Below are 54,532 nucleotides of genomic sequence, written 5' to 3' on the forward strand. Positions count from 1 at the left end.
TCAAGGCGGAGCTCGTCGTGGCGCTCTACCCGCTGGCCGTCAAGCAGTCCGGCAACAAGTCCACCCCGCGGCTCACCGGCGCCGCGCAGGACGCGATGTATCCGTTCGCCGCCGGGGTCAACAAGGCGGTCACGGACGCGGTGGCGAACTTCCGCGCCAGGTTCCCCGGCGTCAAGGTCCACGTGTTCGACCCGAACACCGCGGGACCGAACAACAGCAGCGTGGTGGCCGGACATGAGCTCGGCGAGGCCGCGCCGTACTTCAACGAGCTGAAGACCCGGACCGAGCTGCTGGGTGTCAACAAGGTCTTCAAGCTCAACCAGGAGAGCTTCCACCCCAACGAGCCGGGCGCCGTGGCGATCGGCAAGGCGCTGGCGAGCTTCATGGCCCGCGAGATCCCCGACCTCTTCCCCGACGGGCCCGACTTCGCCAACGTGCACACCAACCCGGTGGCCTCGGTGCAGGATCCGGACGCCGACCGGCAGTTCGAGGAATGGGCGCTCGCTCATCCCGAGCTGATGTGCGAGGACGCCGAGATCGACAGCCTCTGCCACTACGTCGGCCCCGGCGGGGTGACCGGCTTCCCGGTGACCATCGTGACCGATCCGATCCCGTTCCCGGCGTATCCGGGGGCGCAAGTGGTCAGCGGGGGCATCGGCGGGGGCGGTGGTTACGGCAGCGGGTCGACATATAGCTGGATTCCCGCCACTTACACCTATCCGACCGGTGAGTCCGGCTCGACCGGCGGCGGTGGAACCGGCGGGACGGGCGGCGGCACAGGTGGTGGCACCGGCGGCGGCACAGGCGGCACCGGCGGCACAGGTGGCGGCAGCGGTGGGACTGGCGGCTCCGGTGACGGTGGCGGCTCGGGCGATGGCGGGGGCTCGGGTGACGGTGGCGGCACCGGCGGGACGGGCGGCACCGGCGGCGGGGCCACGAACGCCCCCAACGGTGACCCCTGCGCCCCGACACAGGTCGATCCGGGCGGCGGTGGCATGCAGGTGACGACGTCCGTGGTCAGCGGTGGCGGCCTGCGCGCGCCCATCACGCTCATCTGGGTCCACTTCAAGAAGATCGTCCCCAAGCCTGATCCCTGCATGCCCAACATCAACGTCAACGACGACATCACCGAGATCACCAACGAGGAGTGGGCCTAGGAAGGATCACGGCCGCCGGACGAGCCCGGCGGCCGTGGCCTCAGCCGAACGGCGGTGCGGGACGACGTGCCAGCAGGGCGGGCGAGGTCTTTCAGAGGTGGCCAACGGCTCACCGGCCCCGGGGAGCACCGTTGAAGAGGTCGATGAGTCCGTAAGGTGCGCGTTCGCCGAGGCAGAGGTCCAGCATCTCGTGGGCGTCGGCGTAGAAGGGCTCGCTGCGGGCGAACAGCTCCTGTTCGTAGGCGGTGAGTGCCGCTTCGACGTCGCCGGGGTGCGCGGCGATCGCCTTGGCGAGCTCAGCGCCGTCGAACATCGCCAGGTTCGCGCCGTCGCCGGACGGCGGCATCAGGTGCGCGGCGTCGCCGAGGAGGGTCACCCCGGGCACGCGCTCCCATCGGTGTCCGTCCGGGAGCGTGTGGATCATGCGCGCGACCGGCGCGGACTCGCCGTCGGTGATCAGCGCGGTGAGCTCCGGCGCCCACCCGTCGAACTCGGCCGCGACCCGGGCGGTCGCGGCGGCGGCGTCGGTGAAGTCGATATCGGCGATCCACTCGGCGGGCCGGCTCAGCTCGACGTACGTGTGCAGGATGTTCCCCGCCTCGCGGTGCGCGATGATCCCCTTTCCCGGGGTCAGCGCGCACATCGCGCCGACACCGACCGCCTCGGCCGTCGCGGTGTGCCGCTCGTCGGCGTCGTACAGGTAGGTGTCGATGAACGTCGTGCCGATGTACGCGGGCTCGGCGTCGGACACCAGCGGACGGACCTTCGACCAGGCGCCGTCGGCACCGACGAGCAGGCCGCTGGTCACGGTCGTGCCGTCGGTGAAGGTCAGCTCGTGCCGGCCGTCGCCGAGGGGCCGGACACCGGTGACCTTGCGCCCCCACTGGACCGTCCGGCCGGGCAGGGAGTCGAGCAGGATCCGGCGCAGGTCGCCGCGGAGCACTTCGGGACGCCGCGCCATGCCGTCGTCGGGCTCGTCGTGCAGCAGCTTGCCGTGCTGGTCGAGCACGCGCAGCGCCTCGGCGCCCTCGTGGATGATCGCGCGGAACTCGTCGGTGAGACCGGCGTCGGCGAGCGCGCGCTGCCCGTCGTCCTCGTGGATGTCGAGCTGGCCGCCCTGCGTGCGGGACTCGGCCGAGGGGTCGGCCTCGTAGACCGTCGCCGGGATGCCGTGGACGTGCAGGACCCGGGCGAGGGTCAGGCCGCCGAGGCCGGCGCCGACGATGACGATCGGGTGGTGGCTGGTGTTCATGGGCTTCCTCGTTCCCGTGCCGGGGACCCTTATGGACCCGCGTTCCAAAAAGAGTATGGAACGCGGATCCAAAATGTGTCAAAATGAGGGCATGCCACGCACGCGAGGAAGAGCGCCCGATGGGAAGGGCCGGGCCGACGCCCTTTCGCAAGAGGTGATCGTCGGCGCGGCCGTCGCGCTGCTGGACGAGCGCGGCGAGCGGGGACTCACCTTCCGGCTGCTGGCCAAACAGCTGAACACCGGACCCGGCGCGCTCTACTGGCACGTGACGAACAAGGACGAGCTCGTCGCCCTGGCCGCCGATCACGTGCTCGGCGACGCCTTCGCCACGGCCCCGCGCGCCGGGGAAGGCGCGGGCGCCGAGCTGCGCGCGCTCGCCATCGCCGTGTTCGACGCCCTTGACCGGCACCCGTGGGCGGCGTCCCACGTCACCGCGCCGGCCACGCTGGCGAACGCACTGCGCCTGCTCGACCGCATCGGCACCCTAGTCGCCCGAACCGGGCTGCCCGCCGAACGGCATTTCGCGCTCTCCACCGCGATCTCCTACTACATCACCGGCGTCAGCGCCCAGATCATCGCCCCACGCGCCCCCGTCGGCGCGACCGCCGGCCGCGACGCCTTCCTCGCCCAGACCGCCGAACGCTGGGAAGAGCTCGACCCCGCCGACTACCCCTTCCTGACGCGCACCACCGCGGACCTGCGCGACCACGACGACCGCGACCAATTCACCACCGGCCTCGACCTGCTGCTGAACGGCCTCAACACGACCACAGCCGGGCTTGACCAGCGTATTTCGCCTGGCCGGACCGTCACGGGGAGAACCGCTCCGGGCGGAAGTCCGCAAGCATCTCATCCCTCTTCCCGGTGAGGATCTCCGAGGCGAGCAGCCGGCCGATCACCGGCCCGAGCGTGATGCCGCTGTGGGAGACGGCCTCGTAGTAGCCCGGCACAGACGGCAGCGCTCCCACCGAGGGGAATGTGTCGGCCGGGATGGGCCGGTTGGCCACCCGTGTCTGCACGATGCGGGAGTCGCCGAGCTCGGGAACGACGTGCCGCGCCGATGCGTGGAGCAGCCGTCCGAGCTCCGCCGGATCTTCGATGGTGTCGATGAGCGCGTCGATCTCGCGGCTGTGGAGGAGCACCGAACCGTCTCCGTCAGGACGGATCTCGATGTGAGGCGCGTGCATGACCCGGTGGAACGGGACCTGAGCACAGCTGATCCGGGTGACGACGCCTGGTTCCCTGCGCATCGGCAAGGGCCGGGCGACGAGTCCGGCGACGTGGGAGGCGCTGGGGCCTGCCGCGTTCACGACGACGTCGACGTCGAGACTGCTCCCGTCGGACAGAGCGACTGTCCGGATGCTCCCGTCGGCACCGGTGCCGATGTCACGGACCGCGCTGCCGAACCGGTGCTCGGCGCCGGCGGCGACGGCCTGGCCGACCAGGCGGCCGACGAGATTCCGGCCGTGCACCCAGGCTTCGTCGGGGTAGAACAGGACCGGAGTCTCGCCGGGCATCGTGAGCGCGGGTTCGAGGCGGCGGCGCACCTCGGCCCCCGTGCACACCTCGACCCGGTAGCCCCAGTCGGCCAGCAGTTCGGCTGTTCTCAGGAACTTCGCCTCGACCGCGGGATCGTCTGCCCAGCGCAGGTGGCCGCTGGGATACCACCATGAGTCCGGCCCGATGGTCGTGGCAAGCTCACGGTAGGCGGCGATGCCCGCGACGTTCAGGTCGAAGTAGGACTTGCGCACGGTCTTGTTGCTGGCGTTGACCCACGAGAAAGTCCAGTTGGTGACGCCTTCGCCCGGCTGGCCCGCGTCGATGAAGACCACCTCGGCGCCCTGCCGGACCAGGTTCCAGCCCACGCCGGCTCCGAGGATGCCCACTCCGATGACCGCAACACGGTCAGACCGTTTCCTCACGAACGCCCCTTCCGCAGCACCATGAAGCCGGAACCGCGCGCGTCCCTTTTGCCCCGGATTCCGGACACCATCAGCCATATGGTATGACGGGGCGGCTCCCCGGCTCCGGCATCCGGCGAGCGAGTGTTGATCGCTTGGTGATCCGCGCGGGTCAGCATGCGGGTATGTCCGGGGGAATCTTGAGGATCGTGTTCACCGGTGAGGACCTGGCCCGGGTGCGCATCGCCGCGCGCATCGACGAGCTGTGGGAGATGGCGATGAGCGTGCACGTGCTGCAGAAACCCGGCGGCGGGCCGGACCTGAACCTCTGGCGGCGCCAGGCCCGCGCCGACCTGGCCGCCACCGGCCTGCTGAAGCAGGTCCGGCACACGCTGGTGCCGCTGATGCCGATCAAGGCGTACTTTCCCGACTTCCTGACCCCGTACGAAGCCCAGACGGGACGGCACGACGGCATCGACGCGCTGGCCGGGACCCCCCGCGGGCGCGTCCGCCGTGAGCTGGACCAGCTGCGCCGGCACGCCGCCCTGCCCGCCGCCCTCGACGACCTCGCCCGCGGCGAGCAGCGCGCCATCACCGGGCTGGCCCGCCTGGCCGACCGCTACGGCCGGACCGTCCTGGCCCCCCACCGCACCACGATGGAACACGCCCTGGGACGTGAACGCGCCCGGCTCGCCCGCCTGCTCACCGACCAGGGCGTGGAAGCCATGCTCGCCGCCCTGGCGCCGCGCATCCGCTGGCGGCCCCCGGCCCTGGAAGCCGACTACGCCGACGGCCGCTACGAGATCCACCTGCGCGGCCGCGGCCTGACCCTCATCCCGTCCTACTTCTGCCGCTACACCCCGGTCGCGCTGGCCGACCCCAGCCTGCCGCCCGTCCTGATCTTCCCCGCCCCGCGCCGCACCCCGGCTCCCGCTCCCGGCGACGCCCTGCCCGACCTGCTCGGCGCCACCCGCGCCCGCATCCTCCGTCACATCGCCGGCACCACCGGCTGCACCACCAGCGAGCTCGCCCGCCGGACCGGCACCTCGCTGTCCTCGGCCAGCGCCCACGCCCAAGTCCTCCACCGCACCGGCCTGATCACCAGCACCCGCCACACCAACATGGTCATCCACCAGATCACTCACCTGGGCGCCGACCTGATCCGTCACCGAGAGAGTCGCGCGAAACATCAGACGTCTGAGGACTGATAGCTTGTCGGGGTGAATGCGGAGAGAATGTCCAGGTTGCGGCACGGTTCCGTGGTGCCGCAACTGGAGAGTTTGTTGCGGGAACGGATCCGTGCAGGACGCTGGGCCAGCGGCGAACGGCTGCCCAGCGAGGTACGCCTGGCCGAGGAGCTGGGCGTGGGCCGCTCGACCGTCCGGGAGGCGGTGCGGCTGCTCCAACGCGACGGCTGGCTCGTCGTGCGCCACGGCTCCGGCACGTTCGTCGCCGACGAGCCGTCCGGGGCGGCGGACGTACACGATCTGCTGCGCCGGGCGCGGCTGCTGGAGGCGTTCGAGGTGCGGCGGGCGCTCGAAGTGGAGGCCGCCAGGCTGGCCGCGCGGCGCATCCGGCCCGAGGACGTCCAGGACCTGCGGGAACGGCTGCGCGTACGCCAGGAGCGCATCGGCGGCGACCCGCAGGCGTTCGTCGAGGCGGACCTGGAGTTCCACCAGGCCGTGGTGGAGCTGTCCGGCAACGCCGTGCTCGCCGGGCTCTACGCGGCGGCGCGGCCGGTCCTGCGGCCGGCGCTGGTGGACCTGGTCGTGCACGAGAGCGATCTGCCTGACATGTCGTACGCGCACGCGGACCTCCTGTCGGCCCTGGAGCGCGGCGACGCGGAGGCGGCGATCGACGCCACGGTCGAGCACCTGGACGCGGTCCTCACGCTGATCAGGACGGAGGCGGCCGGATGACGACGCTTTCCCGTCCCGCCGACACCGGGCCAGTCCTGCGGGTGGACGGCGTGGACCTGGTGCGTTCGGGCCGTGCCCTCCTGCAGGGGATCTCGCTGACCGTGCGCCCGGGCGAGCACTGGGCGCTGCTCGGCTCCAACGGTGCGGGCAAGAGCACCCTGCTCAGCCTGCTGGGCGCCGTCACCCATCCCACCCGCGGCGTGGTCGAGGTGCTCGGCCGTACGCTGGGCCGCGTCGACGTCCGCGAGCTGCGCTCGTACCTGGGCCACATCAACCCGCGCCACGCGCCGGAGGGTGGGCTGAGCGTCCGCGACGTCGTTCTGACCGGCCTGACCAACACGGCGGCACTTGTTCCGCGATGGGCGCCGAGCCCGCACGAGGAGGAGCAGGCCGACCGGCTCATCGCCATGCTCGGGATGGGCGCCAGAGCGCAGGCGCACTGGCCCACCCTCTCTCAGGGTGAACGCGGCCGCGCGCTCATCGCCCGCGCCCTCATGCCGCAGCCCCGGCTGCTGCTCCTCGACGAACCGGCGACCGGGCTCGACCTGGCGGCCCGCGAGCAGTTGCTCGCCAGCATCGACGAGCTGCGCGCCCGGCACCGGTCGCTGGCCACCGTCCTGGTCACCCACCATCTGGAGGAACTGCCCGCGACCACGACGCACGCCATGCTGCTGCGCGAGGGACGCTGCCTGGCCGGCGGCCCGGTGGACGACGTGCTGACCAGCGATCTGGTCAGCACGTGCTTCGACCACCCGGTCCGCATCGTCCGCAGCGGCGACGGCCGCTGGACGGCCCGCGCAGAACGGATCCCGGCCGCGATCGCCTGACGCCTCCAGAGGTACGACCGCCGTCGGCGGTGTAGTTCGCGCTCCGAATGATGTGCAGTTTCGGGGTAGGCTGGCGAGATGGTCGAAGAGACGGGCGAACAACTGGGGATTGTCGCCGCATTGGTGCGTTCGGCGTTCCTGGTGAATGCCGTTTATGCGGAGTCGGCCCGCGAATACGGGCTCACCCCGCAGCAGGGGCAGCTGCTCTGCGTGCTGATGGCGCAGCCGTACGGGATGAGCGCGCTCGGAGCGGTGCTGCGGCTGGCGAAGTCGAGCCTCACGGAGCTGGTCGACCGCACCACCCAGCGCGGCCTGGTGCGGCGGGAGCCGGACCCGCGAGACGGGCGCGTCGTCCGCGTCGCGCTGACCGCGCAGGGCGGCAAGCTGGCCGAGGCGTTCTACACCGAGGCCTGCCGGCGGATCGAGAAGCTTTCCGCGGGCCTGCCCGGCGACGACCGTGACGCGCTCGCGGCGCTGCTCGGCCAGGTGGTGCAGGCCAACAAGGCGCCGATGGTGTTCATCGAGCGCGATCAGGCGGCCGCCGTCGCGGGGTCCGCGGTCCCGAACAGCTCGGCGAACCTGCCGGTGAACAGGTCCGTGCCCTTGTAGTCCGCCACCGCCTGCGCGGGCAGCACGAGCGGGCCGTCCGCGGAGGGCAGCTGCCCCACTCCCCCGGCCGGCCCGAGCGGAAGCAGCACGAACGGCAGGGCGGAGGGCCGGTAACGCGCGGTGGGCTGCTCGCCGCGCACCTGGGCGAGGATGTTCGCGGCCACGGTCTCGGCGTGCTGCATCGCGTTCCCGGCCATTTTGGCCTCAGCCAGGTCGGTGAGGTCGCCGACGGCGTAAATGTGGCCGAACCCCTCGACGTTGAGCGTCTCGGTCACCCGTACGTGGCCGGCCGGGGTACGCGCGGCGGCCAGCTCCGCGCCGAGGAAGTCGCTCTTGACGCGCACGCCGTGGGCCCGGAACCAGATGTCGGCGGAGATCCGCCCATGGCTCGACTCCACGGTGAAGCTCCCTGCCTGACCGGGCTCGATCGGCGGCTGCGCCGTGAGCGCGGTGCCCAGCCGCAGGTCCACGCCGAGCGCGTCGAGCTGCCGATGCAGGTCCTCGACCATCCCGGCCTCGAAGCCGGGCAGCAGCCGCTGCGCCGGGTCGACGATGACGACCTGCTTGTCCGGCCAGACGGCCTTGATCTCGCCGGCCAGCTCCAGTCCGACGGGCCCGGCCCCGGTGATCAGCACCCGCTCCGCCTTCGCCAGCGCCTCGTGCGTGCCGAGGAGCCGCTCCCGGGCGCGGCCCGTCAGGTCGGCCCCGGTCTTGAACGGGAAGGGATAGTCGGAGCCGGTCGCCAGGACGAGGTAGTCGGCGTCGACGCGGGCGCCGGAGGCCAGGGTGACACCGCCGGCGTCGACGTGGGCCGCCCGCTCGTGCACGACCCTGCCCCGCCGCAGCAGCTTGTCATAGGGAAAGAACAGGCGCTCCGCCCACTCCGGCCGGACCAGCGCGCGAAGCGACACGGCGTTCTGGACGAATGCGTCCCTGGGCTCGATCAGGATCACGTCGGTGTCCGCGTCGAGCGCCTTGGCGGCCGCGGCGCCGCCGTATCCACCGCCGATGACCGCAACGGTACGACTCATTACTGCCTCACTCCTCATGTTGTTCGGTATACGAACCATAATAGTTCGTGTGCCGAACTGCAACCGGAGCATGGCGATGGCGTGCGGGAGCTCCCTCGCCGGATAAAGGTCAGCACACGGGATCGGGCGCCATGGACACGTCGTAGGCCCGCCACTCCCGTTCCGTCAGATCCCGCCCAGCCGCCCGCACAACGCCGCGTCCGTGTCGAAGGCCCAGCGGATGATCCGGCCGTCGTCCGCGCCCGCGATCAGCGAGTCGCCGGCGAGGAACGCCAGCGACCTGATCGCGGACTGGTGACCTGAGAGGATCTCCGTGCGCCTCCGGCTCGGGACGTCCCACCTGGACCGTCTGGTCCTGGCTCGCGGCGGCCAGGCCGCGCCCATCCGGGCTGAAGCCGACCGCGGATACCGGCCTGCTGTGCCCGCTCAGCGTCGCGACGGGCGCGCCCTCGGGCAGGCTCAAATGCCCCTGCCACCCTGGACTTATACACGTAGCTTTGTCAGACGGTCGGTGGCCTCGTGTGGGGTCAGGTCGGCGCCCCGTTCATAGGCGCGGTCGTAGTCGGTACGGCCGAGCGACTCCGCGAGCATCTCCGAGAGGCAGCGCAGTTCGGTGTCGCCGTGGTCGAAGGCGCCGCGGATGGCCTGACTCAGGCCGAGCGCGGTGGCCGCGCCGGCCGGATCGCCCTCCAGCAACAGTAGCCTGGCCAGGAGGTGAGCAGCCGAGGGGGCATCCATGATCGCCTGCGCCGCCTCGACAGCGCGGGGCATCAGCTCGCGGACGCGTACGGCGTCGCCAGCGGTGAGGAGGTTGGCTACCCGAGCGAGGAGCAGCCGAGGGTCGATGGCCTCCGCCGACTGGGGCAGCTTGCGCAGGAGCGCCTCCATCCGGTCGAGCGCTTGATCGGCGCGTTCGACCTCTCCGGAGCGGCGGTGCAGTTCTGCCTGGACGCCGAGCACCTCGATCTCCAGCGCCGGCTGGCCACGCCGCCAGGCCGCTCGTTCGGCGGTGTCGATGTCGCGCCTCGCGCCGGCCAGGTGGCCGGCGCGCATGCGTTCCGTGGCGAGCCCGAGCCGGGTGGAGACCTCGTCCTGCGAGCCGAGGTCGGTGGCGATCGCGAGACTATGCTCGTAGGCGGTGATCGCCTGGTCGTGGTCTCCGGCGATGGCGTGGATCTGGGCCAGGCCGTACAGCGCCTTCGCCGTCCACCACCGATCGCCCGTCTCCTCGAACAGGCGCAGTGCCGTGGTCATCGCGGTCGCGGAGCTCTCCCGGTCGCCCTGTTCGCGATGGCGCATGGCTTCGATCATGAAGGTGCAGGCGATCGCCCAGCGGTCCGAGCCGCTGCGCACCCGGGCGATCTCTTGATCGAGCAGCTCGTCCAGCCCGAGTATCGCCGCCATCACCAGCACGATCGTCAGCAGCATCGGATAGCGGCGCAGCGCGCCCGTGCGCGCGCAGTCGTCGATGAGCGCGCGGAGCCGCTCGTGGTCAGTGATCGGCCCGCCCTCGACGCCCACCAGGTGGATCGCGGTGAACGCGGCGCGGGCGTCCGCGGGCAGCGCGTCGCCGAACTCGGTGACCTTGGCGATGTAGGTCTCGGCCCGGGCGTCGTAGCGGAGCATGACCCAGTACCAGTACAGCGGTCCGAGCAGCCGGGCCGCGGTCTCGGCGTCGTCTCCGTCGATGGCCGTTTGCAGGGCGTACATCAGGTTGTCGTACTCGGCCTGGAACAGCCGCAGCGACTCCGCCTGCTTGTCCGAGCGCAGCAGCGGCTCGTGTTCGTCGGCCAGGTCCGCGAAGTACCGGGTGAGCCCACGCAGGACGGCGTCGGTCTCTCCTGCGAGTCGGAGCTTCCCCGCCGCGTGTGCCCGGATGGTTTCCAGCATCCGGTAGCCGTCGCCGGCCCGCTCCACGATGGATTTGTCGACCAGGGAGTCCAGGAGGTAGACGACCTCGTCCGCGGGAAGCGTCTCATCCGCGCAGACCGCTTCGATCGCCGCGATACCCGTCCGCGCCGGAAATATCGATATCCGGGCGGCCAGTGTGCGCTCTTGTGCGGTGAGGAGGTCCCAGCTCCACTCAATGACGGCATGCAGCGTCTGCTGGCGGGGCTGGGCGGTCCGGTTACCGGTGCTGAGCAGCCGGAAGCGGTCATCCAGCCGCCGGGCGATCTGCTCGGCGCTCATGGTCCGCAGGCGTGCCGCGGCCAGCTCCAGAGCCAGCGGCAGCCCGTCCAGCCGGCACACGATGTCCACGACCGGCCGCGCGGTCGACGCGTCCAGTGCGAAGCCGGGTCGTACGGCTCCCGCCCGGTCGAGGAACAGCCGCACCGCGTCCGACGCGGAGACACGATCGCGATCCGCGTGCGCCGGGGGGAGGCCGAGGGGTCCCAGGCGGCACAGCGCCTCACCCATGACGTCCAGCGGTTCCCGGCTCGTGGCCAGGATGGTCAGGTCCGGCTGGCGCTCCAGCAACTGCCCGGCGAACTCCGCGACGGCTCCGGAGATCTGTTCGCAGTTGTCCAGAACCAGCACGCCTTCACCACCGGCGAGCAGGTTGACCACCCGCTCCAGCAGCGTGCCGGCCGGCTGGGCTCCGGCGAGGGTGATCGTGCTCAGCACCGCCTCCACCAGCCCGTCGGCCGTGTTCACCGCGGCCAGGGAGACCAGCCAGGCCCGGCCTCGCTGATGGACCCGATGCCGGCTCACGGCCTCCACGGCCAGCCGGGTCTTGCCCACTCCTCCGGGGCCCACGACGGTGACCAGCCGGGAGGACTCCAGCAACCCGGCCAGTAACCTCAGCTCCTCCTGCCTGCCGACGAAGCTGGTCAGCTGGGCGGGCAGACGTCCTGGCACTGCGTGCGGCCGAGCCTGGGGGTACTCCCGCTCACCCCGCAGTACGGCGAGGTGCGTCTCGCGGAGGTCCTCGGCGGGGTCGACGCCCAGTTCCTCGGCGAGGGTGCCGCGGACCTGGTCGAACACGGCCAGCGCGTCGGACTGGCGGCCTGCCGCGTGCAACGCTCGCATGCGCAATCCGGCCAGCCGTTCGCGCAGCGGGTGACCGGCGGCCAGCGCCGCCATATCGGCCAGGATCTCGTCGTGGTGGCCCAGTCGCAGCTCCGCCTCGAAACGGTCTTCCATGGCCGCGATCCGTAGCTCGTCCAGCCGCGCGCCGGCCGTGGCGGCGAAGGGGGTGTCACGCACGTCGGCCAGCGCGTCTCCCCTCCACAGCGCCAGCGCCTCGCCCAGCAGCGAGGCCGCTCGCCGCACGTCACCCGCGGCCAGTTCGCGACCGCCCCGCTTCGCCTTCTCCTCGAACCGGCAGGCGTCGACGTCCTCGGCGCGTACGTGCAGGCGGTACCCGCCGGCCGCCCTCTCCACGACCTCGGCCTCGCCCAGCGCTTTGCGCAGCCGATGCACCAGCCCATGCAGTGCGTTGACGGTGCCCCCGCGCGGATGCTCCCCCCACAGGCCGTCAACGAGTGCGTCGACCGGCACCATCTCGCCCTCGGCCAGAGCCAGCCGGGCCAGCAGCGCTCGGACCATGACGCCGCCGACCTCGATCGGCGTTCCATCGTCGGCACAGGCCCGGACCGGTCCCAGCAACTCCATCCGCATGCATAAAGGCTATGAGCACAAAGACGCGCACGTGCCGTTTGAAAGTGGCGCCATATCGGCTGAAAGAGCGTTCTAAGACGTATGTAAGCGCCGGTGGACACCGTGGAGGACGTACGGAAGAAACGTCCGAAAGGCAGTGCAATGGCAGCCCACGAGAACGTGCAGCAGGTGCTCGACCGGTCGGTGGCCGAGTTCGGCATTCCCGGCATCGTCGCCGAGGTCAAGGACGGTGACCGCACCTGGTTCGGCACCGCTGGCGTGGCCGACATCGAGACCGGCTCCCCGCGCGTGCCGGGCGAGTACTTTCACGCCGGCAGCAGCGGCAAGGCCTTCACCGCCGCGACGCTTCTGGCCCTGGAGGCCGAGGGCAGCCTCAGCCTCGACGACACGGTCAACGCCCACCTGCCCGGCGTGCTGGACGCAGGCGGCTACGACGGCGACAAGATCACCATCAGGCACCTGCTCAGCAACACCAGCGGCCTGTTCGCCACCGGCCTGGCCCCGGAGGTCAGCCACCGCTACGCCACCCGCTCCGGGTTCGACCGGCATCGCTTCGACACCTTCAGCACCGAGGAACTGCTGCGGGTGGCGGTGTCCCAGCCGCCGGTCGGTGCGCCCGGCGAACGCTTCGAGTACGCCAACGGCGGCTTCTACATCGCCGGCGCGATCATCGAGAAGGTCACCGGCAACAGCTACGCCGACGAGGTCGACCGCCGGGTCGTCCAGCCGCTCGGCCTGACCCACACCCGCGTGCGCCCCACCACCGAGACCGGATACCCCACTCCGCACCCGCGAGGCTACTCTCACCAGTTCCTCAAGGACGGCGCCGACCCGGCCACGCTCACGCCGGAGAACTGGCAATCACTGATGGAGGAGCCCGGCCTGCCGCCTCTGGACGTCACCGAGCTCAACTCCTCCCTGGGCTACGCGGCCGGCAACGTCGTCTCCACCACGACGGACATGATCCGCTTCTTCAACGCGATGACCACCGGCAGCCTGCTGCCGCCCGCACAGCACCGGCAGATGTGGACCACCGTCTCCACCGAGGGCGGCTACTGGATGCCGCACACCCGCTACGGCCTGGGCATGTTCGAGCTCGACGAGCAGGCGACCGGCGGCCGGACGCTGCGCGGCATCGGCGGCAGCTTCTGGGGATCCTATTTCTTCGCGGTCGGCACTCCCGATGGCCGGCACACCGTCGCCGTGCACACCAACACCGAGTGGAAGTCCTGGGACCCCATGTTCAAAGTCATCGAGGCGGAGTTCGGCGTTTCCATCGGGGCGTAAGCACGCCGCCCGCCACCGTCGAGGTACGGCCGGCCGATCCGGCCGACGCCACCGACGTCGCAGCCGCCGAACGGGCGAGGTGCGGGCCGACGTCTCCCGTGGCCACATCCACCTCGCCCGCACCGGCGAGTCGCGCCTGAGCACCGACGACGGCGACATCACCGTCGCCACGTCCGGGGGCCCGGCTGCCCTCACCACCGCCCACGGCCAGATCAAGGTCGGCGAGAGCATCGGCGCCACCGTGATCGGCAACGGCGCCGAGAACGTCACGGTGGACCGGGCAGAAGACGGCCTGCGCGTGACCGTCGAGCAAGGCGCCATCAAGGTCGGCGCGATGGCGCGCCGATCTGGACGTCGGCGCCGGGACGATCAACGTCGGGATCCCGAACGGCACCGCGGTATTGGCGGATGCCAAGACCGCGCTCGGCAGGGGTCCACGACAACCTGGGCGACGACTCCGAGGTGTCCGACGGCAACACCGTCGAGCTCCACGCCCACGTCACCCAGGGCGACATCCTGCTCCACCGTGTCACCAGCTGACTCACGTATTTCCCCTGCGCGAACACTCCACTTGAAGGAAAGGCGATCGACCCATGACCAAGATCCTCCGCACCGCCGCCTGTCTGCTCGCCGCCGCAGTTGCCGTGACCGTAAGCGCGTCCGCGGCGGTGGCCGACGACCGCGCCGACGACCACGCCGGCCTCCAGCGGGTGCTTGACCAAGCCGTGGCCGACGGCATGCCTGGCGCCATGGCTGAAGTCCGTGACGGCCCCAGGTCATGGTTCGGTACGGCAGGCGTGGCCGACACCGACACCGGCCTCAAGCGCCGCCGGCAGGAGTACTTCCGGGCCGGCAGCACCACCAAGACGTTCGTCGCGGTCGTGGTGTTGAAGCTGGTGGCCGAGGGCCGGCTGAGCCTGGACGACACCGTGGACAAGTGGCTGCCCGGCGTGGTGACGGGCAACGGCCACGACGGCAGCAAGATCACCATCAGGCAGTTGCTCAACCAGACCAGCGGCATCTTCTCCTACACCTCGGATGCGGACCTGGCGACCGAACAGTGGAGCACCGCCTTCCTCAAGACCCGTTTCACCAGCTACCGTCCCGAGCAACTGGTGACGACAGCCATGCGTAACCCGCCCTCCTTCGCGCCTGGTAAGGGGTGGGGTTACTCCAACACCAACTTCACGCTCGCCGGAATGATCATCGAGAAGGTCACCGGCAGGTCCTACGCCGAAGAGATCAACCGGCGCATCATCCGCCCGCTCGGCCTGCGGAAGACGTACCTGCCGGGCGAAGGCACCAAGCTGCGCAAGCCGCACGCACGGCACTACGTCAAGTTCCCGGTCGGCGAGGACACCACAACCCCCTACGACCTCACCGACATGAACCCCTCCTGGGCCGGGGCAGCCGGCAGCATCGTCTCGACCATGAGCGACCTGCACACCTTCTATCGGGCAGTGCTGAACGGCCGCTTGCTGCCGTCCGCGCTGCAAAAGGAGATGTTCACCACCGTCTCCACCAAGGGCGCGCAGTGGATCGACAACACCGCCTACGGGCTCGGCGTCTTCTCCCAGAAGCTGTCCTGCGGCGTGACGGTCTGGGGCAACGGCGGCAGGATCCACGGCTCCTGGACCTATGCGATGGGCACCCGAGACGGCAGGCACATGGTCGTCACCAACATCAACGGCGACTGGGGCAACCCGATCAGCATCCTCACCAAGGAAATGGAAGCCGAGATGTGCCCGCCGAGATCACGATGACCGCCGCTTCCTAAACTCCTGATCAAGATCATGACCAACGGGAGGGACACCATGAAGATCCTGCGTAACGCGGCTGTCGTCGCCGCCATGGGATTGGCCGTGTCGATCGCGCCGGCGCCCGCCATGGCATCCGCCGATTAGTACCTCATCGCACGCTGCGCGAAGGGCAACTACAAGATCGAGGTCAGGATCCGCTACGTGACGCTCGAGACGCGGCACGTGTTCAACCAGGTGTCCTGGCGGATCGTCGGCAAGGTCGGCAGCAAGAACACCATCCGCTTCTCCTTCATGCAGGACGCCAAGCCGGACCTCGTGTTCAAAGTCGTCAACTACCAGGGCGGCAAGACAGGTACGCGGAACATCTCGGTGCACAGGCCGAAGCCGCACCAGGTGTACGTGAAGCTCGGAGCGAAGTTCGACACGAGCGCCTCCTCCGACCCGAGCTGTATCGCCTACACCCGCGGCATCTAGGAGGTACGGACGGCGACCTGCTCCAGCCAGCGGCGTGTGTGTGCGCGGCTGGTCAGGAAGACCGCCTGTTTGCCGGCCGCGTACTGGGACATCTTCTCCAGTACGCGGGGCCGCATGGTGCGGCGGTAGCCCGCCACGTAGCGGATCAGACCCCAGTGGATGCGGCCTCGCCCGTGCTTGCCGGCGCCGTACCGGACCTGGCGGGAGACGATGCCCCACAGCGCCGACCACGTGGGCCCGTCCATCATCACCACCGTGTCGCACGCCTCCAGGCGCACCCGCAGCGAGGAGTTGTAGTTGCCGTCTTCTCTGAACGTCACGCAGAGTGATCATACTGCGATGCTGATGAGCGAGGAGTCTCCAACCGGCCACGCCCTGACGGATCCGGGCAACGGTCGATCGAGTAGCCCTCGCCGGCCTCAGGTCGGGCTATGTATGCCCTGGAACGCCGGGCCGCCGACGTCAGACGTGGCGGGCCATCTTGATGGCAGAGATCAGCAACACAATGGCCAGGACAGGGATGAGCATCAGATCAGGGATGACCCCAAGCAGTACGCCGCCGAGCAGAGCGCCGGTGATGGAGCCGGCGACCATGGCGGCGACGAAGCGGAGGTTGGCGCCCAGGACGGCGAAGCTGCCGTCGCGGCTGTAGCGGGCGAAGGCGACCAGCATGGTGGGCAGGGAGACGACCAAGGACAGGCTGCCGGCGGTCTTGATGTCGATGGAGTAGAGCAGCACGATCGCAGGGATCAGGAGTTCGCCTCCGGCGACGCCCATGATGGCGGCGACCACGCCGATGCCGAACCCGGCCGCGACCCCAGCGATCGCCTGCGCCAGGCCAGGCAGGGCCAGGGCACCCAGGGTGGTGGTGTGCGTGAGAACCAGGGCGGCGGCCATCAACACCATCAGCGCCGCGAGCACCTTATAGAGGGTGGCGCTGCGCATGCGGACTGCCCAGGAGGCGCCCGTCCAGGCCCCGAGCAGGCTGCCGGCCAGCAGGTTGGCCGCCACGGTCCAGTGCGCGCCCAGCTCGGCGAGGGGGACGGCGGCCAGCCGCGCGGGCAGCGCGGTGAGCACCACGATCAGGCTCATCGCCTTGTTCAGGATGACCGCCGCCAGGGCGGCGAATCCGAACAGGCTGATCAGCAGGGGCAGCCGGAACTCGGCGCCACCCAGTCCGATCATGCCGCCCAGCACACCCACGGCCGCGCCGGCGGCGAACGCCAGCGGCAGTGAGCGTGTTACCCGCGTGGGGACAGCAGCATCGTCCGCGACCATGCCGATCACGCTCCCTGCCCGCTCGATCCTTCGCCCCGGCCCCTCGGAGATCGCCATTGTCCCGCAACGGACGGCCTCACCGGCAGCTGGGGGTCTCCCAGCGAATGGAACGAACGGCAGTCCGTTGTGATCCGCGCCAGACGGCGTCGGCTCTCCCAGCTCCTGACAGAGCCGCAGCCACACGAACGCATCCGTCGATGCGGGCAGCCATTGCTGCTCTCGAGTTCCCTTTCGGATGACCGCGATGGTCTGCCGCCCGATGTCCACGCCCGGCTGCCGGGCGCCGGGCAGCTCCGAAGCGCGTGCCCCGGTGCTCACATAGAAGGCTACGAGCGCGGTCCCGGTGCGAGGGCGGCGCCGCGAACAGGTCGTTGAACAGCCCGTCGGGGATGCTGCGCGGGATCCGGCTCGGCTGTTGCGGCCGATACAGGCCAGCACGCTGTCGCGGGAAGGGTTCCAGGGGATTGTGGTGAGCGTTCGCGCGTCCGCCACGATGACGCACCGTCGGAAACGGATTGACCAACGGGCCGCAGCCCACTTCCTGCTCGAAGTCGTAGAATGCCCGCGCCACCGTCTCGTTGTGCGCGGCGGTGCTCGCTGCGTACCCGGCGCCCGGGTATCTCTTCCCGGTGATTGCGTTCACCGAACCCGCGGCTGGCGCATCCGCCCGCTTGCGGCGCGGCTTGGCTGCCGTCTGCAGCCACAGCATGAAGTCCCGGGCTTCTTCACGCCCTGCCTTGTCCCAGGGAACCTCGACTGCGTTCAAGAACCTGAACCAGCGCATTAGGGCCATGCTGTAGGAGTACAGCGTCGTATTGGGGTGCCCCCTGGCTTTCAGGTCCAGCAGGTACGCGTTCGCTACCTCAAGGCCTGTCCCGGACCTGTCCATCAACCGGTACGGCTGCGCCTTTGCCGCATGAGAGAGATCCACAACGAACCATCGAGCAGACCTCGCACACGGTTACTGATCACAGAGAGTTGGGCTCTTAGTTCAGTCAACAGGACGATCACTCAGCGCGGCTCGGCGACGAGCTCGCGCTGCGCGGCTTCGAACTCGCCGGGCGGCAGCGCGTTCCACTCGTCGTCGTAGAAGACCGCGTCCAGGTGGATGACCGGCGCGTTCAGCAGGCGGCCGAGCTCGCAGGCCAGGTACGATTTGCCGCTGCCGCAGGATCCGACGACGGCGATCCGGTTCATCTGTATGCCGCTCGCCGAAGAGCGTGGACGGGCCTCATGCCCCGCAGGATGCCACAGGTGGAATTCAGCGCCCACGCCGTGACATTTACCTCTGTTCGCCCACGGCTTCCGGCCGACAAGGTAGAGGCCATCAGAGGCACGACATCCGGAACTTGGCGGCGTCGTATGAACACAGAAGGTAGCCAGATGACAATCCAGCGACTGGACAACGTGGGCATCGTTTTCGAGGACCTCCCGGCCGCGATTGCGTTCTTCGTCGAGCTCGGACTCAAGCTGGAGGGCGAAGGGCTGGTCGAGGGGCGGTGGGCGGACCTGGCCGCCGGGCTCGACGGCGTCCGGGTCGACGTCGCCATGATGCGGACCCCGGACGGCCATGGCCGGCTTGAGCTGATGAAGTACCACACGCCGGCGGCGGTCAGCCCCGGGCTGGAGAACGCACCGGCGAACGCGCTGGGCATACGTCGCATCATGTTCGCCGTCGAAGGCATCGATGACGTCGTCGCCCGGCTGCGCACCCACGGCGCCGAGCTCGTCGGCGAGGTGGCGCAGTACGAGGACAGCTACCGGCTCTGCTACGTCCGCGGCCCCGAAGGCATCATCGTCGCACTGGCCGAGCAGCTCAGCTGAAGGCTGGGAAGGGGCCGCTCCCGAAGACGATGGGCGCATGCCGATGGGTCCGCCGGGCGGGCCAGGAAACGACAACGAGAGGCACAACCGTGGAACCGTACGAGGTCACCGAGGTCCTGAACCGACCGCTCAGCCAGGAACTGCTGGCCCGCGACCTGACCCGCTTGGCCTATGTCGCCAAGGACGGCACCCCCCGCAACGTCCCGATCGCGTTCGCCTGGAACGGCTCGACGATCGTCATGAGCACCGCGAAGAACGCCCCGAAGCTCCGGGCCCTGCACGCGAACCCGATGGTCGCCCTGACGATCGACACCGAGGTGCACCCGCCCAAGATCCTGCTCATCCGCGGCCGGGCCGAGCTGGACTACGTCGATGGCATCCCGGACGAATACCTCCAGGCGACCAGCACCTACGAGATGACCCCCGAGCAGCGGGTCGGGTGGGAGACGGAGGTGCGCTCCCTCTACTACGACGGCATGGTCCGGATCGTGGTGACCCCCACGTGGGCGAAACTGATCGACTTCGAGACGACCCTGCCGAGCCCGGTCGAGGAGCTGATGCGGCAGCGGGAAGAGCGCCAGCGCGCCTGAGTGGAGATGGGCTGTGCGCGGGAGCCCCACGCACAGCCCATCCACCGGGTCCAGGACGACAAGTCAGGCGGATCCGCGAGGGGCGGGCCACTGACCGCACCCAGCCGGTGTGGCCGGTCAGCGGATGGCCGAGCTCGCGTCCGCCGGCCAGGTCCCATACCCGCGCCGAGACGCCGTCGCCGTTGGTGATCGCGAGGAGGCGGCCGTCCACCAGCGCCGTGGCTACATGCGTGGGGAAGTACGGTGTGTGGAACGCGCTGTGTGGAACGCGCTGTGTGGAACGCGCTGTGTGGAACGCGCTCACGAGGCGCGGATCGAACGGGTCCCCGCTGGCCCAGCGCACCTCCCATTCGGCCCCCTTCCCGTCCACGGAGACCGCGCTGATCTCGGACGAGAGATCACGGGCGCCGAGCCGGGCCGCAGCCAAGGCCACCAGCACGTAGGGATTGCCTAAATCAATATTTATGCCGTTTTCGGTGGCGGATGTCTGCATCGGCTCCCCTCACTCGCCTACGTCTCCCTGAAGCGGCCACGGTAGCCAACCGTTGCGACAAAGCCAGCTTCACCTGACCAAGCCCAGCACAGCAGGAGTAGCTGTCCCGTGCTTCGCAGCACGCAGCGGCCCTCCAGGCGTTCCCGTCCGTCGCGGGCCCCTATGGTGATCGGCCGGAAAACCCGTGGCAGGGCGGCGCGGGGGACGACAGGATGCTGAGACATGCGCCTGCACATCGACACCGACCTGGGCGGGGATCCTGACGACCTCTGCGCCCTGGCGATGGTTCTCGGCTGGCCCGGCGTGGAGGTGGTCGGCATCACCACGAGCTGTGACCCCGATGGCCGGCGGGCCGGTTATGTCGCGCATTGTCTCCAGCTGGCCGGGCGCCAGGACATCCCCGTCGTCGCCGGTGCCGGACGGTCGCTCACCACAGGCCGGTGCATGGGCGACCTACCCGACCATGAGCGGTACTGGGACGCTCCCGTCGCACCCCGTCCGGCACCGCCTGAGGCTGCGAGCGACCTGCTGGACCACAGCATCGAGCTGGGCGCCACCATCGCGGCCATCGGACCCTTCACCAACCTGGCGCTGCTGCACGCGGCCCGGCCCGGCCGTCTCGACGGGGTGCCGGTGGTGGCCATGGGCGGCTGGGTGCAGGCCCCCGCCCCCGGGCTGCCCGCGTGGGGCCCGGAGATGGACTGGAACACCCAGTGCGACACCCGAGCCGCCCAGCTGCTCGGCGAGCGTGCCCAGCTCACCCTGGTCACCCTCCCCATCGCCTTCAGGGCCCACCTACGGGCCGCTCACCTGCCCCGTCTGGCCGCATCCGGGCCGTTGGGAGAGCTGCTCGCCCGTCAATGCCGGGCCTACGCCATGGACAGCGGCATGACGGAGCTTGGCCGCGCCCACGCTGGACTGCCCGACGACCTGCTCAACATCCACTGGGACCCCGTCGCGTGCGCCGTGGCCCTCGGCTGGACCGGGGCCGTCGTCCAGGAACAGCGCCTGCGCACCGTCCTCGAAGCGGAGCAGTTGTCCTTCGTGGCCGACCAGAACGGGCGGCGGACGCAGGTGCTCACCGACCTGGACGAACAGGGCTTCCACGAGACCTGGATCAACGCCGTCGAAACGGCCCAACGGCGATAGCCGCGGTGGGTTGAATCGGTCAGGGCCGTCGGATCGCGGTGACGTCGAGCTCCAGCGCCACCGTCTTGCCGACCAGGCCGGTGGCGGCGGCCCAGTGCACGCCCCAGTCCTTGCGGTTGATCGTGGCGCCGCCCTTGAAGTGGACCAGAAGACTGCCCGACGGGTCGTGCTCGGCGCCGGTCAGTTCGAAGCTCACGGTGATCGGGTTGGTCACGCCGCGGATGGTCAGATCACCGGTGAGCTCGAACGTGGTTTCGCCGGCCTGCTTCACCTGGCTGGAGGTGAAGGTGATGGTCGGCTGGCCGGCCAGGTTCAGATATTTGCCGCGCAGGTATCCGTCACGCTGCCCGTTGCTGGTCTGGAGGCTGCCGGTCTGGATGGTGAGCTCGGCGCTCGACCTGGACGGGTCGCCGCCGTCCAGGTACGCGCCACCCTCGAACCGGCCGAACTGTCCGGGCACCGCCGGGCCGATGGTGTGCCGGGCGACGAAGCCGATCCGGGTGCGGGCCAGGTCAAGGGTGTAGTGGCCGGTCAAATCGGGCAGCACGGTCGTGCTTGTCATGCTGGTCACTCCTAGGAATCAGTGGCGAGCCCGCGAGCGGGGTGGGGTCGAGATACCTGACTTCGTAGACGCGCTCGGCGAACTTCCAGCCCTCAAGGGTGCGCTCGTAGCGGTCGTGGTAGAGGGCGTAGTTCAGATGTGAGCTGCCGTCCCGCATCCGCCCGAACTCATGGACGTAGGCCCGGCCGGTCGCGGTGTCGCCGTCGAGCTGGATGGTGCCGGGGTGGACGTTCTGCACGAAGAACTCCCACAGCCCCTGCCCCCATTCGATCCCGGCGCGGATCGCGTCCCGGCCGACGAACTCCTTGCCGATGTGCGGCCACCGCATGGCGGCGTCGGGGGTGAACTGCGCTTCGACGCGGTCGAAGTCGCGCATCATCACCGCGTCGGTGAGCTCGCCGCGCAGCGCCTCGATCTCGACGCGGTCGGCGATCGCCTGCATGTCGCTCATCGGTCTCCCCTGCCTTGTCGATGTCCACCTGCCGAGCGGTGGCGTGTCCAGCATCGGGGCAGGTCAGCGGCGGAACAATGTAAGACTTGTGGGGCGATCCATAATGTGGGGGTTATCTATGGAGCTACGGGACATCGAGATCTTCCTGACGCTCGCCGAAGAGCTGCATTTCGGCCGGACCGCCGAACGGCTGCACGTGTCCCAGGCGCGCGTCAGCCAGGCCATCGGCAAACAAGAGCGCCGCATCGGCGCGGCGCTGTTCGACCGCACCAGCCGGCGCGTGAGCCTGACCCCGGTCGGCCGGCGACTCCGCGAAGATCTGCAGCAGGCCTACGACCTGCTCCAGGAAGGACTCGCCCGCGCCGAAGCGGCAGGTCTGGGCGCGGGCCAGACCGTCCGGCTGGGCGTGTTCGGCCATGCGGGACACGAGTTGCGCCCCCTCGTCGACGCGTTCCGTGCCCGTTACCCCGGCAGCGACGTCCGGTTCAGTGAGGTCACCGGCGGTGATCCGTTCACCGCCCTGCGCGACGGCGACGCCGACGCGCACGTGTTGTGGTTGCCGGTGGCCGAACCGGACCTCACCGTCGGCCCCACCGTGCTCGCCAGTGGCCGGGTGCTGGCGGTGGCCTCCGGCCATCCGCTGGCCGATCGCGGCAGCGCGTCCCTGGAGGACCTCGCCGACAACCACGTCGTCGACCTAGGCCCGGGCGCGCCGGAGTACTGGGTCGCGTCCATGGCCCCCTTCCATACGCCGCTCGGCCGCCGGATCCCGCGCGGGCCCATCGCGCGTACGTTCCACGAGATCCTCACCCTGGTCGCCACCGGAGACTGCGTCCACCCGCTGGGCGAGATCGCCGCCCGCTACAACAGCCCGCCCGGCATCGTCTTCGTGCCCTTCCGCGACGCCCCCGCCCTCCGGTACGCCCTGATCTGGCGGTCCAGCGCCGACAGCCCCACCATCCGCGCACTGGCGCAGACCGCCGCCGACCTCGGCCCCATTGCGCTGGACCAACCCCACGCCGGCACAGCCGACGAGCCAGACGAAGACCTGACGGGTTGATTTCAGAGCAGGGCGTCAACGGTGATGGGCGCCTGTGCGGCGGCGGGCTCTGTGGCGAGACCCGCGGTTGTGGCGACGCCACCGACCACGGTGGCGGTGGTCGCGATGAACGTGCGCCGGGACAGAGCGGTCGCGGATCCCTCAGCGGGAGCGACGGTTGACTCGGGTAGCTCGGCAGACATGGCCACTCTCTCATTGCGGTGGAGGGGTCAGTGGTCGTCGACGGCGGTGGAGGGGTCAGTGGTCGTCGACGGCGGTGGAGGGGTCAGTGGTCGTCGACGCAGGTGTGCAAGGCGCGGCCTTGACACCGTGACCGTCAGACTGGCGGCTCGGCCGGCCGCGTGGCAGGGCGCGATGTGCCAGGGAACGGCGTTCAGGGGAATGGCACAACCACCCACGCTCAGGACTGTGCGCGCGGCGTCTCATCCTGTACGGCCGCATGCCCGGCGGACTCGGGCGCGGTCAGGTCGAGCAGCAGCATCGCATCGTAGTCCGGGCTCCCGGGCTCGGCGACATAGACCCCCAGGCGCTGGCCGGGGGTGCCTTCCAGCGTCATGGACTGGGCGCTGAGGCTGATGGTGCCCACATGCGGGTGGTGGAAGGTCTTGCGGACGGGCTTGCGGCCGGTCACGTCATAGCGTTCCCAGAGCTTGGCGAAGTCGGGGCTCTTGAGGAGCAGTTCGCCGACGAGGTTGGTCAGGTCGGGCGCGTCGGGCGCGGTGCCGGCCTGGGCGCGCAGCCGGGCGACACAGCCGCGGATCTGGTAGTCCCAGTCGGGGAACAACCCGCGCGAGGCGGGGTGCAGGAACAGGTAGCGGGCGATGTTGCGCTGCTTGAGCGGCCAGTCGTCGATGCCCGCGTACAGGGCGAGCCCGCCGGGGTTCCAGGCCAGGAGGTCCATGCTGCGGCTGACGATGTAGGCGGGGCTGGGGCGCAGCGTCTCCAGCAGCAGTTTCAGATGGGGCCGTACGGTGCGGCTGGGCGGAGGCGGCGGCTCGGCGGCGTAATGGGCCGCGCGGGCGGCCAGCTCGCGTAGGTGCTGATGCTCCTCGTCGTCGAGCTGGAGGGCACGCGCGAGCGCGTCGATCACGGAAGGACTGGGCCGGGTCTCCTTGCCGCGCTCAAGACGCACGTAGTAGTCGATGCTGATCCCGGAGAGGGTGGCCAGCTCTTCCCTGCGCAGACCCGGGGTCCGGCGCAGTCCTGTGCCGACGGACAGGCCCACCCGCTCAGGGCTGGTCTGGGTACGGCGGGCACGCAGGAACCGGCCCAGCTCCGTGTCGCTGCTGCTGGTGGTGCGCTGAGGTGCCATGCCTTCAGTCTCACACCCGAGCCGGCATGCTCGGTGGCCAGGTGGGGGGCCGTGTCATTACCCCTGAACGCCACACCCCGGCACGACCCGCCCTGGTACCGAAGCCGGAACCACGCGAAGGTGGAAGCCGGTTTTGACAGCCGACACCCCACTCCGATATCACACTCTGTGCACATGAAATATTACAAAAAGTGACATCGATGGGTTGGGCGTCCTGTATCCGCCCCGCACGCGAACGGAGAAACCCGATGAAGCACATCCTGCTCGGCGACCTGGAGGTCTCCCGCATCGGTCTGGGCGCGATGGGGATGTCCCACGGCTACACCGGTGCCGGCACCGACGAGGCCGAGTCCATCCGCACCATCCTCCGGGCCCTGGAGCTGGGCGTCACGCTCCTCGACACCGCCGAGATCTACGGCCCGTACACCAACGAGGAGCTTCTCGGCCGGGCCCTGAACGGCCGCCGCGACCAGGTCGTGCTGGCCACCAAGTTCGGCCTGGTCTCGCACGCCGGCGCGGGCCCCGGGAACGTCGACAGCAGCCCCGCCAACATCCGCGCCGCGGTCGAAGGCTCGCTCAAGAGGCTCGGCACCGACCACATCGACCTGTACTACCAGCACCGGGTCGACCCGAACACGCCCATCGAGGACACCGCCGGCGCCCTGGCCGAGCTCGTGCAGCAGGGCAAGATCCGCCACATCGGCCTGTCCGAGGCCGGCCCGGAGACCATCCGCCGCGCCCACGCCGTGCACCCCGTCACCGCCGTGCAGTCGGAGTACTCGCTGTGGACCCGTGGCCTGGAGGATCGGGTGCTGCCGGTGCTGCGCGAGCTGGGCATCGGCCTGGTGCCGTTCTCGCCGTTGGGCCGCGGCTTCCTGACCGGGAAGGTCCGCTCCACCGACGGCTTCGAAGAGAACGACTTCCGGCACGGCAACCCGCGCTTCACCGGCGAGAACTTCCAGCGCAACCTGCGCATCGCCGACGAGGTCGAGGCCGTCGCCGCCGAGGCGGGCGCCACCCCCGCCCAGGTCGCCCTGGCCTGGTTGCTGGCCCAGGGCGACGACATCGCCCCCATTCCCGGCACCAAGCGCGTCAGCCGGGTGGAGGAGAACACCGCCGCCGACGGCGTCCAGTTGACCACCCAGCAGATCGACAAGCTCTCCAGTCTCCCTCCGGCCGCGGGTGACACCCACCCCGAATCCGGTCTGCGGATGATGGAGCGCTGACCCAACCAGCATTGAGGAGTACGTCATGCGAGCAGCCGTCATGGACGGCGTCGACGGCGGGCAGGGCGAAGCCGTCCGCGTCCCGGTGGCCGACGGGACCTTGGTCACGCTGCCCGTCGAGGAGACCTCGCCGCTGCTGTCGGACGTGCTGTGCACCGGCCACCACGGCGCCGTCACCGCCGGGGTGAGCCGCGGCTTCGGCGCCACCGACGTCGTCGCCGAACGCGGCGAGGAAGGCACGGCCAAGGTCCGCGAGCTGACCGGCGGAGCCGCCCCCGCCCGTGCAGAGTCGGGCGCGCGAGTACGACCACCCCATCGGAGCATGTGATGACGAACCCTGGCGACGATCGCACCGCCCCGCTGGAACGGCGCTCGTTCCTGCGTGACGCGTTCCTGGCCGGAGGGGCCGTGATGGCTGGAGTCCCGATCCTCGGCTGCGCCTCCGCCCCAGCCCGGCGGGCCGCCGCCGAGCCTGGGCCTGCGCCTGCCGCGAAGTCCGTCCTGCTGGCCTACTTCTCCCGCGCGGGAGAGAACTACTCCTACGGAGGACGCCGGAACCTGCAGGTCGGCAACACCGAAGTGGTCGCCCGGATGATCAGCGGGCGCATCGACTGCGACGTCCACCGCATCGAACCCGCCGACCCCTACCCCACCGGCTACGAGGAGACCGTCGCACGGAACGTACGCGAACAAGACGCCGACGTCCGCCCGGCCATCGCCGGCGCGCTGCCCTCGATCGACCGCTATGACACGGTGCTGCTGGGCAGCCCCATCTGGAACGTCCGGGCGCCCCTGATCATGTCGACGTTCACCGAGGGCCTCGACCTTCGCGGCAAGACCGTCGTCCCGTTCACCACCTACGCCATGAGCGGGCTGGGCACCACTGCCCGCGACTACGCCGCCACCTGCCCCGGCGCGACCATCGGCGAAGGCCTCGCCGTCCGCGGGGAAGAGGTCAACGAGGCCGGCGCGGCCGTCGAAGCATGGCTGCGGCGCCTCCGGCTGCTCGCCGCGCCGCCCGCGTCGAGCAGCCCCACCTGAGCCGGGTTACGTTCCCGCGGTGGTGGCACCGGCTCGTTTGCTGTCTCGGATGACCGGAGCGCTTTCGACGTGCCGCACGCCCGGCAGGCTTCCTATCCCGCTCTCGAGGTAGTCGTAGAGCGCTTCGGTGTCGCGGCAGGCGACGAACATCAGCACGTTGGTCGGGCCGGTGGTGGCGGCGGCGAAGGCGACCTCGGGATGCGTGGCAACCGCCTGGGCCGTGTGGCGCAATGCACCGGGCTCGACCGTCAGCCACAGGATCGCCACCATTTCGAAGCCCAGCAGCAGCGGGTCGATGTCCACGTCGAAGAAGACCACGCCGCAAGTGCGCAGGTGGTCCAGTCTGCGCCGGGCCGTCGCCGGGGACCAGCCGGTGGCGTGGATCAGCTCCGGGTATCCCGCGCGGCCGTCCCGGGCCAGGGCCCCCAGCAGCCGTTCGTCGCCTTCGTCCAGCACGACCCGCTCCTGCCGGGCCCCCGGCACGTGCTGTGGGGCGAGCGCGGCGATCTGCTCGCGCGTGAGCGAGTCGGCTCTGCCGTGCCAGCCGGTGGGGCCGCCGGCGAAGACCCGTAGCAGGCAGTGCGCCGTCACCCCGACCACGCGTGGTGTGCGGGGCAACTGGCCCAGGAGCAGCGCATCGCGCTCGCGGGAGTTACGCGCCCGCACCACGCAGACGATCTCAGTGCCCCCGGAGGTGAGGCTGACCCAGGAGGTGTCCGATCGGCGAGCCAGGGCCTCGGCGATGGGCACGGCCGAGTCGGGCATGACCTGGATGCGGACGAACCACTCCACCCAGCCCAGCCGTCGCGCCTGCGCCTGACCGACCACTTTGAGAAGGTTGTCGGAGCGGAGCCTGTGGTAGCGGCGCGCGACCGTCTGGTCGGACACCTCCAGCACCGACGCGATACGGCTGAAGGGCGCGCGTCCGTCCACGTGCAGGGCGTGGACGATGGCGCGGTCGAGTGCGTCCAGGACTGGGACGGCCACCGTGGTCAGGTCGGTGTGATGTGCTGGACGTGCGGGAAGGCGGGCCAGCCGGGCGAGCCGTCGTGGACGAAGGCCGCCCAGGCGCGCTGCACGTCCGCCACGAGCCGGTCGAGCTGCGCGGGCTCGGCGCCGGCCAGCATCGGGGCGGCGTGCCAGGCGTGCAGGTTGCCGAAGACGAACGGCAGTTCGATGCAGTGGCAGGCGCCGAACGGGCTGCCCGGCGGTGACCAGTCGAACTGGTAGACGTGGGCGGAGCGGGCCTGCCCGGCCAGGCGCAGGCTGCCGTCGCGAAACAGGCGTGTGGTGAGCTCGGCCGCGGCCTGGGGCAGGAACGCCCGGGCTTCGTCCCGGGAGGTGCCGATCAGCGTGGGCGCCTCTTCCCGGGCGCCGGTGGTCAGGTCGGCCGGCACGCCGCCGGCGGCGACGAGGTGGAAGGGCGGTGCCAATTCATGGGGCCGCGCGGTGCGGCGGACGACCTCCCCCTGGGCCGTGAGCAGGTCGTCCAGCGGCAGGGTGCGCAGCCGTTCGGCATCGCCCAGGCGCAGCCCGAGGACATCCAGGAGGATCTGCCCGATCCCGGCGGCGTCGCCGACGCTGTACGGCCGAACCCCGGTTGGTGTGCTCTGCAGGATGACCTGCCGGAACAGGTCGCGGCCCGCGGGATGGCGGGGCAGGGCCAGCGCGGACAATGCTCCTGCGGACTGGCCGGCCAGCGTCACGCGATCCGCGTCGCCGCCGAAGGCCGCGATGTTCTCCTTCACCCAGTTCAGAGCGGCGATCTGGTCGAGCAGTCCGGCGTTGGCCGGGGCGAACTCTGGCGTCAGGTACAGGTAGCCCAGGGCGCCCAGCCGGTAGTTGACGGTGACCACCACCATCCGGCCGCGTTCGGCCAGCAGCGTGCCGTCGTACCAGGCTTGGGCGCCGGATCCGGTCAGGAAGCCGCCGCCGTGCAGCCAGACCAGGACCGGCAACCCGCTGCCGCCCGGCGTCCAGACGTTGAGCGACAGGCAATCCTCATCCTGGCGGAGATCGCCGCCGGGGCCGAGGACGCGTTCGAGGCGGGACGCGCGCGGCTGCGGGGCCGCCGGACCCGGTCGGACGGCGTCCAGCTCGCCGTCCCATCGCGTCCGCCGTGGCGCGGCGAACCGCTCGGCGCGGGCGTACGGGATGCCGAGGAAGGCGGTTGCCGCGCCGCCCGCGGGGACGCCGCGCAGCGTCCCGGCGGGTGCGTGGATCAGGCCGGTCACCGGTCACACCTCCAGAAAGGCCAGCGCGGCACCGCGAGCCTGGGCGGCTCCGACGAAGAACCCGCCGGGCAGGTCACCCGTGCTGAATCCGTTGCCCTCCACCAGGTCGCGGGCTGCCCGCAGGTCACGTACCGACACGGACTGCCCGGCCATGTACGGCAGCACGGGCACCGGCTCGCCGGGCATCATCGCGCGGAAGGCGGACACCGCGACGACCTCCACCCGGCCCAGCGGGAGCGGCAGCGCCCGGAACGGCCCCTCGATCACCGGCTCGGTGTCCAGGATGAGGGCGTAGCGGGCGGCAGTGGGCTCCAGGTCGGCGTCGTCCACGACGAGCAGCACGCTGTGCAGGTCGGTGGCGCCGTTGGCGTGCTCCAGGTAACGGGGCTGGTGGATCAGCTCAGGAGTCAGGTGGTACGCGGCGTGGACCAGCCCTTCGGGCGTGAGCGCACGGTCGAGGTGGACCGCCTGGAAGCGGGCGGTCTCCACGCCGTCAGGCGTTTCCACGTCCCGCTGCAGCGGCAGCACTCCGGAGGAGGACAGGCCAGCCGTCCGCAGGCGCTTCTCGGCGGTCTCGATGTCGGTGCAGCCGAAGGAGTACCCGTGCAGGCCCTCGTACTGGGCGATGAGCGGACGGATGTTCCAGGGGTCGGCCGAGCCGTCCCCGAACAGGCCGAGCAGCTCCAGATAGGTGCGGCCGAACAGGGCGCAGCGGTTGCCGGCGCCCATCGGCCTGCGCTCGCCGCCGGGGCGGTCGGAGCCCATGTGCATGGACAGCGGGCTGAGCGTGAAGCCCAGCGCCTCGTAGGTCGCGGCGGTGGCGTCCATGTCGGTGGTGTAGAGGACGGAGTGGTCGATCCGGTCGATGTCATGAGCGTTCATGGGTCACAGGCTGTTGCCCGGCGGGCGCCCGTGCCAGCCGGCAGGGTGGGATCGACGTCTTTCGACATTCAGCGGCCCCATCCTGACGAAATCCCACACGGCAGCGCCTGCCTATTCGGCGCGGCGGCGGCGGGAGACGCCGTAGAGCCCGCCGGCCAGGCACATGCCCATGATGGCGATGAGGCGGATCGCGTCGGAGCCGCCGGTCACGGTGAGCTCCCCCGCCGGGTGGATGAGGAATCCGGTGGCCAGCATCCAGGCCGACACGCCCGTCACCGCGGCGGCCCACAGATCGGCCGCCACCGCGGCGTACACGCAACCGGCCAGCCCCATGCTCCCGGATCTCGAAGTCCGTCGCAATCCCTCAACTGGAGTGTTGCGACGACCACTAGAAGAGAAGGTGAAATCTCAGTGGATTTCAGGAGTCCTTCACAAGGTGACTGGCGATCCACTCGTAAGTGTTGGACTCGTCGTACTGGTAAATACCGAAGCTCCCTTCACGCACATCGCCGTTGCTGTCGAACTCGATACGCCCGCTGAGGCCGTCATAGTCGATGTCCACGCCCGCCCGCACCAGTGCGACGCAGTCGCGGTAGGACACGCAGCGTCTCCCGCTGGAGCTCATGTCTGCAAGGCGGGCCGCGATCGACTGGCCGAGGTCGCTCTGCGTGCTTTCGGCGGCCAGTGCCCCCAGGACGACCGCATCGTACGACTCCGTCGCGTAACTCGTGTCGTCGTGCTTCGGGTCGGCCCTTCCAATGCGTGCCGCGAACTCCCCCGTAGCCTCCTTGCCGACGATCAGGCCTTTCGCGCCTTCCATCACCCCGGCGGGGACCATGTCCTCGTAGTGGATCAGGTTGGCATCCACCAGGTACCAGTTCTGGTTGCGGGCGGTCAGGCCGCGTTTGTGGAGCTCCTGGATCAGAGACGCGGTCTCCTCGAATCCGATCATTATGAGAGCATCCGGGCGGGCCTTGCTGATCCGGGAGGCATATGCGGCGAATGCCTCGGTCGAGGGCGGGTACACCAGGCGGTCGAGGCGCTTCACGCCCTGGGTGGCCATCGCTCGTTCGGCGCTGTCGGCCATCTGCAGGCCATAGCTGTCGTCCAGCGTGATGATCATCGCGGTGCGGTTGCCGTCCTCGGCGGCGAGCTCGCCCAGCAGTTTGCCCTGCAGGATGTCGGCGGCCGCGGTCCGGAAGTACATGCCCTGGTCGGACGCGGTGGTGAGGTCGTCCGAGGTCGCGGCAGAAGAGATCACCGCGATGCCGGCGTCGGCGACGTCGTCCAGGATCTTCAGCGAGAGCGTGCTCGATGCCGGGCCGACCATGAGGTCCACCTTCTTTTCGATGAACTCGCCCACCGCCGTCGTGGCGATGTCGGGATCTGTGTCGCCGGAGTCCGTCTCGAAGAGCCGGATCGGCTTACCGAGGACGCCACCCGCCACGTTCACGTCCTCGACGGCCAGTTTGACACCGCTGCTGATGGACGAGCCGATGAAATAGAGCAGTCCGGTACGTGGCAGCAAGGTGCCCACGGTCAGGACGCCATCGCCCTTGGGCCCTCGCAGCGCTGGAGTGGCCTGAGTCGTCATCGCCGTGGAGTGAGTCGCAGTTTCCGCAGGCTGTGGCATCGTTGCCGGAGGTTGCGCCGCGGGCCGTTCCAGGTCCGGACGAGTGATGTAGGCGGCGACCGCGACAGTCAGGACAAGCCCGGCCGCGACCCTCCAGATCCGTGAGGTACGGACGGGCGGTGCGGCCGCGGCGGGTTTCACCGGAGCCGGTTCGACAGGGTCGGGCGCGTGGTCGAGCGATGGATCAGCGGTCAGGATGGCTGTCTCCAGCGCACGCAGCGCGGGGCCGGGCTCCAGGCCGAGCTCCGCCACGACGACCTTCCGCGCGCTCCGGTAGGCCTCCAGCGCCTCGGCCTGCCGTCCGGAGCGGTAGAGGGCGAGCATGAGCTGGGCGTGCAGCCGTTCGCGCAGGGGATGGGCGGCTGTGAGTCCGCGCAGTTCGCCGACGAGCGAGCGGTGCCGGCCGAGGTCCAGTTCGACGTCGATCCATTCCTCGGTCGCCGCGGCGCGCAGCTCGTCCAGGCGCACCGCGTACTCCTGCGCGGGACCGTTGCCCAGGTCAGCGCCTTCGAACGCGCTGCCCCGCCACAGCGCGAGCGCCTCGCGGTACATTGCCGCGACGTGAGCGGAGTCCACCCCCTCGGCGCGGCCGGACGCGCGAGCCGTGTCCAGCGACTTCTCGAACCGCAGCGCGTCGACCTCCTCCGGCTGGGCCAGGAGGGCATACCCGCGCTCCAGGTGGGCGATCCGGTCCCCGTCACCGAGCCTTCGGCGGAGTCTGCCCACATACAGCCTGAGGTTCTGACCTGCGGAAAGCGGCGGGTCGCCCGACCACAAGGCGTCGATGAGCCGGACAGTCGGCACCGGTTCGCTGGGACTGGCCAGCAACGCGGCCAGAAGAGCGCATTCCTTGGGCGCGGTGAGCCGGGTGGACCCGTCCCCGTGCTGGATCTCGATAGGCCCCAAAACGCGAATCCTCATGCCCCGTATGCCCCCTGCTCGTCGTATACATCCAGATAGCGGATGGAGATCACAGTCGCAAGCTCCCTGGCCAAAGCCGTATATGCGCGCATATACGGCTGCCTATACGGGTCCTCAGGCACGGTGATCGGCATGAAAGACCTCATGATGCTCGTGACCTCCACGGCGTTGTTGCTCGGCTCCGCCGGGCCGGCCTACGCCGCAGCCCTGCCGGCTCCGAAACCGGAGCACACCGCGGGTGCACTGAAGAAGGCGCTGCTCACGAAGAAGGACGGATTCTCCGGCTACAAGGTGCGGCACGTGGCGACCGGTACGGCCGCCCGCTTTCTCGCGGGCAGGACCAGGCAGCGAAGCTGGGCCAGCAGCTTCCTGCCCAGCCGGTGCAGGTCCTCGGCCACGGCCGGCCTGCTGTTCGACCCGCGGAAGGTGGCGCGGATCCCCAATGCTCCGGCCGCCTCGATCGAGATGTGGGCCGACGACCAGGCCCTGGGCGAGACGCTCATCTCCGTGCCCGCGGACCTACCGCACTCGGTGGTCCAGGGGAAGCTCCCGCGAGGGTGCGGCAAGGTTCGCGCAACGCACAAGGGGAAGAGAATCACGGTCCGGGTGAAAAAGCTCCCGGCAGCCGTGCTGCCGGACATTACCGGCGCGACGGTGAGCGGGTTCAAGACCGTGGTGCCGGCAGGAGTGTGGGGGAACGCCCGGCCTGCCGAGGTGAACCTCGTCGTGGTCAGGTCCGGGGCACTGGTTCTGGAGACCTACACCGACGCGTTCGGCCACGTGGACGGCAGCTCCGCCGAGTTTACGGAGAAGGCCTGGAAGCGGGCGCTCGACCGCCTGCATTGACGGGCGCCGTGAATGCGCCGGCGTCGATGTTCCGTAAACCCGAACGGACCGGTCGAGCTGCCGGCAGGGGGTCGTGAACCCCTGGAGCGACCCCGTCCTCCCCACCGGCCGACAACGCAAGATCCTGCGAGACCTGACCGGCGGGAAATGCCCCGCCACCACCGATGGAGGGCATCATGCATGGCTTGTCGCGTGTTCTCGCGGCCTTAATCATGACAGCCGGTGCGCTGGCGGCCGCTCCGGCAGCGGCTCGCGCGGCGGAGGATCTGGTGGCTGCCTACGGGATGGAAGAGGGCTCCGGCGGCACGATTCACGACCTGTCAGGCAACGGCCACGACGGTACGGTACGCAACCCACAGTGGACACTCGGGAAGATCGGCAAAGCCCTTCACTTCGACTATCGCGATGCCGACGTGGACAGAACGGTGTCCGTTCCGGACGCGCCGGGGCTGCGAACGGCGGCGGCGATGACGGTTGAGGCCTGGGTCAAACCGCAGTCGAGGGAGTGCACCTTCATCTCCAAGGGCATCGAGGGGCAGGACATGTCCTTCCGGCTGGCGAGCGACGGCTGGCAGCTACGGATCGGCGGCGTCACCCACGGCGGATACTTAGGGCTGTACCAGGACACCTGGCTCCATCTCGCCATGACCTATGACGGCACGACCATCCGGCTTCTGGGGGACGGCTACGAGGGTGTCTCAGAACCGGCCGCCGGAAACGTCGACTTCGGCGACGGGCCTCTCCTCATCGGCCGCGACGTGAACACCACGTGTCCCGAGGGCAGCGTCGACGAGGTCCGCCTCTACGGGCGCGCCCTGACGGATGAAGAGATCGCGAAAGACATGGTCACCGCCGTGGCGCCTGACGAGCGGCCCGCTCCCCCGGGTGGCCTGAGGGCCGACGTCAGCTCGGGTACGGCCGAGCTGTCCTGGCAGCCGGCGACAGACGACAAGGGCATCACGGGTTATGAGATCTACCGGGGCGAAGAGGAGAACTTCGAGGTCTCCGACCAGACCAAGGTCGCCACGGTCACCGGTCTGTCGTACATCGAGGGCTGTGCCGAGACGCGCACGTACTACTACCGGGTCGTGGCGCTGGACACGTTGCCCCAGGCCAGCGCCCCCACCGAGCCCATCTCTGCCGATCTCAGGAACCCGGACTGCCCACCGATCGCACCCACCGTGAAGATCGAGCCGCGCACCGGCTGGGGCCGGCTGACCTTCGAGGGGGCCAGTGACGACCGGGGCATCTCCGAGATCCGGCTCCACCGCTCCGTCAACTCGTGGTTCACCCCGTCGGACGACACGCTTGTCGCCACGTTGGGTCCGGATGTCCGGGAGTACACCGACGAGGTTCCCCAACGCGCGACGTACTACTACCGGACCATCGCCGTGGACACCACCTCCCACCTCAGCGAACCGTCGGCCGCCTCGTCAGCCGAGATCTTCGCGCCGCCGTCCGTCTCCGACACGCTCCAGGCCGCGTACGGGCTGAACGAGGGCACCGGCACCACGGCGTACAACGCCCGCGCCCCGTGGATCTACCAGGGCACCATCACCAACCCGCACTGGGTGACCGGCCGGCACGGCAAGGCGCTGGCCTTCCCGACCGGCTCGATGGTCCGCGCGATCGGCCTGCCGACCATGGGCAGCGCGACGATCTCCGCGTGGGTGAAGCCGAAGAAGGTCACCGACTACCTCCAGACGGTCGTGCTCTGGTTCGAAGGGACCGGCAACAGTTTCAGCGTGGACACCTACGATGGGTGGGCGAAGGCGCCCGACGCCGGAATCGACGGCTACCACGTGTACGGTCCTCGACCGGCGGCGATCGACGCCTGGGTCCACGTGGCGGCCACGTACGACGGCCGCTTCAACGCCTTGTGCCTGTACGTCGACGGGGAACGCGTCCGTTGCAGGACCGACGTCGAGGCGTCCGTGCAGGGGCCCACCCAGGTCTGGATCGGCGGCCCGCTGGTCGGAGAGGGGCCCATGGGCTCGATCATCGATGAGGTACGCGTCTACAGCGATTCTCTGACGCCCAAGCAGGTCACCTCCATCATGGACACCCCCATCACGTAACGCCGTCCGGTGATCAGGGCCACGGTGCTCTGCTCAGCGGGGGTCGAGGAGGAACTCCTCAGGAATTATCGGTAGTGACGCGTTGGTCCTTATCGATGGCGATATGTGACGATTGAGTCTCTGTCCGATGATCAGGCGGCCTACGGGCGCTTCGCCGGCGAGCCGGCCCAAGCGGAGCTCCGGCGAGGACACGACCGTACGGGTGCTGAAAGCAGCCTCCGACCGCCGGGTCGGTGAGCATCTCACCGGCCACCTCGACAGAGTCCGCGCGGTGTCCGAAGGGCCACCACCTGGCTAGAGCGATGCGCCGGAAACGCTGTGACCAGCCAGCCTTAAGTCGAGAGTGAACCGACTCCGGCATGATCGTTACTGCATACTCGCAATAACGTGCCCGTTCGCTTTCCGCCGCCGGGTCCGCGCCGATCCCGGGAAGGCGCGAGTGCAGCAGCCCCGGATGCCCGTCGATGCCGGTGATCGTCGCGATCGTGGACCGGGGGTTGGGGTTCAGACGGCGCTGGTCGACCGCGAGCGTCGCGCCGAGTCCCGCTGCCGCTCGCTCCGGTGAAGGCGATGAGCCGCCCCTTGGGGATGCTCACCGACACGTCCCGCAGATGTTGGTACGGGCCCCCACCACCTCGATGGCCTCGCACCCCATACGCGCACGGTCCCGTACGAACGCAGTCAACCTTCGTCCATCCTCTCTCTCGATGCCGTCCATGCCGCGGATCAGGACCGGGACGCCGCGGTGAGCTTGTCGGCGTCGGGGGCGTAGACGGTCATCCAGTGCGGTCGCAGCCGGTAGTAGACCACGTCGTTGTCCCAGTCGAAGGAGTCGTCGCCGTAGAAGTCCTTGAAGTAGGCGAGCAGGTACGGCCAGTCTGTGGCCCGTTCGCCGTGCTGGGGGTTGAGGATCTCCACCGTGCCGTGCGTGAACACGCCCAGGTCCTCCCCGCGCAGGTGCGCGGCGCTGACGGCGGGGCGGGCGGCGAGATGGCGGGCCTTGGCGGCGCCGCGCGCCGTGCCGAAGTGCCACTTTCCATGCAGGAAGTGCCCGTCCACGCCGCTGATCCGCGGCTCGCCCTTCGCCGTCACGGTGGACAGCGAGAGGGTGCACATGCCGGTGAGGACCTGCGTGAGTTGCTTCGCGGTCAGTGTGCGCTCGGTGTTGATGATCGAGCGGAGGTGCGAGGTGGAGCGGGAGAGCGAGGCGTCCAGGAGAGTTTGAAGCTCTTTGAGATCTTCTGGTGTTTCGCGCATTATGGGTCCTTGTCTATCCGTGGGCCCCGGCCCACATCGGTGCCGACCGGTGAACCCAGGATCGATCTAAAACCCGACGTCCTATGTCATGTTTTCTCATCCGTCCTGAGGACGCCGCCGAGCCGCCTGGCCAGCGTCCTTCGCCGGAGCTTGTCCCCAGGCGCCCAGATTTGCCGGCGGTCTCGAAGACGTGCTGCCGGGAGACCGGCGTCAGGCCCTGACCGCGTCCCGCTTCCTGGCGGCCCGATCCGGTACGGCGGGCAGCGGGGCGGTGAAGACGATCCAGGCGGTGGTCAGGTGCAGCGGGACGACCAGCAGCGCGAGCAGGGCGATCGGGTAGACCGAGTCGCGGGTGCGCAGGACGGTGCCCTGGATCGTCCCCGACACCTCGTACGCGCCGAAGACCGGGCCGTCCAGCCCCACCTCGACCCGGAAGGTTCGCTGCTCGCCCGGCTGGATCGTGCCCAGCTCGGGCGGAGGTACGACCTGCCCAGGCCCGCCCTCGGGGCCCGCCGCCAAGGTGACGGGAGGGTCGACCGCCGCGGCCGTGCCGTCGTTCCTGACGGTGACCTCCAGCGGGGTGGTGCCGGACATGCCGAACAGCCACCACCACGACGGCCCGTCGGGCAGGGCGGTGCCGACGACCGTGATCTTGGGGACGCCTGCGGCGGGGGCGGTCACCGTCGTCTCGGGAACGCCGGCGATCCGCAGCGGCGCGGTCGCGACCGCGCCGCCGGTCACCCCGGTGGCCGCGACCACGCAGGGGCACGCGGACGGCGGGGCGGACAGCAGAAGGGACGTACGGGTGGGCGCGCCGTCGAGCACGACGGCGGTCACCCCGCCGGAGACGGCGCAGTCGGCCGAGCCACCGCGTCGTTCGTTGCCGCAGACCTCGACGAGCACGTTGCCCGGCGGCCAGCCGCCCAGGGTGACGGTGACCGTCTCGCCGACCGCCGCCTCCCCCCGGTCCAAGCCGACCGCCGGAACCACCCCGGTCGGTACGGCCTCCGCCCCGTCCAGGCCGACCGCCGGAACCATCCCGGTTCGTACGGCCTCCGCCCGGTCCAAGCCGACCACCGGAACCGGCTCGGCCCATGCGGCGTGGCTGCCGGCCCAGATGGAGGGCAGGGCCAGCAGCACCCCAGCCAGCAGCAGGAGGACCCTCATCGGCGGCTGCGCCGGACGCGTACGGTGACGACCACCCCGGCGACGGCGGCGGCGAGAACGGCGGCGAGCAGCCACGGAACAGCCCAGCGGCCCGTGGCCCGGGTGATCGCCTCCGACACCGCCACGCGCGGCGTGAGACTGACCGTGGCCGTCACCCGACCGGCAGGGAAGACGCCCTCGAACCGTTCCTTGACCGTCAGGGAGCTTCCCGGCAGCACCTCGGGAAGCTCCTTGCCCCGCGTCCCGAGCGTCCAGCCCAGCGGTCCGGCCACGCTCACCCTGCTCCCCGCGCCCAGCCGCACGTTGCCGGTGTTGCGCACGGTGTAGGTGACCTCGGCCCCGCCACCGGCGAACGGGTTGATCGGATTGTCGTAGGCGACGTCGAGCGCGTCGAACTGCAGGGCGGGACGCAGCGGCCCCGCCACGCGCAGGTACACGCGGGCGGCGACGCGCCTGTCGACCTTGATGCGCTGCCCGTTCCCCGAGAGCGCCTCCCCCGAGACCGAGCCGATCACGCCCCCGACGTGATCCCCGGGGGTGGCGTCGGCGGGCACGGTGATGGCGAAGGGAACGTCGGCCCGGCTGCCCGGCGCGATGGCGTGCGTGGCGGTGCCGACCGCGATCCAGGTGCCCACGTCGGACGCCGCCCGGTCGGCCGTGAGCAGCGCGAACGAGCCTTCGGATGTGGTGAAGGCATCGGTGCCGTAGATGTTCACGGTCAGCGGGCTGGTGCCCAGGTTGGTGACGCCGACATAGTCGGTGATCGTCTGGCCGGGCCGTACGTCGTAGACGAAGTAGTCACGGCCGGTCGGCCCGCTCGCCGAGGACGGCTGGACGGCCCAGCGGAAGTCGTCGGCGGCCCAGGAGGTGGCCCAGGAGGTGGCCCAGGAGGTGGCCCCGGCGGCAGCCACGGCGGCGGGGCCCGGCACCAGCCAGCAGACCAGCAGGGCAAGGGCGGCGACCAGCGTTCTCATAGCGATTAACCTTCAGGAGAAGGGTGGTGGACGGTTCAGGCGTCCACCACCCGGCTTACGACAGGGTGAGCGTCAGCGTGGCGCTGTAGCCGCCAGGCTTGGCCCCGCCCGGGATACCGAGGTTGAGCGCGGCCCCGCAATCGGAGGCGCCGGCGCCCTTGCCGGTCGGCGCGGAACAGAGCGCGGCCGCGGTGCCGAAGCCCGTACCCGGCTGGACCGTGCCACCCGCGGTGACGCCGTCACCCGTGGCGGTCGGCGCCCAGCCGAGCTGCGCCGCGGGGATGGTGCCCGCGTCGCCGGTGAAGTCGCTCACCTGACCGACCAGGCTCCACCCGGCCGAGCTGCCGCGCTGGTCGGTGACCTTCGCGGCGTTCATCTGCCCGGTGGCCGTGCCGCCGACCGTCGCGGCCGACAGGGCCACCCCGTCACCGGCCACCGACAGCGACAGGGCGCCGCCGGTGACGTCGACCGACAGGGTCTGGTCGGCGGAGGCGACGGGGTCGGTCCCGGGGTCGGGGTCGCCGCCCCCGGTCTTCCACGTCACGGGGATCTGCACGTCCTGGGTACGGTCGCCGCCCCGCGTGTGGTCGGCCCGCGTGTAGATCACGCACTGGACGCCGGCCGCCGTGCAGTCCGCGCCCTGGTCGTCACTGGCCTTGACGTCCAGGGTGAGGTCGAATCCTCCCTTGCCGTTGCCTTCGTCCGTGTAGGGCTTGGCGATGCCGACGCCGTAGGGCGGCGGGTTGGACGAGATCCAGAACATGCTGTGGCTCTGTCCGGTCATGTCGATGCCGCCTACGCACGGCGTGGCCACCTGGCCCGCGCCGTTGGACACGCACAGGGCGAGGTAGATGCCCTTGCCGATGTCGTATCCGGTGCCGGTGACGCGCACGCTCTCGCCCGCGGGATCGATCTCGGCCTTGGCGGCGGTCAGCGTCTGGCCCTGCGGCCCGGTGGCGCTGACGTCCGCCAGCGCGGGTCCGGCCAGCGAGCCGAGGGCGACCGCCATTCCGGCCACCACCACTGCGGCTCGCCGCAGCTTCAGGGTCCTCATGGTCCTCACTTCCTGTTGACGGGTACCGGGGCCGTGCCGGCCCCGGTCGTGCCGGAGGGCTCCGGCGACGTCTTTCACCGGCGGGCGCCGGCGCGGATCTCGCGGCCGATGTACACGAGCATTCCGCCGCCCGCCAGGACGGCCAGCCCGACCACGGTCGCCGTCCACACGTCCACGCCGGTCTTGGCGAGCTTGGCCCGCCGGGTGGGCTGGGTGGCGGGCGTCTGCTCGACCTTGGCCTCGATCTGCGTCTCGACGTCCCCGCTCGGCGTGGCCTCCGGCGTCGGAGCGGCGGTGGGCGAGGACGTGGGAGAGGACGTGGTTGTGGGGGTGGACGTGGCGGTCGGGCCGCCGCTCCCGGTGAACGTGAGCGGGATCCGGACGTCCTGCGTCCTGTCGGCGCTGCGCGTGTGGTCCGCCCTGGTGTAGACGACGCACTTGACGCCGGCGGCCGTGCAGTCCGTGCCGATGTCGTCCTTGGGCTTCACACCGAGCCGGATGCTGAAGCCGCCCTTGCCGCCTTCCTCGGTGTACGGCATCGCGAGGTCCTTGCCGTAGTCGGGCGGGTTGGAGGAGATCCACTTGGAGCCGCCGCTGCTGCCGCTCATGTCGACGCCTCCCACGCAGGGAGTGGCGAGCTGGCCGGCGCCCTTGTCCACGCAGATGGCCACGTAGATGCCCTTGGCGAGGTCGTAGCCCTTGCCCGTGACGGTGATCTCCTCACCGGCCGGGTCCAGAGCGGCCTTCGACACGGTCAGGGTCTGGCCCTGCGGGCCCGTCGCCGACTCGTCCGCGGCCTGCGCCGGGCTCGCGAGCAGGGGCGCCGCGAGCGCCAGGATTCCCGCCGCGAGCAGCAGGCGGGTCACAACCACCACGTGGACACTCCCTTGTCGTGCATGTACATTGATCTCAACCTTGTTAGGTGAGCCTTACCTAAGTTCGCGCCGTGATTGGATCACCTTCCAAGGGAGAAAGTCAACATTTTGATGACATCACGTCATAAAGTGGCGGCCGCAGGGCTGCTGCTTCCCCTGGCACTCGCCCTCTCCCCCGTGCCAAGCGCCACCGGCGCGGCAGGCCAGCGGCTGACGGTCTCCAAGGCCGGCGGCCTGTCCTCCGAGGGGGAGACGATCACGGTCACCGGCTCGGGGTACGACGCGGCCAAGGGCGTCTACGTCGCCTTCTGCGTCCTGCCCAAGCCCGGCGAACTGCCCACTCCGTGCGGCGGCGGCGCCGACCTGTCCGGAGCGTCCGGCGCGTCGAAGTGGATCTCCTCCAACCCGCCCAAGTACGGCGACGGCCTGGCCCAGCCGTACGGCGACGGCGGAACCTTCACGGCGACGCTCAAGATCAGCCCGGTCATCGGCGTCGCGGCCGAGGGATCCCAGGTCTTCGACTGCCGTGAGCTCTCCTGCGGAGTCGTCACCCGGGCCGACCACACCCGCACCGCCGACCGTAGCCAGGACGTGTTCGTCCCCGTCACGTTCGGGGGCGGCTTCCCCGTCGGGGCGGTCGCCGCCGGGGCCGGCGGCGTGCTGGTGCTGGCCGCGGGCGCGGTGATCGTGGCGCGGCGGAGAAAGCCCGCATGAAGCTCACCTCATGGCTGGTGGCACTGGCCCTGGCCGTAACGGGTTGCTCGGCGGCCGCGCCGCCGCCCCCGCCGGCCGCCGCGGCGCCCGTCCCGCCGCTGGAGATCCTCCCCGGCACTCCCCGGCCCGACCTGCCGGCCGAGACGACCTCGGCGGACGGCAGGAAGATCACCGTCACCGACGTCTCCAGGATCCTGCCGCTCACCGGCGCCATCTCCGAGGTCGTCTTCACCCTGGGCCTGGGCGGGAACGTCGTCGGCCGGGACATCGCCGCGACGTTCCCCGAGGCCGCGCACCTGCCGCTGGTGACCCGCGCGCACGACGTCTCCGTGGAGGGCGTGCTGTCGCTGCGTCCCACCGTGATCCTGGCCGACCGGGACACCGGCCCGCCCGAGGCGATGACGCAGATCCGCGGCTCCGGCATCCCGGTCGTCATCGTCGATCCCGCGTGGAGCCTGCCCGAGGTGACCCCGCGCATCAAGGCGATCGCCCGCGCCCTCGGCGTGACCGGCGCGGGTGACCGGCTGGCCGAGCGTACGGAGGCGCAGGTGGCGGCGGCGCGGGCCAAGGCCCCGCAGGGCGCGGCACGGCCCCGGGTCGCCTTCCTCTACCTTCGGGGCACGGCCGGCGTCTACCTGCTCGGCGGCAAGGGGTCGGGCGCCGACTCCATGATCGAGGCGGCGGGCGGCGTGGACGCGGGCTCGGCGATGGGCCTGGCCAAGGCGTTCACCCCGATCACCACCGAGGCGCTGATCGCCGCCCGGCCCGACGCCATCCTCGTCATGAGCAAGGGCCTGGCCTCCGTCGGCGGCGTCGACGGGCTGGTCAAGATCCAGGGCATCGCGCAGACCCCCGCGGGGCAGCACCGCCGGGTCGTCGACATCGAGGACGGATCACTGCTCAACTTCGGTCCCCGCACCGCCCGCGTGCTGGAGACGCTGGTCGAACGGCTGTACACGACATGAGCACCGAGCAGCTCCAGCGCCCCCGTTCAGGCAGGCGCCGCGGCGTCGTGCTGATCACCGGGCTCGTGTGCGCGCTCGCCGTCATCTTCCTCACCTCGGGCGCGAGCGGCGCCTACCCGGCCGGCCCCGCCGACGTGCTCGGCTCCGTGCTGAGCCGGCTGGGCCTGGCGCGGAGCGCCCCGCTCGACCCGCTCACCGAGACCGTCCTGTGGGACGTACGGTTCCCCCGCGTGGTCCTCGGCGTGCTCATCGGCGCCAGCCTCGGCGTGGCCGGATCCCTGATGCAGGGCGTCTTCCACACCCCGCTGGCGGAGCCCGGCGTCATCGGCATCTCCTCGGGCGCCGCGCTCGGCGCCGTCGCGGCGATCGTGGCCGGGTTCACGCTGCTGGGCACCTGGTCGGTGAGCGCCGCCGCCTTCCTGGGCGGGCTGGTCTCGGTCGTCGGCGTCTACCTGGTCGCCAGGAGCCGCGGGCGGGCCGAGGTGATCACCCTGCTGCTGACCGGCATCGCGCTCAACGCCTTCACCGGGGCGGCCATCGGCCTGCTGACCTTCTTCTCCGACGACGCCGAGCTGCGCTCGATCACGTTCTGGAGCCTGGGGAGCCTCAGCGGCGCGAGCTGGCAGACGGTGCTCGCCGTCGCGCCGTGCGCCGCCCTGGGGCTGCTGGCCGCGCCTCGCCTGGCCCGGCCGCTCGACCTGCTGTCGCTCGGCGAGCGCTCGGCCCGCCACCTGGGCGTGGAGGTCGAGCGGGTACGGCTGGTCTGCATCGTCCTCGTCGCCCTGCTCAGCGCGGCCGCGGTGGCGGTGGCCGGCATCATCACGTTCGTCGGCCTGGTCGTCCCGCAGCTCATCCGCATGGTCACCGGCCCTGGGCACCGCGTGCTGCTCCCTGCCGCCGCGCTGGGCGGAGCGGTCCTGCTCACCGGCGGCGATCTGGTGGCCAGGACGGTCGCCGCTCCCGCCGAGGTGCCGCTCGGTGTGCTCACCGCGCTGATCGGCAGCCCGTTCTTCTTCTGGCTGCTGCTGCGTACCCGGGCTAAGCAGGGAGGCTGGGCATGACGCCCCAACGCCCCGCGGCGGGCACGGCCTACGCGAAGGTCCGTGCGGTGTGCTTCGGCTACGGCGGCACGGAAGTGCTGCGCGGCGTCGACCTCGACATCGTGGCGGGCGAGCTGCTCGCCCTCGTCGGGCCCAACGGCTCCGGGAAGTCCACGCTGCTGTCTGTCCTGGCGGGCGACGAGCGGCCGACGGCGGGAGCCGTCCACCTGGACGGGCGGCCCGTGGCCGAGTGGCCGGCGCGCGAGCAGGCGTTACGCCGGGCCGTGCTGCCTCAGCAGCCCACCCTGTCCTTCCCCTTCACCGTCGAGGAGGTGGTCATGATGGGCCGCGCGCCATGGGCGCGCACGCCTCAGGAGCGGGACGACGACGAGATCGTCGAGACCGAGCTGGCGCGCACCTCGACCGCCGGTTTCCGCGCCCGGTCCTTCGGTGCGCTGTCCGGCGGCGAGCGGGCCCGCGTGTCCCTGGCCAGGGTCCTGGCGCAGCGGGCGCCGATGGTGCTGCTGGACGAGCCGACGGCCGCGCTCGACATCCACCACCAGGAGGCCGTGCTGGGCATCGCCCGGGAGCGGGCGGCGCAGGGCGACGCCGTGGTGGTCGTGCTCCACGACCTGGCGCTCGCCGCCGCCTACGCCGACCGCGTGGCGGTGCTGTCCGAAGGCGTCGTGACGGCGTGCGGCCCACCGGCCGCGGTGTTCACCGAGGAGCTGCTCTCCCGCGTCTACCAGCACGCCGTCGAGGTGCTGCCACACCCCAGAACCGGGGTCCCGCTCGTGGTGGCCAGGCGATGAGGCTGCTGGCGGCCCGCGTCGCGGGGGCGTTCGGCGAGCTGGTGCTGACCTGCGGCGTGCTGCTGACGTTCTTCGCCGTGTACGGCCTGTACGGCGCCGACGGTGAGATCGAGCAGCAGCAGGCCCGCCTGGCCACGGTCTGGACCGCTCCCGTCCGGGCCGCCGCCGAGCCTGCTCCGGAGCCCGAACCGGTCAGCCGGATGCGCATCCCCAGGCTGAAGAAGAGCTGGGTGGTCGTGGAAGGCGTCTCGCAGAAGGCGCTCAAGCGCGGCCCCGGCCATTACCCGGAGACCGCGCATCCCGGCCAGGAGGGCAACTTCGCCGTCGCCGCCCACCGTATCCCGGCGTTCTTCTGGGACCTCGACCTGCTGCGCGAGGGCGATCCCATCGTGGTCGAGACGCGCAGCGCCTCCTACGTCTACCGCGTCACCCAGCGGCTCATCGTGACGCCGGAGGCGGTGGAGGTGCTGGACGCCCGGCCCGGCGAGCGGCTGCTCACGCTCACCACCTGCCATCCCAAGATGGCCAACTACCAGCGGCTGGTCATCCACGCCGCGCTCGACGAGAGCGCCGGGAAGGACGTCTGAGATGTACGCCTGGCTCTGGCGGCGCCTGCCCGGCGGGCCGGCCACCCGGCTGCTGTGCTGCGCCGTCCTGCTCGCGGCCGTCGCCGCGCTGCTCTGGTTCGTGATCTTCCCCTGGGCGGAGACCCTGCTTCCCTTCGACGACAGCGTCGTAGGGCCGACACGAGAAAGCTGAATCATGCGTGTACTCCGGGGCGTGCTCGCCTCGATGCTGGCCGCGGCGGCCTTGCTGACCGCTGCTCCACCGGCGAACGCCGGCACCGTTCCCATCACCGCCGGCACCCTGGATTGGGGCGTCAAGGAGAGGTTCCGCGCCTACATCACCGGCCCCATCGCCCACGGCGCCATCACCACCGGTGACGGCGCGTCCGGCAACGGCGACGGCACCTTCCGCTTCCCCCTGGCCAGCGGCTCCTACGACACGGAGCGGCGGACCGTCCTGCTCTCCTACACCGGCCAGGTCCGCTTCTCCGGTCATGCCGGAGCACTCGACCTGATCATCGCCAATCCGCAGGTGGCCATCGGCGACACCGGCAGCACCCTGTACGCCGACGTCACCAGCCTGCCGCTGGACGGCACCAAGCCGATCACGTACCCGGTCGTCGACCTTGCCGCCCTGACGCTCACCACCCCCGACGGCAGCACGTGGAAGGACCTGCCCGCCGCCCTGACGGCGGCCGGCGCGCCCGCCTTCGCCGACTTCTACGGCGAGGGCGAGGCGCTCGACCCGGTCACCGTCTCCTACGACGGCCCCGGCGGAGCCCCGGAGCCCGGCTCGCCCGCCCCGGTCCCCGAGGGCGCGGGTGGCGGCGGGCCGGGCGAGCCCGGCGAGGAGTGGACGCCGGCCGGCACGGTCAAGCACCTGTCCGAGCCCGTCTCCACCGGCCTCGGCGCGGGGATCACGAGCGTGGACGTCGACCAGGAACGCAACCGCGTGTACGCGGCGTCCGGCGGCAAGATCACCACGATCCCCGGCGGCGAGAGCACCGGCATCCCGGGCGCCCAGCACGTCCGCGTCGACTCCGCCACCGGCGACGTCTACGTGCTCACCGGACGCACCTACGCCCAGGCCGACGACCGGAGCACCGTCGCCCTGTGGCGATCCGACGGCGTCAAGCTCCTCGACCTGGACGCCACCTACGCCCAGGCCCTCACCCTCGACCTCGAACGCGACCGGATCTACGTGATCCACTACGAGGCGGGCTCCAATCTCGGCGACGCCAAGCTCTCCCTGCTCACCCGCGACGGGGACGCCTGGAAGCTCACCGCCACCGTGAACCGGCCGTACGCCGGGTCCGTGGCCGTCGCGCCGGACGGCACGCCGTACACCGCGGCCGGGGTCAAGCCCGGCGTCACCCGCCATGACCCGGCCACCCTGGCGCAGACCACGGTCGTCGAGGACGCCTATCAGCTCCTGGCCTTCGCACCCGACGGCACGCTCTACGCGGGCAGCCTCTTCGGCAACGTCGCCAGGATCACCCCGACGGGTGTCGAGACCTTCAGGACGGTCCTCTACCAGACCTCCATGGCCGTCAACCCGCGCACCGGCGACCTCTACGTGGCCCGCGCGCTCGGCTCGGACGTGCTGGTCTACCGGGACGGCGAACTCGTGGAGGAGGGCATCCCCGGCGGGACCGCCCGGTATGGACTCGCCATCGGCCCCGACGACAAGGTCTACGTTCCGGACAATGCCGAAGACCGCCTCGCCGTACTGACCCGCGCCCTGTCCCCCACGGTGACCGCGGACCCGCGCAGTGCCACGGCGCGCCGTGGCGAGCAGGTCACCTTCACCGCGGCGGCCACCGGCGTGCCGGACCCCGCGGTGGCCTGGCAGGTCAAGGCCGCCGGCGGGCAATGGGCCGACGTCCCCGGCGCGGCCGCCGCCACCCTGACCGTACGGGCGGACCAGGACGGGACGCAGTACCGCGCGGTCTTCTCCAACGCGGCGGGCCGCCTCGCCACCAAGGCCGCTCCGCTGAGCGTCGAGGGCGGCGGCACCGCCGTTCAGACGGTGGACGCGCAGGTGGTGGCGGGTCACCTGACGCTCAGCGTGGCCGGCGCCGCGGCCGCTCTGTCGGCCGCCCCGGCCGGTCAGACCGCCTCCGGGGCGCTCAACCCGGCCACGGTCACCGACCAGCGCGGCTCCGCGGCCGGATGGAGCCTGGTCGGCCAGGTCACGGACTTCACCTCGGCGGCCGGAGGCGCCATCCCGGCGTCGGCCCTGGGCTGGACGCCGAGCGCGGACGGCGCCGCCGCCCCGGGCCCGGGAGCCGACCTGAGCCGGGCCACGACGCTGTGCTCGGCCGCCGCCGGCGCGGGGACCGGCTCCTCCGCCTGTGCGGCCGGCCTCACGCTGACCGTCCCCGCCCAGACCCGGCAGGGCGCCTACACCGCCACCCTGACCTTGACCCTGTCATGAACGGCCCCGGCGCACCGGCTCCCGGTGCGCCGGCTCTCGGCTGCTCAGGTGAAGGCGAGCGTGACGGCGAGGACGGCGAGGAGTGAGCCCATGGCGATGCGCTGGGTGCGGAGCCAGGACGGGCGGGCGGACAGGAAGCCGGCGATGCCGCCTGCGGCCAGCACGATCGAGAGGTTGACCAGGAGGGCGACCGCGATCTGGATGCAGCCGAGGATGGCGCCCTGGAGCAGGATGTCGCCCCGGCCGAGGTTGATGAACTGCGGGATGATCGAGATGTAGAGCAGCGCGATCTTCGGGTTGAGCAGGTTGGTCATCAGGCCCATCACGAACAGGCGGCCCGGAGGGTCGGGCGGCACCTCCCGCGTCGCGAAGACGGACACTCCCCCGGGCTTGAGCGTCTTCCAGGCCAGCCACAGCAGATAGCCGGCCCCCGCGATCCTGATGACGGTCAGCAGCTCGGGGACCGCGGAGAACAACACCGCCAACCCGAGGTTGGCGCCCACCAGGTAGACGAGGAACCCCGCCGCGACCCCGGCCAGCGAGATGATCCCGGCCCGCCGCCCCTGGCTCGTGCTCCGGGACACGAGATACATCATGTTCGGGCCGGGCGAGAGCACCATTCCGAGTGCCACGGATACGACGCCGAGCACCGCGCTTTGTTCAATCACATTCCGACGCTATCGACGGTGCAATCTCGGTACAATACTTCAAATTGAACTCGGAGCAATCCTGTGTTTGGATGGCGGCGTGGAGGACTTCCGTCGGGTTGCCGACTCCATCGCCGCAGAGATCGGCGCCGGGCGGCTGCGCCCTGGTGACCGGCTGCCGCCGCAACGGGTCTTCGCCCGCCGGCATGGCATCGCCGACTCCACCGCCGCCCGTGTCTACAAGGAGCTGACGCGCCGTGGCCTGACCGTCGGAGAGGTCGGCCGCGGCACTTTCGTGCGGGCCGCCGACCCCCAGCCGGGACCGGCCCTGGCCGAGCCCGCGGGCAGCAAGATCGACCTTGAGCTCAACTACCCTGTCGTCCCCGAGCAGTCGAAGCTGCTCGCCGACGGCATCAGCCCGTTGCTGCGGGCCGACGTGCTGGAGTCGTCCATGCGGCCGGTCGGCGCGGCGGGCACCGCTCTGGCGCGCAGCGTCGTCGCCGGCCTGCTCGCGCGCGGAGAGTGGCGGCCGGATCCGGAGCGGCTGCTGTTCGCGGGCAACGGCCGTCAGGCGATCGCGGCGGCCATCACCACGCTGGTCCCGCCGGGCGCGCGGCTCGGGGTCGAGGCGCTCACGTACCCGGTGCTCAAGGGGATCGCGGCCAGGATCGGGGTCACGCTCGTCCCGCTGCGGCTCGACGCCGGAGGGCTGGACCCCGCGGCGGTCGAGGCCGCCGCGCGCAAGGCCCCGCTCAAAGCGATCTACGTCCAGCCGACCATGCACAACCCGCTGTCGATCAGCATGTCCGTGGAGCGCAGGGCCGAGCTCGCGGGCGTGCTCGCGCGCCTGGACGTGCCCGCGATCGAAGACACGATCTGGTCCTTCCTCCGTGAGGACCTGCCGCCTTTGGCCGCCTTCGCGCCTGAGCGCACGATCCTCGTCGACAGCCTGTCCAAGCGGCTGGCGCCCGGCCTGTCGCTCGGCTTCGCCGCCATACCGGGCCCCGCCGTCGCAGGCATGGCGGCGGCGTTGCGTTCTGGTGGATGGACGCCGATGCGGTTTGCGCTGGAGGCGGCCACCCGATGGCTGACCGACGACACCGCGCTGGCGGTGGCCCGCGCCAAGCAGCGGGACGCGACCATGCGTCAGGAGATAGCCGCACGTCACCTGGACGGGTTCACGATCCGCAGCGACCCGCGCTCCTACTACTGCTGGTGGGAGCTGCCCGCGCCGTGGCGGGCCGACACGTTCGTGGCCGCGGCCGCCCGGCACGGCATCGCGGTCACCCCCGCGGCCGCCTTCGCCGTCGGCCGCAACAGCACGCCGAACGCCGTCCGCCTCGGCCTCGCCTCACCGCCGCCGGACATCCTGTCCCGAGCTCTGGCCACCCTCGCGGGCCTCGCGCGCTCTGCACCGGACGACCTCGTCGCCGAGTGACCTGCTCCGAAGCTGTGAGCCAGATCATGTTGAGGTTGACCTAGGGTCAGGGTGGAAGCTCCTCGCAACGGCACGACGCCGACCGGACATCACCGTCTTGAAGGAGCGAACCACCATGTCCATCACCCTCTCCGAGCAGGACAAGAGCACCCTGCGGACCGCCGCGTACGGGGCCGTATCGCTGTTGGCCGCCGCCACCGGCTCGCCCCACAAGGCCGCCACGAACGCCACCGTCGCCCTGACGTCGGCGACCGGCCTGGTCGGGCATGTGCTCGCCGCGAAGACCAAGGACATCGAGCTGAACGGCAGGACCGTCGCCGAGCTCGCCGACCGGGTGCTGCCCGCCCTGACCACGGCCATGACGCTGCTCGGCGAGCAGGCCCCGGCCGAGGCCGGCAACTTCCGCAGGACCATCCTGCTCGCCATCGAAGCCGCCCAGACCCAGCCCAGCAGCACCGCGGCCGAGATGGCCCGCAAGATCACCGCCGCCCTCGACTCCGCCGGGCAGGATCGCCCGGAGCTGCGGAAGGCGATCGAGGAGATCGTCGAATCCGGCTTCCTCGGGGTGTCGCTGCGCGTGCACGACGAGCGCGGCGAATGGGCCGGCAGCGCCGGAGCGGCCGAGCTGGGCGAGAGCGCCAAGCCGCCGATCGACGGACATATCAGGATCGGCAGCAACACCAAGACCTTCACCGCGACCGTGGTGCTGCAACTGGTGGCCGAAGGCAAGGTCGAGCTCGACACCCCGGCGGCGCACTACCTGCCTGAGCTAGGGCTGGACGCGCGGATCACGGTGCGGATGCTGTTGCAGCACACCAGCGGGGTGTTCAACTTCAGTGGCGAGGTCTACGACGACGGGACGTTCGCGCCGGGGATCCCCATCCCGTACAGCACCACGGGCAGGGAATGGGTGGACGACCGGTTCAAGACCTACCGGCCGCAGGAGCTGGTGGAGCTGGCGTTGTCCAAGCCGGCGCGGTTCGAGCCGGGGACGGGCTGGAGCTATTCCAACACCAACTACGTGCTGGCCAGACTGCTGATCGAGAAGGTCACGGGCCGCTCGGTCGCCGAGGAGATGCGGCGGCTGATCCTGGGGCCGCTCGGGCTGACGGGCACCGTGCTCCCGGACGACTCACCGGAGATCCCCGAGCCGCACGCCCACGCGTACTACCGGTACGAGGAGGCCGGCGAGCAGAAGACGATCGACATCACCCGCCAGAACCCCTCCTGGATCTCCAGCGGCGGCGACATGATCTCGACCACCCGCGACCTGCACACGTTCATCTCCGCACTGCTGGGCGGCAAGCTCCTGCCGGCCCCGCTGCTGGCCGAGATGTGCACCCCGCACCCGACGGGCATCCCGAACATGGACTACGGGCTGGGAGTGTTCGTGGTGAGCACGGACGGCGGCACCCTCATCTCCCACAACGGCGCCGCCGTGGGCCACGCGGCGCTGATGTACAGCACACCCGACGGCAGCAAGACCCTGACCGCCGCACTGAACTGCGTGGACGACGCCGACCTGTCGATCGCCGTAGCATTCCAGAGCGCCCAGCAACGGCTACTCAACGAGGTGTTCCGCGGTGAGCCGGCTCAGCAGGCGGACTGAGCGTCAGGCAGCTCGGCCCGTCCATATACTCAAGAAGATGCGGAACGGGGTCACGATCGGGCAGGCGGCGGCCTTCGTCGGCGTCACCGTGAAGACGGTGCGGCACTACCACAAGCTGGGCCTGGTCGAGGAGCCTGAGCGCGACAGCTCCGGCTACCGGCGCTACGGATCGGCCGATCTGCTGCGGCTGGTGCAGGCCAGGACGCTGGCCGCCGCCGGGGTGCCGCTGGCCGAGATCGGGCCCCTGCTCGGCGCCGACGCCGCCCTGTTCGCCACCGCGCTCACCGACGTCGAGCGGCAGCTCACCGAACGGATCGAGGAGCTGACCGCGCGGCGTGACACGCTGCATCGACTCGCCGACGGTGACCGGGCTCTCCTGCCCGACCGCGCTGTGGCACTGCTGGAGCGGATGCTCGGCCTCGGATTCCCCGCGGCGGAGGTGGCGGCCACCAGGGAGGGCTGGGTGCTGGCCAAGGCGCTGGTCCCGGAAGGCTTCGACGCCTACCTCACCGATTTCGAGCACGCCCTCGAAGACACCGGGCTCGTCGCCCTGACCAGGCGCGCAGCCGAGGCCGCGGCCTGGGAGCCGGACGATCCCCGTATCGCCGAGCTCGCCACCGCCGCGGCCGACCACTACCTCGCCAACCCCGCACTGCTGAAGACCGTGACCAGCCTGCAAGCCCGCACCGAGTCCGCGACCCGGTACACGCTGATCGCCCACCACGGCGAAGAGCGGACGCCGACCGCGGCGCGGCTGGCCGCGCTCTTCGAGGCCAGGCTCCGCGCCGCCGGCATCCACATCCCCCGGCCGAACCCCCACTGACTTCGGGCTTCTCACGACTCCGTTGCCGGGGGCTGCAGTGCCAGGACGGCGAGGTCGTCACCGAACGCGACGATCAGCCGATCAGCCGACGCGACGGCGACGTGCGACACCGCGCCGGGCAGGTCCGCCTGCCGTAGCTGACGGCCACTGTCCAGGTCCCACACCGGACGGTGCGATCCGCGCTGCCGGTCACCACGACCGGGACGCCGTCCAGTGCGCTGATCGCGACCCGTGACGGGACGACCTACGTGTTCGAGAAGACCTCGGGGTCGTCGATCCGCTACGACCTGGGCAGTGAGCAGCCGCTGGTCGGCCGCAGTGCCCCGGACCTGCGTCTGGAGGACGGCACCCGTCTCGGCGACCTGCTGCAGGACGGGCGAGGCGGCGCGCTCGACTTCAGCACCGGCCGACGCCTGCACGGCTCCGCGACGGGCTGGGCGAGCCGGATCCGGTACGCGGCCGGTCCGGCGAGCAACGACCTCGGGTTCGGGGCCGTACTCGTCCGGCCCGACGGCGTGGTCGCCTGGGCAGGCGATCGCGACCCTGATCCGGCAGCCTTCGAGCAGGCCGCTGCCCATTGGTTCGGCCGAAGCAGCCATCCCTTACTACTGTGGGCGCCACCACGAGCTCGGCCGCAACCTACTGATCGACCTGTGTCCAGGCAGTTGATCGTCATGGTGGCTTCGGGCGAGGGGGTGAGGGCGACTGGTCCGCCCTGCCCCCGCGCCCGTAGGAGCCGGCAGTCCCAGGTAGCTCCCGTGCGATCGCAGTGATCAGGCGGCTTTGCCACGGGCGACGTGGAGGCTCATGTCGGTGAAGTCGACGGTGATGTTGTAGGGCTTCCAGAAGCAGTGGGAGAACCAGCCCATCGTGTCGAACCCTGTCCCGTACGGCGAAGGCACGTTGACCGGCTGGTTGGGGTTCGTGTAGCAGTAGACCTCCTTGGCGACGGCGTTGCCGAGGCGGATCTCCTTCGGGTAGCAGGGGTAGACGACGGCCGGGTGGCTTTGGGCGAAAGTCCCGATCTGTCGGTCGAGGTCGGTGCGGATCCCCAACTGCTCGCCCGTTTTCCCGCGCACGCCTGCGGCGATCTCGCTGACTCCGCCGAGGTTCACGCCCACCACCCCTGTGCGGGAGCCGGCGGCACCGGCGAAACTGCCCGTGCTGTGCAGGTATTGCTCACGGGCCAGCCACAACGGCAAGGACTCGGCGCCCGCCTTGGTGGCGGCGGCGCGTGCCTTTTTGGCCGTTGCGGCGGTTCTGGGGCGCAGGATCAGTTGCCGGCCCGCGTAGTCGAAGGTGGTCAGCAAGTGATAGAAGACCCACGTGCCGATCAGGCCGTCGCTGTCGGTGTCGACGTCTTCGCCCGACTCCGTCGCCGACCAGCCCACCGGGACGTTGCGCAGTTCGATGCCGCCCAGCTTGAAGGACTCCAGTATCCCGTAGTACGCCCAGATGGTGCCGTCCTCGTAGTCGATCTTCTGACTGGCGACGGGGCTCAGCCCGGCCTCCTTGGCCACCGACGCGCGCATGCTCAGGTTCGGGGCGCCGGTGTAGAACGTGAAGCGCTTCGTCGGTCCGCTGTTGACCGAGGCCTCGACCAGCGGGCTCGGGTCCATCTGCTGGAAGGGCAGCCGCGCGATGTCGCCGTGGACCTGGTACGCCGCGCCGCGGACTGCCGCGAACCACTTGGCGTAGCTGTCCTCGCCGGCCGCTTTCCAGTGGGGTGCGGAGAGGGCGAACTTGTCCTGCCGGATGTAGCAGTCGGCCAGGAAGTAGTTGGCGTCCTTGTCGTCGGGGGCCAGCGCGATGGCCATCTTGAGGTATTTCTCGGCGTCGGCGAACTTGTTGCCCAGAAGCCCCACATAGCCGCGCCGGCGGGCCGCGTGCAGGTTCTTGGGATCCTTCTTCAGGATCTCCTCGTACGCGCGACCGGCCTCCTCGAACTCCCCGGCTTCGAACAGCGCGTCCGCGTCACCGCTGCCGGCCAGCGCGGTGGCCGGCCCGCCCAGCAGCGGCACCGTCGCGGCGGCACCGGCCAGCACGACGGCACCCCGCAATACCGAACGCCGGTCCCATTGCCTGTCATCAGCCACATCTGCTCCTTTTCGTGATCACCTTCGCCGTGACTTTCTGTCCGGGCGGCCGGGCGGCCGGCGCGTCTCGCCCTGCTTGATGAGGGCGACGCCGTGGTGCCGGGGCCGTACCGTGTCGTCCCGATGCGGGCGGCCGGATCGCTTCGCAGCGCCCTCCGGCACTCGCCCGCCGACCGACGTCGTCCACTGTCGGCCAGCCGTGTCCCCGCCTCGTCCGCGCCGTGTCATGGCCGTGTCACGGCCGCAACCGACGGTGGCAGCCGTCGACGAGCTGGACGGCGATGAGGGCAGGATCGTCATCGTCATGGCCGCCAGGCCTGGGCGGTCCGTATCAACGACGCGAGAGGCTGGCAGCGAGTCGCTCCGCCGCTGCCAGCCTCTCTTCTCCCCCGTCCGGATCCGACGGCCGAAATCCGGACGAGGCGCGGGCCGCGTCCGCAGCTCCCCGGAAAGAGGTCAGTTGTCGCGCGTCCAGGCCGGCATGATCCGCACGTCGCGGAGTCGCCAGCCCGCCGGCGTCCGTACCGTGGCAGAAGTCAGTCGCAGGCCGCCGGTGAAGTGGGGGGCTTGGCCGTCGCGGTAGTAGTACACGATCGAGTTCGCCGAGGCGGCCGCCTGGTCACCGTCGACGTTCACCAGC

57 protein-coding genes and 1 pseudogene (2 of these 58 only partly in view) are annotated in these 54,532 nt (G+C 70.6%); 30 read left to right on the forward strand and 28 right to left on the reverse strand.

Annotated elements, in window-relative coordinates:
- A protein-coding gene (locus tag ABEA43_RS54775; protein WP_345574998.1) for an SGNH/GDSL hydrolase family protein crosses the window boundary here: on the forward strand, positions 1-1,157 show its 3' portion. Its footprint begins 820 nt before the window's first position; only the last 1,157 of its 1,977 coding nucleotides appear in the window; its start codon lies off the left edge, out of view; its stop codon occupies positions 1,155-1,157.
- Positions 1,158-1,266: 109 nt separating this feature from the next.
- Here ABEA43_RS54775 and ABEA43_RS54780 read toward each other — a convergent pair whose 3' ends face one another.
- Positions 1,267-2,409, reverse strand: a complete 1,143-nt coding sequence (locus ABEA43_RS54780; RefSeq protein WP_345575000.1) for an FAD-dependent oxidoreductase — start codon at positions 2,407-2,409, stop codon at positions 1,267-1,269.
- 91 nt (positions 2,410-2,500) lie between these two features.
- Between ABEA43_RS54780 and ABEA43_RS54785 the strand changes: the two genes are divergently transcribed.
- Positions 2,501-3,277 carry a TetR/AcrR family transcriptional regulator gene (locus tag ABEA43_RS54785; protein WP_345575002.1) on the forward strand — a complete coding sequence of 259 codons (777 nt, stop codon included), beginning with the start codon at positions 2,501-2,503 and terminating at the stop codon, positions 3,275-3,277.
- On the opposite strand, the gene ABEA43_RS54790 is transcribed toward ABEA43_RS54785, so the two are convergent.
- The gene (locus tag ABEA43_RS54790) at positions 3,219-4,331 is read right to left on the reverse strand and encodes an NAD(P)/FAD-dependent oxidoreductase (RefSeq protein ID WP_345575004.1); all 1,113 of its coding nucleotides are present in this window, start codon (positions 4,329-4,331) and stop codon (positions 3,219-3,221) included. The genes ABEA43_RS54785 and ABEA43_RS54790 overlap by 59 nt on opposite strands.
- A gap of 164 nt (positions 4,332-4,495) precedes the next feature.
- Between ABEA43_RS54790 and ABEA43_RS54795 the strand changes: the two genes are divergently transcribed.
- From ABEA43_RS54795 to ABEA43_RS54810, 4 genes are all read left to right on the forward strand, one after another.
- A complete protein-coding gene (locus ABEA43_RS54795; protein WP_345575006.1) occupies positions 4,496-5,518 on the forward strand; it encodes an ArsR/SmtB family transcription factor in 1,023 nt (340 codons plus the stop codon).
- Between the two features lie 27 nt (positions 5,519-5,545).
- A complete protein-coding gene (locus ABEA43_RS54800; RefSeq protein ID WP_345575137.1) occupies positions 5,546-6,229 on the forward strand; it encodes a FadR/GntR family transcriptional regulator in 684 nt (227 codons plus the stop codon).
- Complete coding sequence (locus ABEA43_RS54805; protein WP_345575009.1) at positions 6,226-7,056, forward strand: ABC transporter ATP-binding protein; 831 nt, start codon at positions 6,226-6,228, stop codon at positions 7,054-7,056. The genes ABEA43_RS54800 and ABEA43_RS54805 overlap by 4 nt, the downstream gene beginning before the upstream one ends.
- Before the next feature lie 78 nt (positions 7,057-7,134).
- Positions 7,135-7,665 carry a MarR family winged helix-turn-helix transcriptional regulator gene (locus ABEA43_RS54810; RefSeq protein WP_345575011.1) on the forward strand — a complete coding sequence of 177 codons (531 nt, stop codon included), beginning with the start codon at positions 7,135-7,137 and terminating at the stop codon, positions 7,663-7,665.
- Here the strand turns inward: ABEA43_RS54810 and ABEA43_RS54815 are convergent.
- From ABEA43_RS54815 to ABEA43_RS54825, 4 genes and pseudogenes are all read right to left on the reverse strand, one after another.
- Positions 7,587-8,696 carry an NAD(P)/FAD-dependent oxidoreductase gene (locus ABEA43_RS54815; RefSeq protein ID WP_345575013.1) on the reverse strand — a complete coding sequence of 370 codons (1,110 nt, stop codon included), beginning with the start codon at positions 8,694-8,696 and terminating at the stop codon, positions 7,587-7,589. The genes ABEA43_RS54810 and ABEA43_RS54815 overlap by 79 nt on opposite strands.
- A 165-nt stretch (positions 8,697-8,861) precedes the next feature.
- Positions 8,862-9,080 carry a hypothetical protein gene (locus ABEA43_RS54820; protein WP_345575015.1) on the reverse strand — a complete coding sequence of 73 codons (219 nt, stop codon included), beginning with the start codon at positions 9,078-9,080 and terminating at the stop codon, positions 8,862-8,864.
- A gap of 4 nt (positions 9,081-9,084) precedes the next feature.
- Positions 9,085-9,159, reverse strand: a pseudogene (locus ABEA43_RS68420) (hypothetical protein); the annotation flags it as partial.
- A gap of 20 nt (positions 9,160-9,179) precedes the next feature.
- On the reverse strand, positions 9,180-12,317 hold the full coding sequence (locus ABEA43_RS54825) for an ATP-binding protein (protein WP_345575017.1): 3,138 nt from the start codon (positions 12,315-12,317) through the stop codon (positions 9,180-9,182).
- A 141-nt stretch (positions 12,318-12,458) separates the two neighbouring features.
- On the opposite strand from ABEA43_RS54825, the gene ABEA43_RS54830 reads away from it, so the two are divergent.
- The gene (locus ABEA43_RS54830) at positions 12,459-13,604 is read left to right on the forward strand and encodes a serine hydrolase domain-containing protein (RefSeq protein ID WP_345575019.1); all 1,146 of its coding nucleotides are present in this window, start codon (positions 12,459-12,461) and stop codon (positions 13,602-13,604) included.
- On the opposite strand, the gene ABEA43_RS54835 is transcribed toward ABEA43_RS54830, so the two are convergent.
- Positions 13,567-13,998 (reverse strand): hypothetical protein, encoded by a 432-nt coding sequence (locus tag ABEA43_RS54835; RefSeq protein WP_345575021.1) that lies wholly within the window; start codon positions 13,996-13,998, stop codon positions 13,567-13,569. The genes ABEA43_RS54830 and ABEA43_RS54835 overlap by 38 nt on opposite strands.
- Before the next feature lie 14 nt (positions 13,999-14,012).
- Here ABEA43_RS54835 and ABEA43_RS54840 point away from each other — a divergent pair, with 14 nt between their 5' ends.
- From ABEA43_RS54840 to ABEA43_RS54850, 3 genes are all read left to right on the forward strand, one after another.
- Positions 14,013-14,144, forward strand: a complete 132-nt coding sequence (locus ABEA43_RS54840; RefSeq protein ID WP_345575023.1) for a hypothetical protein — start codon at positions 14,013-14,015, stop codon at positions 14,142-14,144.
- A 53-nt stretch (positions 14,145-14,197) separates the two neighbouring features.
- Complete coding sequence (locus ABEA43_RS54845) at positions 14,198-15,367, forward strand: serine hydrolase domain-containing protein (RefSeq protein ID WP_345575025.1); 1,170 nt, start codon at positions 14,198-14,200, stop codon at positions 15,365-15,367.
- Positions 15,368-15,565: 198 nt separating this feature from the next.
- Entirely contained in the window at positions 15,566-15,838 is a 273-nt protein-coding gene (locus tag ABEA43_RS54850) for a hypothetical protein (protein ID WP_345575027.1), read from the forward strand.
- On the opposite strand, the gene ABEA43_RS54855 is transcribed toward ABEA43_RS54850, so the two are convergent.
- From ABEA43_RS54855 to ABEA43_RS54865, 3 genes are all read right to left on the reverse strand, one after another.
- Positions 15,835-16,158 carry a P-loop NTPase family protein gene (locus ABEA43_RS54855; RefSeq protein ID WP_345575029.1) on the reverse strand — a complete coding sequence of 108 codons (324 nt, stop codon included), beginning with the start codon at positions 16,156-16,158 and terminating at the stop codon, positions 15,835-15,837. The genes ABEA43_RS54850 and ABEA43_RS54855 overlap by 4 nt on opposite strands.
- A gap of 142 nt (positions 16,159-16,300) precedes the next feature.
- A complete protein-coding gene (locus ABEA43_RS54860) occupies positions 16,301-17,383 on the reverse strand; it encodes a sulfite exporter TauE/SafE family protein (RefSeq protein ID WP_345575031.1) in 1,083 nt (360 codons plus the stop codon).
- Between the two features lie 744 nt (positions 17,384-18,127).
- Positions 18,128-18,313 (reverse strand): P-loop NTPase family protein, encoded by a 186-nt coding sequence (locus ABEA43_RS54865; RefSeq protein WP_345575033.1) that lies wholly within the window; start codon positions 18,311-18,313, stop codon positions 18,128-18,130.
- Between the two features lie 186 nt (positions 18,314-18,499).
- Here ABEA43_RS54865 and ABEA43_RS54870 point away from each other — a divergent pair, with 186 nt between their 5' ends.
- The 3 genes from ABEA43_RS54870 to ABEA43_RS54880 all read left to right on the forward strand — a co-directional run bounded on the left by ABEA43_RS54870 (position 18,500) and on the right by ABEA43_RS54880 (position 21,172).
- The gene (locus ABEA43_RS54870; RefSeq protein WP_345575035.1) at positions 18,500-18,940 is read left to right on the forward strand and encodes a VOC family protein; all 441 of its coding nucleotides are present in this window, start codon (positions 18,500-18,502) and stop codon (positions 18,938-18,940) included.
- Positions 18,941-19,029: 89 nt separating this feature from the next.
- Complete coding sequence (locus ABEA43_RS54875) at positions 19,030-19,530, forward strand: pyridoxamine 5'-phosphate oxidase family protein (protein WP_345575037.1); 501 nt, start codon at positions 19,030-19,032, stop codon at positions 19,528-19,530.
- A gap of 715 nt (positions 19,531-20,245) precedes the next feature.
- A complete protein-coding gene (locus ABEA43_RS54880; protein ID WP_345575039.1) occupies positions 20,246-21,172 on the forward strand; it encodes a nucleoside hydrolase in 927 nt (308 codons plus the stop codon).
- A gap of 19 nt (positions 21,173-21,191) precedes the next feature.
- Here ABEA43_RS54880 and ABEA43_RS54885 read toward each other — a convergent pair whose 3' ends face one another.
- Both ABEA43_RS54885 and ABEA43_RS54890 read right to left on the reverse strand, forming a co-directional pair.
- A complete protein-coding gene (locus ABEA43_RS54885) occupies positions 21,192-21,734 on the reverse strand; it encodes a YceI family protein (RefSeq protein ID WP_345575041.1) in 543 nt (180 codons plus the stop codon).
- Positions 21,685-22,185 carry a nuclear transport factor 2 family protein gene (locus ABEA43_RS54890; RefSeq protein ID WP_345575043.1) on the reverse strand — a complete coding sequence of 167 codons (501 nt, stop codon included), beginning with the start codon at positions 22,183-22,185 and terminating at the stop codon, positions 21,685-21,687. The genes ABEA43_RS54885 and ABEA43_RS54890 overlap by 50 nt, the downstream gene beginning before the upstream one ends.
- Positions 22,186-22,303: 118 nt before the next feature.
- On the opposite strand from ABEA43_RS54890, the gene ABEA43_RS54895 reads away from it, so the two are divergent.
- Positions 22,304-23,245 (forward strand): LysR family transcriptional regulator, encoded by a 942-nt coding sequence (locus ABEA43_RS54895; RefSeq protein ID WP_345575045.1) that lies wholly within the window; start codon positions 22,304-22,306, stop codon positions 23,243-23,245.
- Positions 23,246-23,247: 2 nt separating this feature from the next.
- Here the strand turns inward: ABEA43_RS54895 and ABEA43_RS54900 are convergent, their stop codons facing one another.
- Positions 23,248-23,427 carry a twin-arginine translocation signal domain-containing protein gene (locus ABEA43_RS54900; protein ID WP_345575047.1) on the reverse strand — a complete coding sequence of 60 codons (180 nt, stop codon included), beginning with the start codon at positions 23,425-23,427 and terminating at the stop codon, positions 23,248-23,250.
- A 218-nt stretch (positions 23,428-23,645) separates the two neighbouring features.
- Entirely contained in the window at positions 23,646-24,557 is a 912-nt protein-coding gene (locus ABEA43_RS54905; protein ID WP_345575049.1) for a helix-turn-helix transcriptional regulator, read from the reverse strand.
- 248 nt (positions 24,558-24,805) lie between these two features.
- Here ABEA43_RS54905 and ABEA43_RS54910 point away from each other — a divergent pair, with 248 nt between their 5' ends.
- From ABEA43_RS54910 to ABEA43_RS54920, 3 genes are read left to right on the forward strand one after another with little or no spacing between them, the layout of a single operon-like run.
- Positions 24,806-25,783 (forward strand): aldo/keto reductase, encoded by a 978-nt coding sequence (locus ABEA43_RS54910; protein ID WP_345575051.1) that lies wholly within the window; start codon positions 24,806-24,808, stop codon positions 25,781-25,783.
- 25 nt (positions 25,784-25,808) lie between these two features.
- Positions 25,809-26,111 (forward strand): MDR/zinc-dependent alcohol dehydrogenase-like family protein, encoded by a 303-nt coding sequence (locus ABEA43_RS54915; RefSeq protein WP_425570611.1) that lies wholly within the window; start codon positions 25,809-25,811, stop codon positions 26,109-26,111.
- Positions 26,111-26,824 carry a flavodoxin gene (locus ABEA43_RS54920; protein WP_345575053.1) on the forward strand — a complete coding sequence of 238 codons (714 nt, stop codon included), beginning with the start codon at positions 26,111-26,113 and terminating at the stop codon, positions 26,822-26,824. The genes ABEA43_RS54915 and ABEA43_RS54920 overlap by 1 nt, the downstream gene beginning before the upstream one ends.
- Positions 26,825-26,830: 6 nt before the next feature.
- Here the strand turns inward: ABEA43_RS54920 and ABEA43_RS54925 are convergent, their stop codons facing one another.
- The 5 genes from ABEA43_RS54925 to ABEA43_RS54945 all read right to left on the reverse strand — a co-directional run bounded on the left by ABEA43_RS54925 (position 26,831) and on the right by ABEA43_RS54945 (position 32,494).
- Positions 26,831-27,811 carry an Lrp/AsnC family transcriptional regulator gene (locus ABEA43_RS54925; RefSeq protein ID WP_345575055.1) on the reverse strand — a complete coding sequence of 327 codons (981 nt, stop codon included), beginning with the start codon at positions 27,809-27,811 and terminating at the stop codon, positions 26,831-26,833.
- 5 nt (positions 27,812-27,816) lie between these two features.
- Positions 27,817-29,058, reverse strand: coding sequence for a carboxylesterase/lipase family protein (locus ABEA43_RS54930; RefSeq protein WP_345575057.1), 1,242 nt, complete (start codon positions 29,056-29,058; stop codon positions 27,817-27,819).
- 3 nt (positions 29,059-29,061) lie between these two features.
- Positions 29,062-29,940 (reverse strand): VOC family protein, encoded by an 879-nt coding sequence (locus ABEA43_RS54935; RefSeq protein ID WP_345575059.1) that lies wholly within the window; start codon positions 29,938-29,940, stop codon positions 29,062-29,064.
- Positions 29,941-30,051: 111 nt separating this feature from the next.
- Positions 30,052-30,273, reverse strand: a complete 222-nt coding sequence (locus ABEA43_RS54940; RefSeq protein ID WP_345575061.1) for a hypothetical protein — start codon at positions 30,271-30,273, stop codon at positions 30,052-30,054.
- 85 nt (positions 30,274-30,358) lie between these two features.
- Positions 30,359-32,494 (reverse strand): ABC transporter substrate-binding protein, encoded by a 2,136-nt coding sequence (locus ABEA43_RS54945; RefSeq protein WP_345575063.1) that lies wholly within the window; start codon positions 32,492-32,494, stop codon positions 30,359-30,361.
- Between the two features lie 132 nt (positions 32,495-32,626).
- Here ABEA43_RS54945 and ABEA43_RS54950 point away from each other — a divergent pair, with 132 nt between their 5' ends.
- Together ABEA43_RS54950 and ABEA43_RS54955 are read left to right on the forward strand one after the other, a co-directional pair.
- Positions 32,627-33,340: a hypothetical protein gene (locus tag ABEA43_RS54950; RefSeq protein ID WP_345575065.1), complete on the forward strand. Its 714-nt coding sequence runs from the start codon at positions 32,627-32,629 to the stop codon at positions 33,338-33,340.
- A gap of 269 nt (positions 33,341-33,609) precedes the next feature.
- The gene (locus tag ABEA43_RS54955; RefSeq protein WP_345575067.1) at positions 33,610-35,418 is read left to right on the forward strand and encodes a LamG-like jellyroll fold domain-containing protein; all 1,809 of its coding nucleotides are present in this window, start codon (positions 33,610-33,612) and stop codon (positions 35,416-35,418) included.
- A 726-nt stretch (positions 35,419-36,144) separates the two neighbouring features.
- Here ABEA43_RS54955 and ABEA43_RS54960 read toward each other — a convergent pair.
- The 5 genes from ABEA43_RS54960 to ABEA43_RS54980 form a co-directional block, all read right to left on the reverse strand.
- On the reverse strand, positions 36,145-36,675 hold the full coding sequence (locus ABEA43_RS54960) for a pyridoxamine 5'-phosphate oxidase family protein (protein ID WP_345575069.1): 531 nt from the start codon (positions 36,673-36,675) through the stop codon (positions 36,145-36,147).
- Positions 36,676-36,885: 210 nt separating this feature from the next.
- Positions 36,886-37,842: a hypothetical protein gene (locus tag ABEA43_RS54965; RefSeq protein WP_345575071.1), complete on the reverse strand. Its 957-nt coding sequence runs from the start codon at positions 37,840-37,842 to the stop codon at positions 36,886-36,888.
- On the reverse strand, positions 37,839-38,816 hold the full coding sequence (locus tag ABEA43_RS54970) for a WxL protein peptidoglycan domain-containing protein (protein ID WP_345575073.1): 978 nt from the start codon (positions 38,814-38,816) through the stop codon (positions 37,839-37,841). Before ABEA43_RS54970 ends, ABEA43_RS54965 begins: the two co-directional genes overlap by 4 nt.
- Positions 38,817-38,871: 55 nt before the next feature.
- Entirely contained in the window at positions 38,872-39,870 is a 999-nt protein-coding gene (locus tag ABEA43_RS54975) for a WxL domain-containing protein (protein ID WP_345575075.1), read from the reverse strand.
- 74 nt (positions 39,871-39,944) lie between these two features.
- Positions 39,945-40,745, reverse strand: coding sequence for a hypothetical protein (locus tag ABEA43_RS54980; RefSeq protein WP_345575077.1), 801 nt, complete (start codon positions 40,743-40,745; stop codon positions 39,945-39,947).
- Between the two features lie 111 nt (positions 40,746-40,856).
- On the opposite strand from ABEA43_RS54980, the gene ABEA43_RS54985 reads away from it, so the two are divergent.
- The 7 genes from ABEA43_RS54985 to ABEA43_RS55015 are packed head-to-tail and all read left to right on the forward strand — an operon-like array spanning position 40,857 to position 47,279.
- Positions 40,857-41,459, forward strand: coding sequence for a hypothetical protein (locus ABEA43_RS54985; protein WP_345575079.1), 603 nt, complete (start codon positions 40,857-40,859; stop codon positions 41,457-41,459).
- A complete protein-coding gene (locus ABEA43_RS54990) occupies positions 41,456-42,424 on the forward strand; it encodes a heme/hemin ABC transporter substrate-binding protein (protein ID WP_345575081.1) in 969 nt (322 codons plus the stop codon). The genes ABEA43_RS54985 and ABEA43_RS54990 overlap by 4 nt, the downstream gene beginning before the upstream one ends.
- The gene (locus tag ABEA43_RS54995) at positions 42,421-43,485 is read left to right on the forward strand and encodes a FecCD family ABC transporter permease (protein ID WP_345575083.1); all 1,065 of its coding nucleotides are present in this window, start codon (positions 42,421-42,423) and stop codon (positions 43,483-43,485) included. Before ABEA43_RS54990 ends, ABEA43_RS54995 begins: the two co-directional genes overlap by 4 nt.
- Positions 43,482-44,276 carry a heme ABC transporter ATP-binding protein gene (locus ABEA43_RS55000; protein WP_345575085.1) on the forward strand — a complete coding sequence of 265 codons (795 nt, stop codon included), beginning with the start codon at positions 43,482-43,484 and terminating at the stop codon, positions 44,274-44,276. Before ABEA43_RS54995 ends, ABEA43_RS55000 begins: the two co-directional genes overlap by 4 nt.
- On the forward strand, positions 44,273-44,863 hold the full coding sequence (locus tag ABEA43_RS55005) for a class E sortase (protein ID WP_345575087.1): 591 nt from the start codon (positions 44,273-44,275) through the stop codon (positions 44,861-44,863). The genes ABEA43_RS55000 and ABEA43_RS55005 overlap by 4 nt, the downstream gene beginning before the upstream one ends.
- A gap of 1 nt (position 44,864) precedes the next feature.
- Entirely contained in the window at positions 44,865-45,035 is a 171-nt protein-coding gene (locus tag ABEA43_RS55010; protein WP_345575089.1) for a hypothetical protein, read from the forward strand.
- Between the two features lie 3 nt (positions 45,036-45,038).
- Positions 45,039-47,279, forward strand: coding sequence for an HtaA domain-containing protein (locus ABEA43_RS55015; protein WP_345575091.1), 2,241 nt, complete (start codon positions 45,039-45,041; stop codon positions 47,277-47,279).
- Between the two features lie 44 nt (positions 47,280-47,323).
- Here the strand turns inward: ABEA43_RS55015 and ABEA43_RS55020 are convergent, their stop codons facing one another.
- Positions 47,324-47,947, reverse strand: a complete 624-nt coding sequence (locus ABEA43_RS55020; RefSeq protein WP_345575093.1) for a LysE family translocator — start codon at positions 47,945-47,947, stop codon at positions 47,324-47,326.
- Positions 47,948-48,026: 79 nt separating this feature from the next.
- On the opposite strand from ABEA43_RS55020, the gene ABEA43_RS55025 reads away from it, so the two are divergent.
- From ABEA43_RS55025 to ABEA43_RS55035, 3 genes are all read left to right on the forward strand, one after another.
- Positions 48,027-49,364 (forward strand): aminotransferase-like domain-containing protein, encoded by a 1,338-nt coding sequence (locus tag ABEA43_RS55025; protein ID WP_345575095.1) that lies wholly within the window; start codon positions 48,027-48,029, stop codon positions 49,362-49,364.
- Between the two features lie 115 nt (positions 49,365-49,479).
- Complete coding sequence (locus tag ABEA43_RS55030) at positions 49,480-50,973, forward strand: serine hydrolase domain-containing protein (protein ID WP_345575097.1); 1,494 nt, start codon at positions 49,480-49,482, stop codon at positions 50,971-50,973.
- Between the two features lie 37 nt (positions 50,974-51,010).
- A complete protein-coding gene (locus tag ABEA43_RS55035) occupies positions 51,011-51,796 on the forward strand; it encodes a MerR family transcriptional regulator (RefSeq protein ID WP_345575099.1) in 786 nt (261 codons plus the stop codon).
- Between the two features lie 11 nt (positions 51,797-51,807).
- Here ABEA43_RS55035 and ABEA43_RS55040 read toward each other — a convergent pair whose 3' ends face one another.
- On the reverse strand, positions 51,808-51,960 hold the full coding sequence (locus tag ABEA43_RS55040) for a hypothetical protein (RefSeq protein WP_345575101.1): 153 nt from the start codon (positions 51,958-51,960) through the stop codon (positions 51,808-51,810).
- An 84-nt stretch (positions 51,961-52,044) separates the two neighbouring features.
- Here ABEA43_RS55040 and ABEA43_RS55045 point away from each other — a divergent pair, with 84 nt between their 5' ends.
- Positions 52,045-52,569 carry an aromatic-ring hydroxylase C-terminal domain-containing protein gene (locus ABEA43_RS55045; protein ID WP_345575139.1) on the forward strand — a complete coding sequence of 175 codons (525 nt, stop codon included), beginning with the start codon at positions 52,045-52,047 and terminating at the stop codon, positions 52,567-52,569.
- Here ABEA43_RS55045 and ABEA43_RS55050 read toward each other — a convergent pair whose 3' ends face one another.
- Positions 52,570-53,892 carry a tetratricopeptide repeat protein gene (locus ABEA43_RS55050; protein WP_345575103.1) on the reverse strand — a complete coding sequence of 441 codons (1,323 nt, stop codon included), beginning with the start codon at positions 53,890-53,892 and terminating at the stop codon, positions 52,570-52,572.
- Positions 53,893-54,348: 456 nt separating this feature from the next.
- Positions 54,349-54,532, reverse strand: the 3' portion of a protein-coding gene (locus tag ABEA43_RS55055; protein ID WP_345575105.1) for a nuclear transport factor 2 family protein. It continues 230 nt past the right edge of the window; only the last 184 of its 414 coding nucleotides appear in the window; the start codon falls outside the window, past its right edge; its stop codon occupies positions 54,349-54,351.

The organism is Nonomuraea rosea, from assembly GCF_039539705.1.
Lineage (GTDB): Bacteria > Actinomycetota > Actinomycetes > Streptosporangiales > Streptosporangiaceae > Nonomuraea > Nonomuraea rosea.

Coding starts and splice junctions, on each gene's coding strand:
- ABEA43_RS54995 (WP_345575083.1), top strand. CDS start 42,421: ATGAGCACCGAGCAGCTCCAGCGCCCCCGTTCAGGCAGGCGCCGCGGC.
- ABEA43_RS54820 (WP_345575015.1), bottom strand. CDS start 9,080: ATGGGCGCGGCCTGGCCGCCGCGAGCCAGGACCAGACGGTCCAGGTGG.
- ABEA43_RS55005 (WP_345575087.1), top strand. CDS start 44,273: ATGAGGCTGCTGGCGGCCCGCGTCGCGGGGGCGTTCGGCGAGCTGGTG.
- ABEA43_RS54965 (WP_345575071.1), bottom strand. CDS start 37,842: ATGAGGGTCCTCCTGCTGCTGGCTGGGGTGCTGCTGGCCCTGCCCTCC.
- ABEA43_RS54830 (WP_345575019.1), top strand. CDS start 12,459: ATGGCAGCCCACGAGAACGTGCAGCAGGTGCTCGACCGGTCGGTGGCC.
- ABEA43_RS54970 (WP_345575073.1), bottom strand. CDS start 38,816: ATGAGAACGCTGGTCGCCGCCCTTGCCCTGCTGGTCTGCTGGCTGGTG.
- ABEA43_RS54985 (WP_345575079.1), top strand. CDS start 40,857: ATGACATCACGTCATAAAGTGGCGGCCGCAGGGCTGCTGCTTCCCCTG.
- ABEA43_RS54815 (WP_345575013.1), bottom strand. CDS start 8,696: ATGAGTCGTACCGTTGCGGTCATCGGCGGTGGATACGGCGGCGCCGCG.
- ABEA43_RS55015 (WP_345575091.1), top strand. CDS start 45,039: ATGCGTGTACTCCGGGGCGTGCTCGCCTCGATGCTGGCCGCGGCGGCC.
- ABEA43_RS55030 (WP_345575097.1), top strand. CDS start 49,480: ATGTCCATCACCCTCTCCGAGCAGGACAAGAGCACCCTGCGGACCGCC.
- ABEA43_RS54905 (WP_345575049.1), bottom strand. CDS start 24,557: ATGGCACCTCAGCGCACCACCAGCAGCAGCGACACGGAGCTGGGCCGG.
- ABEA43_RS55010 (WP_345575089.1), top strand. CDS start 44,865: ATGTACGCCTGGCTCTGGCGGCGCCTGCCCGGCGGGCCGGCCACCCGG.
- ABEA43_RS54880 (WP_345575039.1), top strand. CDS start 20,246: ATGCGCCTGCACATCGACACCGACCTGGGCGGGGATCCTGACGACCTC.
- ABEA43_RS54935 (WP_345575059.1), bottom strand. CDS start 29,940: ATGAACGCTCATGACATCGACCGGATCGACCACTCCGTCCTCTACACC.
- ABEA43_RS54780 (WP_345575000.1), bottom strand. CDS start 2,409: ATGAACACCAGCCACCACCCGATCGTCATCGTCGGCGCCGGCCTCGGC.
- ABEA43_RS55000 (WP_345575085.1), top strand. CDS start 43,482: ATGACGCCCCAACGCCCCGCGGCGGGCACGGCCTACGCGAAGGTCCGT.
- ABEA43_RS54800 (WP_345575137.1), top strand. CDS start 5,546: ATGTCCAGGTTGCGGCACGGTTCCGTGGTGCCGCAACTGGAGAGTTTG.
- ABEA43_RS54840 (WP_345575023.1), top strand. CDS start 14,013: ATGCCAAGACCGCGCTCGGCAGGGGTCCACGACAACCTGGGCGACGAC.
- ABEA43_RS54890 (WP_345575043.1), bottom strand. CDS start 22,185: ATGAGCGACATGCAGGCGATCGCCGACCGCGTCGAGATCGAGGCGCTG.
- ABEA43_RS54910 (WP_345575051.1), top strand. CDS start 24,806: ATGAAGCACATCCTGCTCGGCGACCTGGAGGTCTCCCGCATCGGTCTG.
- ABEA43_RS54785 (WP_345575002.1), top strand. CDS start 2,501: ATGCCACGCACGCGAGGAAGAGCGCCCGATGGGAAGGGCCGGGCCGAC.
- ABEA43_RS54950 (WP_345575065.1), top strand. CDS start 32,627: ATGAAAGACCTCATGATGCTCGTGACCTCCACGGCGTTGTTGCTCGGC.
- ABEA43_RS54975 (WP_345575075.1), bottom strand. CDS start 39,870: ATGAGGACCCTGAAGCTGCGGCGAGCCGCAGTGGTGGTGGCCGGAATG.
- ABEA43_RS55035 (WP_345575099.1), top strand. CDS start 51,011: ATGCGGAACGGGGTCACGATCGGGCAGGCGGCGGCCTTCGTCGGCGTC.
- ABEA43_RS54945 (WP_345575063.1), bottom strand. CDS start 32,494: ATGAGGATTCGCGTTTTGGGGCCTATCGAGATCCAGCACGGGGACGGG.
- ABEA43_RS54795 (WP_345575006.1), top strand. CDS start 4,496: ATGTCCGGGGGAATCTTGAGGATCGTGTTCACCGGTGAGGACCTGGCC.
- ABEA43_RS54895 (WP_345575045.1), top strand. CDS start 22,304: ATGGAGCTACGGGACATCGAGATCTTCCTGACGCTCGCCGAAGAGCTG.
- ABEA43_RS54805 (WP_345575009.1), top strand. CDS start 6,226: ATGACGACGCTTTCCCGTCCCGCCGACACCGGGCCAGTCCTGCGGGTG.
- ABEA43_RS54960 (WP_345575069.1), bottom strand. CDS start 36,675: ATGCGCGAAACACCAGAAGATCTCAAAGAGCTTCAAACTCTCCTGGAC.
- ABEA43_RS54940 (WP_345575061.1), bottom strand. CDS start 30,273: ATGGGGCTGGCCGGTTGCGTGTACGCCGCGGTGGCGGCCGATCTGTGG.
- ABEA43_RS54885 (WP_345575041.1), bottom strand. CDS start 21,734: ATGACAAGCACGACCGTGCTGCCCGATTTGACCGGCCACTACACCCTT.
- ABEA43_RS54825 (WP_345575017.1), bottom strand. CDS start 12,317: ATGCGGATGGAGTTGCTGGGACCGGTCCGGGCCTGTGCCGACGATGGA.
- ABEA43_RS54845 (WP_345575025.1), top strand. CDS start 14,198: ATGACCAAGATCCTCCGCACCGCCGCCTGTCTGCTCGCCGCCGCAGTT.
- ABEA43_RS54920 (WP_345575053.1), top strand. CDS start 26,111: ATGACGAACCCTGGCGACGATCGCACCGCCCCGCTGGAACGGCGCTCG.
- ABEA43_RS54990 (WP_345575081.1), top strand. CDS start 41,456: ATGAAGCTCACCTCATGGCTGGTGGCACTGGCCCTGGCCGTAACGGGT.
- ABEA43_RS54870 (WP_345575035.1), top strand. CDS start 18,500: ATGACAATCCAGCGACTGGACAACGTGGGCATCGTTTTCGAGGACCTC.
- ABEA43_RS54865 (WP_345575033.1), bottom strand. CDS start 18,313: ATGAACCGGATCGCCGTCGTCGGATCCTGCGGCAGCGGCAAATCGTAC.
- ABEA43_RS54900 (WP_345575047.1), bottom strand. CDS start 23,427: ATGTCTGCCGAGCTACCCGAGTCAACCGTCGCTCCCGCTGAGGGATCC.
- ABEA43_RS54810 (WP_345575011.1), top strand. CDS start 7,135: ATGGTCGAAGAGACGGGCGAACAACTGGGGATTGTCGCCGCATTGGTG.
- ABEA43_RS54915 (WP_425570611.1), top strand. CDS start 25,809: ATGCGAGCAGCCGTCATGGACGGCGTCGACGGCGGGCAGGGCGAAGCC.